This window comes from Planctomycetaceae bacterium (genome assembly GCA_039680605.1).
Classification (GTDB): Bacteria; Planctomycetota; Phycisphaerae; order SM23-33; family SM23-33; genus JAJFUU01.
The window spans coordinates 1-57,027 of the sequence record JBDKTA010000069.1 but is presented as its reverse complement, the minus strand read 5'-3'; the positions used below and the strand labels follow the sequence as shown (position 1 = coordinate 57,027).

51 protein-coding genes (1 of these 51 only partly in view) are annotated in these 57,027 nt (G+C 64.7%); 29 read left to right on the top strand and 22 right to left on the bottom strand.

What is annotated here, in order from left to right; translation table 11 throughout:
- From ABFD92_20915 to pyrF, 3 genes are all read right to left on the bottom strand, one after another.
- On the bottom strand, nt 1–367 hold the beginning of the coding sequence (locus ABFD92_20915; protein MEN6507004.1) for a zinc-dependent alcohol dehydrogenase family protein. Its footprint begins 626 nt before the window's first position; only the first 367 of its 993 coding nucleotides appear in the window; it begins with the start codon at nt 365–367; the stop codon falls past the left edge of the window.
- Nucleotides 368–555: 188 nt separating this feature from the next.
- Complete coding sequence (locus tag ABFD92_20910; GenBank protein ID MEN6507003.1) at nt 556–1,380, bottom strand: hypothetical protein; 825 nt, start codon at nt 1,378–1,380, stop codon at nt 556–558.
- Nucleotides 1,381–1,552: 172 nt separating this feature from the next.
- Entirely contained in the window at nt 1,553–2,428 is an 876-nt protein-coding gene (gene pyrF, locus ABFD92_20905) for an orotidine-5'-phosphate decarboxylase (protein MEN6507002.1), read from the bottom strand.
- Nucleotides 2,429–2,564: 136 nt separating this feature from the next.
- Here pyrF and ABFD92_20900 point away from each other — a divergent pair, with 136 nt between their 5' ends.
- The 5 genes from ABFD92_20900 to ABFD92_20880 all read left to right on the top strand — a co-directional run bounded on the left by ABFD92_20900 (nt 2,565) and on the right by ABFD92_20880 (nt 7,192).
- Nucleotides 2,565–3,122 (top strand): 3-isopropylmalate dehydratase, encoded by a 558-nt coding sequence (locus ABFD92_20900; GenBank protein MEN6507001.1) that lies wholly within the window; start codon nt 2,565–2,567, stop codon nt 3,120–3,122.
- Nucleotides 3,123–3,238: 116 nt separating this feature from the next.
- A complete protein-coding gene (locus ABFD92_20895) occupies nt 3,239–3,544 on the top strand; it encodes a DUF167 family protein (GenBank protein MEN6507000.1) in 306 nt (101 codons plus the stop codon).
- Between the two features lie 91 nt (nt 3,545–3,635).
- The gene (locus ABFD92_20890; protein MEN6506999.1) at nt 3,636–4,715 is read left to right on the top strand and encodes a hypothetical protein; all 1,080 of its coding nucleotides are present in this window, start codon (nt 3,636–3,638) and stop codon (nt 4,713–4,715) included.
- Between the two features lie 37 nt (nt 4,716–4,752).
- Nucleotides 4,753–6,312 carry an arylsulfatase gene (locus ABFD92_20885; GenBank protein MEN6506998.1) on the top strand — a complete coding sequence of 520 codons (1,560 nt, stop codon included), beginning with the start codon at nt 4,753–4,755 and terminating at the stop codon, nt 6,310–6,312.
- Between the two features lie 7 nt (nt 6,313–6,319).
- Nucleotides 6,320–7,192: a hypothetical protein gene (locus ABFD92_20880; GenBank protein ID MEN6506997.1), complete on the top strand. Its 873-nt coding sequence runs from the start codon at nt 6,320–6,322 to the stop codon at nt 7,190–7,192.
- A 66-nt stretch (nt 7,193–7,258) separates the two neighbouring features.
- On the opposite strand, the gene ABFD92_20875 is transcribed toward ABFD92_20880, so the two are convergent.
- Nucleotides 7,259–8,143, bottom strand: a complete 885-nt coding sequence (locus ABFD92_20875; GenBank protein MEN6506996.1) for a prephenate dehydrogenase/arogenate dehydrogenase family protein — start codon at nt 8,141–8,143, stop codon at nt 7,259–7,261.
- 237 nt (nt 8,144–8,380) lie between these two features.
- On the opposite strand from ABFD92_20875, the gene ABFD92_20870 reads away from it, so the two are divergent.
- Entirely contained in the window at nt 8,381–9,367 is a 987-nt protein-coding gene (locus tag ABFD92_20870) for an acetyl-CoA carboxylase carboxyltransferase subunit alpha (GenBank protein ID MEN6506995.1), read from the top strand.
- A 170-nt stretch (nt 9,368–9,537) separates the two neighbouring features.
- On the opposite strand, the gene ABFD92_20865 is transcribed toward ABFD92_20870, so the two are convergent.
- The 3 genes from ABFD92_20865 to ABFD92_20855 form a co-directional block, all read right to left on the bottom strand.
- Nucleotides 9,538–14,523, bottom strand: a complete 4,986-nt coding sequence (locus ABFD92_20865) for a PEP-CTERM sorting domain-containing protein (GenBank protein ID MEN6506994.1) — start codon at nt 14,521–14,523, stop codon at nt 9,538–9,540.
- A 198-nt stretch (nt 14,524–14,721) separates the two neighbouring features.
- The gene (locus ABFD92_20860; GenBank protein ID MEN6506993.1) at nt 14,722–16,089 is read right to left on the bottom strand and encodes a deoxyribodipyrimidine photo-lyase; all 1,368 of its coding nucleotides are present in this window, start codon (nt 16,087–16,089) and stop codon (nt 14,722–14,724) included.
- Complete coding sequence (locus ABFD92_20855) at nt 16,089–16,889, bottom strand: alpha/beta hydrolase (GenBank protein MEN6506992.1); 801 nt, start codon at nt 16,887–16,889, stop codon at nt 16,089–16,091. The genes ABFD92_20860 and ABFD92_20855 overlap by 1 nt, the downstream gene beginning before the upstream one ends.
- Between ABFD92_20855 and ABFD92_20850 the strand changes: the two genes are divergently transcribed.
- The 3 genes from ABFD92_20850 (at nt 16,888) to ABFD92_20840 (ending at nt 19,864) form a co-directional block, all read left to right on the top strand.
- Complete coding sequence (locus tag ABFD92_20850) at nt 16,888–17,076, top strand: hypothetical protein (protein MEN6506991.1); 189 nt, start codon at nt 16,888–16,890, stop codon at nt 17,074–17,076. The genes ABFD92_20855 and ABFD92_20850 overlap by 2 nt on opposite strands.
- A gap of 29 nt (nt 17,077–17,105) precedes the next feature.
- The gene (locus tag ABFD92_20845) at nt 17,106–17,594 is read left to right on the top strand and encodes a TspO/MBR family protein (GenBank protein MEN6506990.1); all 489 of its coding nucleotides are present in this window, start codon (nt 17,106–17,108) and stop codon (nt 17,592–17,594) included.
- A 164-nt stretch (nt 17,595–17,758) separates the two neighbouring features.
- Entirely contained in the window at nt 17,759–19,864 is a 2,106-nt protein-coding gene (locus ABFD92_20840; protein ID MEN6506989.1) for a right-handed parallel beta-helix repeat-containing protein, read from the top strand.
- A 172-nt stretch (nt 19,865–20,036) separates the two neighbouring features.
- On the opposite strand, the gene ABFD92_20835 is transcribed toward ABFD92_20840, so the two are convergent.
- Nucleotides 20,037–20,828, bottom strand: a complete 792-nt coding sequence (locus ABFD92_20835; GenBank protein ID MEN6506988.1) for a dienelactone hydrolase family protein — start codon at nt 20,826–20,828, stop codon at nt 20,037–20,039.
- 169 nt (nt 20,829–20,997) lie between these two features.
- On the opposite strand from ABFD92_20835, the gene ABFD92_20830 reads away from it, so the two are divergent.
- The 11 genes from ABFD92_20830 (at nt 20,998) to ABFD92_20780 (ending at nt 32,556) form a co-directional block, all read left to right on the top strand.
- A complete protein-coding gene (locus ABFD92_20830) occupies nt 20,998–21,633 on the top strand; it encodes a superoxide dismutase (GenBank protein MEN6506987.1) in 636 nt (211 codons plus the stop codon).
- Nucleotides 21,634–21,700: 67 nt separating this feature from the next.
- Complete coding sequence (gene recO / locus ABFD92_20825) at nt 21,701–22,516, top strand: DNA repair protein RecO (protein ID MEN6506986.1); 816 nt, start codon at nt 21,701–21,703, stop codon at nt 22,514–22,516.
- Between the two features lie 152 nt (nt 22,517–22,668).
- Nucleotides 22,669–23,853, top strand: coding sequence for an outer membrane protein assembly factor BamD (gene bamD, locus ABFD92_20820; GenBank protein MEN6506985.1), 1,185 nt, complete (start codon nt 22,669–22,671; stop codon nt 23,851–23,853).
- A complete protein-coding gene (lptE, locus tag ABFD92_20815) occupies nt 23,850–24,368 on the top strand; it encodes an LPS assembly lipoprotein LptE (protein ID MEN6506984.1) in 519 nt (172 codons plus the stop codon). The genes bamD and lptE overlap by 4 nt, the downstream gene beginning before the upstream one ends.
- A 73-nt stretch (nt 24,369–24,441) precedes the next feature.
- Nucleotides 24,442–26,385, top strand: coding sequence for an ATP-dependent zinc metalloprotease FtsH (ftsH, locus tag ABFD92_20810; GenBank protein ID MEN6506983.1), 1,944 nt, complete (start codon nt 24,442–24,444; stop codon nt 26,383–26,385).
- A gap of 60 nt (nt 26,386–26,445) precedes the next feature.
- Nucleotides 26,446–26,757: a hypothetical protein gene (locus tag ABFD92_20805; GenBank protein ID MEN6506982.1), complete on the top strand. Its 312-nt coding sequence runs from the start codon at nt 26,446–26,448 to the stop codon at nt 26,755–26,757.
- Nucleotides 26,758–26,820: 63 nt separating this feature from the next.
- Nucleotides 26,821–27,666 (top strand): dihydropteroate synthase, encoded by an 846-nt coding sequence (gene folP, locus ABFD92_20800; GenBank protein ID MEN6506981.1) that lies wholly within the window; start codon nt 26,821–26,823, stop codon nt 27,664–27,666.
- 127 nt (nt 27,667–27,793) lie between these two features.
- Nucleotides 27,794–28,633: a diadenylate cyclase gene (locus ABFD92_20795; protein MEN6506980.1), complete on the top strand. Its 840-nt coding sequence runs from the start codon at nt 27,794–27,796 to the stop codon at nt 28,631–28,633.
- On the top strand, nt 28,630–29,700 hold the full coding sequence (locus ABFD92_20790; protein ID MEN6506979.1) for a hypothetical protein: 1,071 nt from the start codon (nt 28,630–28,632) through the stop codon (nt 29,698–29,700). Before ABFD92_20795 ends, ABFD92_20790 begins: the two co-directional genes overlap by 4 nt.
- Before the next feature lie 13 nt (nt 29,701–29,713).
- On the top strand, nt 29,714–30,970 hold the full coding sequence (locus ABFD92_20785; protein MEN6506978.1) for a glutamate-5-semialdehyde dehydrogenase: 1,257 nt from the start codon (nt 29,714–29,716) through the stop codon (nt 30,968–30,970).
- A 155-nt stretch (nt 30,971–31,125) separates the two neighbouring features.
- On the top strand, nt 31,126–32,556 hold the full coding sequence (locus ABFD92_20780; GenBank protein ID MEN6506977.1) for a sulfatase-like hydrolase/transferase: 1,431 nt from the start codon (nt 31,126–31,128) through the stop codon (nt 32,554–32,556).
- A gap of 92 nt (nt 32,557–32,648) precedes the next feature.
- Here the strand turns inward: ABFD92_20780 and ABFD92_20775 are convergent, their stop codons facing one another.
- Genes ABFD92_20775 through ABFD92_20765 form a run of 3 tightly spaced genes read right to left on the bottom strand, consistent with a single transcriptional unit; the run spans nt 32,649 to nt 34,591 of the window.
- Entirely contained in the window at nt 32,649–33,701 is a 1,053-nt protein-coding gene (locus ABFD92_20775) for a protein arginine kinase (protein ID MEN6506976.1), read from the bottom strand.
- On the bottom strand, nt 33,698–34,183 hold the full coding sequence (locus tag ABFD92_20770; protein MEN6506975.1) for a UvrB/UvrC motif-containing protein: 486 nt from the start codon (nt 34,181–34,183) through the stop codon (nt 33,698–33,700). The genes ABFD92_20775 and ABFD92_20770 overlap by 4 nt, the downstream gene beginning before the upstream one ends.
- A 9-nt stretch (nt 34,184–34,192) precedes the next feature.
- A complete protein-coding gene (locus ABFD92_20765) occupies nt 34,193–34,591 on the bottom strand; it encodes a 6-carboxytetrahydropterin synthase (GenBank protein ID MEN6506974.1) in 399 nt (132 codons plus the stop codon).
- Between the two features lie 151 nt (nt 34,592–34,742).
- Here ABFD92_20765 and ABFD92_20760 point away from each other — a divergent pair, with 151 nt between their 5' ends.
- The 3 genes from ABFD92_20760 to ABFD92_20750 are packed head-to-tail and all read left to right on the top strand — an operon-like array spanning nt 34,743 to nt 38,639.
- Nucleotides 34,743–36,890 (top strand): hypothetical protein, encoded by a 2,148-nt coding sequence (locus ABFD92_20760; GenBank protein ID MEN6506973.1) that lies wholly within the window; start codon nt 34,743–34,745, stop codon nt 36,888–36,890.
- Between the two features lie 13 nt (nt 36,891–36,903).
- A complete protein-coding gene (locus ABFD92_20755; GenBank protein ID MEN6506972.1) occupies nt 36,904–37,101 on the top strand; it encodes a DUF6485 family protein in 198 nt (65 codons plus the stop codon).
- Nucleotides 37,102–37,145: 44 nt separating this feature from the next.
- A complete protein-coding gene (locus ABFD92_20750; protein MEN6506971.1) occupies nt 37,146–38,639 on the top strand; it encodes a hypothetical protein in 1,494 nt (497 codons plus the stop codon).
- 143 nt (nt 38,640–38,782) lie between these two features.
- Here ABFD92_20750 and ruvB read toward each other — a convergent pair whose 3' ends face one another.
- From ruvB to ispF, 5 genes are all read right to left on the bottom strand, one after another.
- Nucleotides 38,783–39,820 (bottom strand): Holliday junction branch migration DNA helicase RuvB, encoded by a 1,038-nt coding sequence (ruvB, locus tag ABFD92_20745; GenBank protein ID MEN6506970.1) that lies wholly within the window; start codon nt 39,818–39,820, stop codon nt 38,783–38,785.
- A gap of 45 nt (nt 39,821–39,865) precedes the next feature.
- Entirely contained in the window at nt 39,866–40,486 is a 621-nt protein-coding gene (ruvA, locus tag ABFD92_20740) for a Holliday junction branch migration protein RuvA (GenBank protein MEN6506969.1), read from the bottom strand.
- 188 nt (nt 40,487–40,674) lie between these two features.
- Nucleotides 40,675–41,175 carry a crossover junction endodeoxyribonuclease RuvC gene (ruvC, locus tag ABFD92_20735; GenBank protein ID MEN6506968.1) on the bottom strand — a complete coding sequence of 167 codons (501 nt, stop codon included), beginning with the start codon at nt 41,173–41,175 and terminating at the stop codon, nt 40,675–40,677.
- Between the two features lie 145 nt (nt 41,176–41,320).
- Entirely contained in the window at nt 41,321–42,703 is a 1,383-nt protein-coding gene (gene cysS, locus ABFD92_20730) for a cysteine--tRNA ligase (GenBank protein MEN6506967.1), read from the bottom strand.
- Between the two features lie 11 nt (nt 42,704–42,714).
- Nucleotides 42,715–43,197, bottom strand: a complete 483-nt coding sequence (ispF, locus tag ABFD92_20725; GenBank protein MEN6506966.1) for a 2-C-methyl-D-erythritol 2,4-cyclodiphosphate synthase — start codon at nt 43,195–43,197, stop codon at nt 42,715–42,717.
- Nucleotides 43,198–43,619: 422 nt separating this feature from the next.
- Here ispF and ABFD92_20720 point away from each other — a divergent pair, with 422 nt between their 5' ends.
- Entirely contained in the window at nt 43,620–44,375 is a 756-nt protein-coding gene (locus ABFD92_20720; protein ID MEN6506965.1) for a B12-binding domain-containing protein, read from the top strand.
- 418 nt (nt 44,376–44,793) lie between these two features.
- On the opposite strand, the gene ABFD92_20715 is transcribed toward ABFD92_20720, so the two are convergent.
- Nucleotides 44,794–46,221: an FAD-linked oxidase C-terminal domain-containing protein gene (locus ABFD92_20715; GenBank protein ID MEN6506964.1), complete on the bottom strand. Its 1,428-nt coding sequence runs from the start codon at nt 46,219–46,221 to the stop codon at nt 44,794–44,796.
- 290 nt (nt 46,222–46,511) lie between these two features.
- On the opposite strand from ABFD92_20715, the gene ABFD92_20710 reads away from it, so the two are divergent.
- Nucleotides 46,512–47,606: an alcohol dehydrogenase catalytic domain-containing protein gene (locus ABFD92_20710; GenBank protein ID MEN6506963.1), complete on the top strand. Its 1,095-nt coding sequence runs from the start codon at nt 46,512–46,514 to the stop codon at nt 47,604–47,606.
- Between the two features lie 164 nt (nt 47,607–47,770).
- Nucleotides 47,771–49,159 carry an NCS2 family permease gene (locus ABFD92_20705; GenBank protein MEN6506962.1) on the top strand — a complete coding sequence of 463 codons (1,389 nt, stop codon included), beginning with the start codon at nt 47,771–47,773 and terminating at the stop codon, nt 49,157–49,159.
- 224 nt (nt 49,160–49,383) lie between these two features.
- Here the strand turns inward: ABFD92_20705 and ABFD92_20700 are convergent, their stop codons facing one another.
- Genes ABFD92_20700 through ABFD92_20690 form a run of 3 tightly spaced genes read right to left on the bottom strand, consistent with a single transcriptional unit; the run spans nt 49,384 to nt 52,433 of the window.
- Nucleotides 49,384–50,373, bottom strand: coding sequence for an aldo/keto reductase (locus tag ABFD92_20700; GenBank protein MEN6506961.1), 990 nt, complete (start codon nt 50,371–50,373; stop codon nt 49,384–49,386).
- Nucleotides 50,374–50,410: 37 nt separating this feature from the next.
- Nucleotides 50,411–51,730, bottom strand: a complete 1,320-nt coding sequence (locus ABFD92_20695) for a glycoside hydrolase family 30 beta sandwich domain-containing protein (GenBank protein MEN6506960.1) — start codon at nt 51,728–51,730, stop codon at nt 50,411–50,413.
- Nucleotides 51,731–51,773: 43 nt separating this feature from the next.
- Complete coding sequence (locus ABFD92_20690; protein MEN6506959.1) at nt 51,774–52,433, bottom strand: hypothetical protein; 660 nt, start codon at nt 52,431–52,433, stop codon at nt 51,774–51,776.
- 211 nt (nt 52,434–52,644) lie between these two features.
- Between ABFD92_20690 and ABFD92_20685 the strand changes: the two genes are divergently transcribed.
- From ABFD92_20685 to ABFD92_20675, 3 genes are all read left to right on the top strand, one after another.
- Nucleotides 52,645–53,094: a YkgJ family cysteine cluster protein gene (locus ABFD92_20685; protein MEN6506958.1), complete on the top strand. Its 450-nt coding sequence runs from the start codon at nt 52,645–52,647 to the stop codon at nt 53,092–53,094.
- Nucleotides 53,095–53,100: 6 nt separating this feature from the next.
- The gene (gene hisS, locus ABFD92_20680) at nt 53,101–54,384 is read left to right on the top strand and encodes a histidine--tRNA ligase (GenBank protein MEN6506957.1); all 1,284 of its coding nucleotides are present in this window, start codon (nt 53,101–53,103) and stop codon (nt 54,382–54,384) included.
- Nucleotides 54,385–54,644: 260 nt separating this feature from the next.
- Nucleotides 54,645–55,166 (top strand): HYExAFE family protein, encoded by a 522-nt coding sequence (locus tag ABFD92_20675; protein MEN6506956.1) that lies wholly within the window; start codon nt 54,645–54,647, stop codon nt 55,164–55,166.
- Between the two features lie 142 nt (nt 55,167–55,308).
- On the opposite strand, the gene ABFD92_20670 is transcribed toward ABFD92_20675, so the two are convergent.
- Both ABFD92_20670 and ABFD92_20665 read right to left on the bottom strand, forming a co-directional pair.
- A complete protein-coding gene (locus tag ABFD92_20670) occupies nt 55,309–56,157 on the bottom strand; it encodes a sulfite exporter TauE/SafE family protein (GenBank protein ID MEN6506955.1) in 849 nt (282 codons plus the stop codon).
- A 121-nt stretch (nt 56,158–56,278) separates the two neighbouring features.
- Nucleotides 56,279–56,719 carry an Rrf2 family transcriptional regulator gene (locus ABFD92_20665; protein ID MEN6506954.1) on the bottom strand — a complete coding sequence of 147 codons (441 nt, stop codon included), beginning with the start codon at nt 56,717–56,719 and terminating at the stop codon, nt 56,279–56,281.
- Nucleotides 56,720–57,027 lie beyond the last annotated feature (308 nt).

The following is a 57,027-nucleotide window of genomic DNA, read 5'->3' as shown; positions in this document are numbered from 1 at the left end:
GTTCGGCATAGCCGCCATCTTCGTGATAGCCGGTGAATCGCTGGTCGCCGCAGAGGTTTTCGCGATGGGAGGTGCAAAACTCGCACTGCCCGCACGTGTGCCGCAGCCATGCCACGCCCACACGCTGCCCGAGCGTCAACTGCGTGCAGCCCTCGCCCATTGCATCGACGCGCCCGACGATCTGGTGGCCGGGAATAATGGGCAGCTTTTGCTGTGGCAACTCGCCTTCTATGACGTGCAGATCGGTGCGGCAGATCGCACAGCAACTCACCCGCAGGCGAACCTGCCCGCGCCCGGGTTGGGGATCGGACACGTCCGTCAGCGTCAGCGGGCTGCTGTCGATTGGCGCGATCGCGTTGAGGACCATTGCCTTCATTTTTGTGGCATGGGCGTCCCGCCCATGCTCCCCGTCTTTGTGGCAGGGGCGTCTCGCCCATGCATCCCCGGCCCTGGAAATCCAAGAGCATGGCCGAGACGGCCATGCCACCCAAGAGCATGGCCGAGACGGCCATGCCACCCAAGAGCACGGGCGAGACGCCCGTGCCACACAACCGGTCAATCCTGCCGCCAGGTTGCCTTTTCGGGCTGGTGGTGGTCTTCCATCGCGGCGCTGGGGCTGACCAGCCGGCCGGACTGATGCTGCGTCTTAAGGAACCGCCGCCGGATCGCGCGGTACGGCTTGGTAAACCGCCGGTGCAGCGCGTGAAGCCCGCTGCGCCAGCGGGAAAGCTCCTCCTCCTCGGCCGTCAGCTCCTGCGGACACATCCGCCGCTTGTGCTTATATAAATGATAGATGTCCTTCCGCATGAAATAGTCGGCCGCGCGGTCGATCATCGTCCGCAGCGGCCAGGGCAGGTCGCCGCGGCGGCGGAAGGAAATCTGGTAGTCGATCAGGTACGGTTCGCCGTGAGGCCCCACGAGCATGTTGGATCGTTTGTTGCCGTCGCCGTACGCTACGCCCCGGGCGTGAACGTCGTCGAGCAGCTGCCGCATGCGATCGAAGTAGCCCCGCGGCGGGGCCTCGACGTGGTCCAGCGGCAGGCCCGGCACGAACTCGATGGCGTAACCCCAGTCGCCCACCAGCCCCACCCACGCCGGAATGCCGGCCACGCCCGCCAGGGCCTTGTAGATCGCCTGCTCGTGCCCACGCTGCCACTGCCCCAGCGCCTGAAGCGGCAGACCGCAGAACGGCTGCATGCGGCCGCACTTGACGACGATCTTGGGATAGCGAGCCTGGGGCGAGTCGGTTTCGTACAGACTCGTCATGGCATAGAAGTCGTGCTTGAACACCCGCACGAGGCGATACCGAACGCCGGCAACATCGAGTTCCGCCGCCGGCGGGTCCTTCAGGGCAAACAGTTGTGTATTGCGTTTTGGCATCGGGGGAAAACGAAAATCCGAATCAACAAATCCGAAATTCGAAACAAACAACAAGGGAAACAAAACAACAAAGAAGAGCCGCCGCATTTTCCATATGTTGTTGTTCCATCTTGTATTTTTGCCGTTTGGTTCTTTGTTTCTTGCTTCGGATTTCGATATTCGAATTTCGAATTTATGTTTTCAGGGCCGCGGCGATTTCCCGGGCGAACTCTCCCGCAGCCGTAGCGACGGCGTCTTCCCACGTGCCGGCCGTGTTCTTCTGGTACGCGAAGATGACGGACCGGCTGGCGTTGACGATCCCGCCGGCGCCGTCGGCTTTGAACGACGCGGCGCAGTCGGCGGCCGAGGCGCCCTGCGCTCCGTAACCGGGAATCAGTACGATCTGCTGGGGCATGATCGTGCGAAGAGCGCGAGCTTCATCGGGGTACGTGGCTCCCACCACCGCTCCGACGCAACTGTAGCCACGCTTGCCGACGCATCCGTCCGCCGCCCCCAGCCGCGCCACCAGCCTGGCGACGTGCTCGTACACCGGCGTCTTGTGATCGTCGCGAATGTCCTGCACCTGCGGGGCGGATGGATTGCTCGTGCGGACCAGGACGAAGATCCCCGCCCCGGCCGCCGCGGCGGCCTGGATGAACGGATCGATCCCGTCGCTGCCGAGGTATCCATTGACGGTGATGGCGTCGGCGGCCTCCGGACCGGACAGGTGCCCGCGGGCGTACGCCTCGGCGGTGGGGCCGATGTCGTTGCGCTTCACGTCGCCGATGGCGATCAACCCGAGCTTGCGCGCCTGGGCGATCATCCGGAAGTAAATCCCCACGCTGGCGGGCCCGAGGGCCTCGAAATACGCCGACTGGATCTTCACCGCCGGCACCAGCGGCGCCACGATCTGCAGCACGCGGCCGCAGAAGGTTTCGACCGCCTCGACAGGCCCCAGCGTCTTAAGCGGCGCCGGCAGGCGGTCGAAGACGGGGTCCAGGCCCACGCACACCGGCGAGCCCTTGCGCTCGATGGCCTCGAGCAATCGGTCAGCGAAGTTTTCAGGCATACGCATTCTCCGGCTGCTAGTGTATCGCCGGGCGAAAGGTTTTCCACTTCGAACTTCGATCCTCGAACTGCGAACTCTTTCACCCCGCGGCGAAATCTGCTTTAATGAGCACCCACGAGCAACAGGAAACACCACCATGGACAGAACCATCCGCGGCAAAGCATTCGTCGTCGGCGACAATGTCGACACCGACCAGATTATTCCCGCTGAGTACCTCAGCTACAATCCCTCAGACCCTGCCGAGCGGAAGTACTTCGGCATGTACGCCATGAGCGGCGTGCCGCCGGTGCAGTCGGGGCTGCCCAAGGGCAATATCCCCTTCGTGAAGAAAGACCAGTTCACCAGCGAGTTCGCCGTGATCGTCGCCGGGCGCAACTTCGGCTGCGGGTCCAGCCGCGAACACGCTCCGCTGGCGATCGCTGAAGCGGGCGGGCGCGCCGTCGTCGCCGAAAGCTACGCCCGCATCTTCTATCGCAACAGCGTCAACGGCGCCTACGTGGTGCCCCTCGAAACGCCGCGACGCCTCGTCGATGAGATCGCCACCGGCGACGAAGTCGAGATCGACGTCGCCGCCAATCTGCTGCGAAACCTCACCACCGGACGCAACCACGAACTGGCCAGCCTGGGCGACGTGGCCGAAATCATCGAAGCCGGCGGCATCTTCCAGTACGCCAAGCAGTCCGGGCGGCTGTAGACCGTTCTGTTCGCGACGCAGAGACGCAGAGAAAACAGAGCAGAAGAGCCGGCACACCTTCTATCTGGCCGCTTTCTCCGCGTGGCGTTGTGCAGTAATCGACGTTGGAGCGTTCCATGAAGGGGACAGAACGGCTCAATATTCGTGACATGCCCGGCGGGTGCGTGATCGCCGTGAAGGCCGTGCCCGGTTCGTCACGGGACAAGATCGTCGGCGTCCTGGGCGATGCGATGAAGATCGCGACTTCCGCCGCGCCGGAAAAAGGCAAGGCCAACGCCGCCGTGGCGGCCATCCTCGCCAAGGCCCTGGGCCTGGACCGCCGGGCGGTGACGCTGGTGAGCGGCCCGACGAATCCGCGCAAAGAATTCCTGATCGCCGGCATGGGCGCCGAGGCAGTGCGCGAGGCATTGGGGGACGGTTGAATTGAGCGTCTCCACATCGAAAAGTCCGCAGCCTGAAAAATTGACGCACCCCGTACGATCGCCTATGATTGCGGCAGATAAGGAGCCCGCGATGGCCAACCCTCATGTCAAACCTGCGCCCAATAGGGGAGATCATCTTGCAGCGGTCTTGCTGGGGATGTCGATCATCGTGATCGGCGGCCTTGGCGTGATGGCCGATGATCGCGAGCCTGCCGCCAAGACCGCAACCACTGCGAGGGCTGACATGAAGACAGTCGCCAAAACGAGCCACGGCCTGGTCGGGCTTCGTCCTCTGCCCCGCAACGACGCCGACCGAAAGCACAATCACGGCGGGCCCTGGACCGGCCTGCCGACGTTCGAAGAGCAGAAGGGCAACTACCCCTTCGTCGCCGGGCATCTGGACGTTGTCATGGACTGGATGGACGGCGACTTCAAAACCAAGGTGGGTTTCTTCGAATATTACTGGGGCCTGAGCGAGAAGGGCGACAGCCTCGTGCCCGAGAAGAGCCCCCTGGTCAAGCATATCCGCGACTGGGAAGCTAAGGGCGGCCAGATCGAGCACATCCTGATCTGCCGGGAATACGATCTGGCGATCCACCGCGGATACCCTGACGCCAAGCCGGGCCCCTTCAAAGAAGACACACGCATCCTCTTCACCAAAGATGTCGAGAACATCCGCGGGCTGTTCCAGGCGGCCCACGCCAAGGGCCTGCTCAAGCACGACACCTACAAGTTGATGCAGATGGTCCAGCACCCCACCTTCTTCGCCGACGACAAGCGGGTGCATCCGATCATCGCGAAGATGGAAGGCATCGCTTACGAAGCGCACCAGTTCAACCGTCACTGGCCGCTCGAAACCGGCTGGTCCAAGCCGGCCAAGGTCGTCCGCGGCGCGACGTGGACCCTTGAACAGGGCAAGGAGTATATTTTCTACTTCGGCCCGATTATCTGGAAGTCGAAGCAGTATCACCCCTTCATCGAGCGGGACTGGCTCAAGGCCTACTGGAAGGCCGGTCTGCCCAAGCACCATCCGCGGATGCACTACTACCTCAACACGTTCCCCAACGAGCACGGTCGCGGGCGTCCGGTCGGCCCCGAGTCCGATCCCCACTCCGTCCTGGGATTCACGAAATGGCTGATCCGGGAAATCAAAGAAGCTTCCCGATCCTGAGATCGGCCTGCCTGCCACTGCCGCGGAGCGCGCAGCCATGACAGAACCGTCGCTGGCCCAGAGCCGACCGAACATCCTGCTGATATTGGCCGACGACCTGTCCTATCGCGACCTGGGGTGCTTCGGTCAGCGGCAGTTCGACACGCCGGTCCTCGACGGGCTTTGCAGGCGCGGGCTGAAGTTCACGCAGGCCTACAGCGGCTCGCCCGAGTGCGCCCCGGCCCGGGCCAGCCTCATGACCGGCATGCACATGGGCCACTGCCGCATCCGCACCAACGCGTCCGCCCGCGGGCAGGACCACCTTGAGACCGCCGATGTGACGATCGCCCAGACACTCAAGGCCGCCGGATATGCCACGTGCATGGTCGGCAAGTGGGGCATCGGCCTGCCGGGCACGGACGGGGCGCCGGAGAAGAAAGGGTTCGACGTCGCGTATGGGTTCTACGACCAGGCCAGCGCCCACACGTACTACCCGCATTACCTCTACGAGAACGGCCGGCCGGCGCCGATCCGCGGCAACTACGGCTTCGACATGGACTGGGCCTATCGCCACAACGGCGACGCGGAAGACAAGATACTCAACGCATACGATGCCGCGGGCAAGCTGATCCCGCGCGGCGTCGCCGACGCGGCCGCGGCGCAGAATTCCGAGGACCTCTGCTATCAGCGGGCGATAGCGTTTCTGGACGCCACGGCCCGAGGCCAGGCGCCCTTCTTCCTCTACTACGCCACTCAGATTCCGCACGGTCCGCTGATCACGCCGGACCTGGGGCGCTACCGCGACAAGCCCTGGCCGCAGAAGAACCGTGAATGGGCTGCGATGATCGACCACCTCGACCGCCACGTCGGCGGGCTGCTGGACACGCTCGCCGCGCAGGGGCGGCTGGACAACACGCTGGTGATCTTTGCCAGCGACAACGGCTATTCGCACTGGGGCTACATGGGCCGACCGCGCTACGACGACGACCCGCTCTTTCGCAACAAAGGCCCGTGGAAGGGCGGCAAGTTCATCTCCTGGGAAGGCGGCGTGCGCGTGCCGATGTTTATCGCCTGGCCGGGGCGCGTCGCCCCCGGCACGACGGAGAACCTCACCGCCCTGTACGATCTGCCGGCAACGCTGGCGGAACTGGCCGGCGCAGAAGAACCGCCCGCCACCGACGGCATCAGCATCGTGCCGCTGCTGCAAGGGCGACCCGACCGGCAGACGGCGCACGAGTTTTTGTACTGGGAAAGCGGCACGCACGCCCCGCACGCCCAGGCGGTCCGCATGGGCCGCTGGTTTGCCTGGCGCGAGCACCCGGACAACCCCGTACTGCTTTGGGACACGATCGACGACGTCGCCTCGCAGCGCGACGTGGCGGCGGCGCATCCGGACTTGGTGAATAAGGCCCTGGAGGTCTTCCGCAGCCAGCACGTTAACAGCCGGTGGTACCTCAACCCCGGCGAGTCGGCCGCGACGTTCGAGGCCAAGAAGGCCCGCGCCGAGGCCGAAGGCACTCTGCAGATCGACACGCGCGCCAACAGCGACTATCGCGGCGACGCCAATGCCCCGGCCAGGCCCACGCCCCCGCGGGTGGACGGGGCGGTTCCCCCCTGAGGCTGTCATGCTGATCAACTGCTATTACTATGCCCCGCACAATCACTGCCTGCTCCAGCGGCATATCGAGGCCGACCTGGAACAGATGAAATCCATCGGCACGCACGCCGTCTCGGTCTGCGTGCAGGAAGAGCAACTGACCAACTGGCACCACAGGCGGCTGGAGAACTTCATTCGCCAGGCCCATGGCTGCGGCCTGCAGGTGCATGCCGTGCCCAACCGGTGGGGCGGTCTGACGGCCGGCTGGCTCGACGGCTTTTCAAGCTGGACGCTGCATCATCGCGACCTGCTCATGGCCGGTCAGGAGCAGCAGGGCTGCTGCGACCCGGCCCGGCCTGAGCTGCGACGGCACTATGAAGAGACGCTGCGGCTGATGCTCACGACGTTTGAGTTCGACGGCTTGATCTGGGACGAGCCGCGCCCGCCGACGCAGTCGGTGATCGAGTTTCTCGATGAGATGAGCGCCTTGGCCAAGAGCCTGTGCCCGGCCCTGGCGGTCAGCATGTTCGCCGAAGCGGGCGCCCTGCACCTGGCGGAGGTTTTCGCCCGCACGCGGCACATCGACTACCTCGGCGCCGACGGCCACTTGCGAGACCAGACGCACCAGATGCACCGCATGAAGAACACGATCTTCCAGACTCACGCGGTCTTTCACCCGGTCTTGACGGCCGCGGGCAAGAAGACCCTGTTCCTCCTGGAGGCCCAGCGCCACCGCGACGAGGATCTGGCCAACTACCTGTCCGTGGTCGACCGCGCCTTCGCTCTGCCGATGGACCACCTGATGTACTACTTCTCCGCGCACGAGATGTCGCTCGAGAACGAAGAGCGATTCAACCGCGCCACCTGGCAAGGGGTCTCTCACGCGGCAACCGTCAAGTGAACGCGGCCGCGGCGGAGTTGGATTGCCCGCCATGGGAGATTTCATCGTACCCCGGATGATGCCGGGTTACTCCATCGCGACGCGGCGGTCGGCGAGGGCTTTGGCGATGGTCTGGTCGCGGCGGGTCTTGGCTTGGGCGAGGAACTGCTCGATGCCCGGTGCGTCGGCCAGGTCGATCAGGTCGCGCAGGCGCATCAGGTCATGCTCGAAGGTCTCCATCGCGGCTAGGATCGCCGAGCGGTTGGTCAGCAGGATGTCGCGCCACATCTCGACGTCGCCGCCGGCCAACCGCGTCGCGTCGCGGAATCCGGTAGCGGCGATGTTCAGATCGGTGTCGCCGGGCAGCATCATCAGCAGGCCCGCCAGCAGGTGGGGCAGGTGCGAGACGCGGGCGGCGGCGCGGTCGTGGGCGGCTGGGGTCATCCGCACCGTCCGCATCCCCAGGTCGCGCCAGAGTTGCTCGATGGTCCCGGCGGCCGCCGGCGGCGTGTCGGGCGTGGGCGTGATAATGCACGTGGCGTTGTGGAACAGGTCGCCGCGTGCGAAGGCGACGCCCTTGGCTTCGCTGCCGGCCATCGGGTGGCTGCCGACGAAAGGTCCGCCCTTGCCGAGGACCCGCTGGGCGATTCGGACGACGGCGGCCTTGGTCGAGCCGACGTCGGTCACCAGGGCGCCTTTTCGCAGCGAGCCCTTCAGCGTGCGAAGATGCCCGTCAAACGCCCCGACGGGCGTGGCGAGGATGACCAGGTCGGTCCGGCGGGCCGGCTCGGCCAGGTCCAGATGGGCGGTGTCGATCGCCCCGACGCGCAGCGCGTCGTCCAGGCTCGCCTGGCGGCGTCCGACGCCGGCAACCGTGATGGAGGGATCGTGCGCCTTGAGCGCCATGGCGGCCGATCCGCCCAGCAGACCGACGCCGACGATCGTCACGTGCTTGATGCCCTTGCGAGCCATGGCTTCAATATCCAATATGCGATATGCAATATCCAATAGAAAAGGCGGCCCCATCGGGACCGTCGTTCTTCGTCTGGGGGTCGGGGAAACAACCGCGTCGAGCAAGCTCGACCGCTAACTGGTGATTTTGCTTGATTGCCCGCCTTGCCTGCGATACGTTGGTGAGCAGGAAAAAGGACCAGGACGCTCAGGGCGTCCTTTTTAGTAGCGGGTTTTCGCATGGCTGACAATGATGGCATCGCCGGCGGCTACCAGTTGCCTTTCGAGAGGCCCATTCTCCGTCTGCACAAGCAGATCGAGGAGCTCGAAGCCGCCCAGGCCAAGTCCGGCCGCGACTACGTTTCGGAGATCCACCAGATCCGCGCCCAGCGCACGGGGCTGCTCCGCAAGACGTACGACGCCCTGACGGCGTGGGAAACGGTGCAGGTGGCCCGCCACCCCGCCCGCCCGCTGGCCAAGGACTACATCGCCCAGATCGTCAAGAACTTCGTCGAGCTCCACGGCGACCGCCGCTTCGCCGACGACAAGGCCATCATCACCGGCATAGGGTCGATCGGTACGGAGAAGGCCGTCATCATCGCCCAGCAGAAGGGGCGCGACACCAAGGAAAAGGTCGCCTGCAACTTCGGCTGTGCGCACCCCGAGGGCTTCCGCAAGGCCCTGCGCGTGATGCAATTGGCCGGCAAGTTCCACCTGCCGGTGGTGACACTGGTCGACACGCAGGGGGCCTACCCCGGCGTGGGCTCGGAAGAGCGCGGCGTGGCCGAGGCCATCGCCCGAAACCTGCTGGAAATGAGCCGCCTGGCCACGCCCATCGTCTGCGTAGTCATCGGCGAGGGCGGCAGCGGCGGGGCGCTGGGCGTGGCCGTCGGCGACCGCATCGCCATGCTCCGCTATGCGTACTACTCGGTCATCTCGCCAGAAGGCTGCGCGAGCATCTTGTGGCGCACGGGCGAAAAGGCCCCCGAGGCCGCCGAGGCCCTCAAGCTCACCGCCCCTCAGCTCAAAGAGCTCGACGTGATCGACGACATCATCCCAGAACCGCTGGGCGCCGCCCATCGCGACCCGATCGAGGCGGCAGGAAACCTGGAACGCTACCTCGTCAAGAGCCTGCGCGAGCTCAAGGCCCTTGCCGGCGATAAGCTGCTGGCCCAGCGCTACGCCCGATGGCGACGCATGGGCAAGGTCCTGCACCTGACGCCGCAGTCTTCTAGTCAGTTGTGAGTTGTGAGTGGTGAGCGGCGAGCAATACAACTCACCACAGAGGCTCAGAGAGAAACGAGGTAGAAAGAATAGAGCTTGGTTCTTGCTTCTGTTCTTGTCGTTACCTCAATGACCTCTGTGCCTCTGTGGTGATCCTTTCTATCCCTGCACTTCATTCATCCCCATCCGCGTCATTCGTGTTCTCTCCGCCCGCGCCGACGCGCCAGGATCAGCAGCCCGCCGACGGCCAGCAGCGCCATCGTCGCCGGTTCGGGGATGCCCGTCACTGTGATCGTGCCGCTGGTGTACAGGTGCGACAGATCCCACGTCAGGTCCGGATTGCTGAAGCCAGGCGTAACCAGGGCGAAGGTGCCGTTGATCGCGCCGCCGTTGATGTCGAACAGTTGGAAGCTCTGGCCGGCGACGGCCTCAAAGCCGTTGTACCAGGCGATCTCCAGCGTCGCGCCGCTCTGGAGATTCAGGCTGCCCGGCAGAATCACCTGGTCGTACAGACCGGACTCGGCGCCGCCGATTTCCATCGTCAGAACGCTGCTGCCGCTGAGGGTCGCTCCGTCGAGGGTCATCTCGCCGGGGCTGTGGCCGACGCTGATGTTTCCGTAGACGGTGGTGTTGACCAGCGAGCCGTTGCCGCTGATGTCGCCGTAGACCACCAGACCGGCGCCGGCGCCGATGAGGCTGCCTTCGTCACCGGTGGCGCCCAGGTCGATCCCGCTGGAGCCGACGAGGATCTGGCCGCTGCCGGTAATCGCCGCTGCGGCGCTAAGAACCAGTTTCTGGGCGCCATGGATCAGGAATCCGTCGGCCAGCTCCACCGTGCCGCCCGTGCCGGCAAAGGCGATCTGGTCGGCTGTGAAGAACTTACCCGCCCCCACGGTGGCCTTGGCCCCGTCAGCGAGCATCAGCACTGAGCCCGAACTCATCGTGGCGGTCCCGGTGGACCAGGTGGCCGCGGCGCCACTGAGGACGAGGTTGGCCGAAACCATGCCGCCCATGCCCGACAAGGCGCCGCCGGAGACGATGATCGTACCCAGATCTTCGGTCATCTGCAGCCGCGCGTCGCGGGCGAAGCCGTTGCTGAAGCGCATCTCGCCGCCACGCAGGTACATCTTGTCGGTGCCGGCAGCCAGGCCGCCGGTGGCGCCGAAGTCGATGATCTGCCCCGCCGTCAGGGCCGCATTGTTGTAGCTGCCCAGCGTGCCGACGACCTCAAGCACGCCGCTGTTCCACTGCGTGCGGGCCTGGAAGGTGGTCAGATCGATCGAGCTGGTGAAGCGGATCACGCCGCCTTCGGCAAGGACGTAACGTCCCTGGTTGTAGTTGCCGCTGTCAAAACCATAGTTGGCCGTGGCGGCCAGAATCAGCGTGCCGCCATCGCCGACCGTCAGCGTCGTGGGGTTGCCCGAACTGTTGCTGTAGCGGATGTTCGTGGAACCGGCCGTCACCGTCGAATCGGTGATCGTGGCGATGGTCTGGTACGAATTGTTCACGCCGACGTTCAGCGCCGTCACCGCGACGGTGGCGTTGTCGATGACAACCGTCCCGGCGGCCTGAACGGTTCCGGCCGTGTAGGTTCCATTCTCCATCGTCAGGGCAACCGCTGCGTCAGCGGTGGTCTTGGCGGCGGTGACGTTCTGGAGCGCCGCGCCGTTATCGATCGCGATAGAGGCATTGGTGGCGCTAACGGCGCCGCTGGCGGTGAGGCCCTGATTGAAGTCCATAGTCCCGCCAGTGGCGGTGATGCTGGTGACGCCGACCGCGCCGTTGGCGGTCCAGGCGCCGCCGGACATCGTGACGGCGCCGGCAGCCATCGCCCGGTCCGCCGTGAACATTCCGCCGTAGATCGACAGCGTGCCCAGGCTGGAGCTGGTGCCGATGCCCAGGTCCAGCGTGCCGCTGCTGAGGGTAGTGCTGGTGGTGGTGAAGTCTTGCCCATCGGCGACGCTGAAGGCCCCGCCGCCGGAGACCGTCAGGTTCGTGATCGCCCCGGCCCAGCCGGCATTGACGGCGGTGGTTCCTCCGGAGACTCTCAGGTCGGCGACCGTGCCGGTGGCGCCGCTGTTGAAGCTGGTGGTTCCAGCCGTCCGCAGGATCGGGGTCGCCAGAGCGCCGCTGACCGACAAGGCACTGCCGGCCAGAACGTCCACGCTGGTGCCAACCGCCAGGCCGCCGGTCGCGGCGATGTTGACCGTGCTGTCGGCGTTCTTGATGTACAAGGTTGCGGTGCTCTCGGCTGTGCTAATCTCGCAAACGCCGCCGTTGAGGACCGACGTCAGCGTCGTGCCCGTCGGTTTGCCGTCGGGGCTCCAGTTGGCAGCGCCCGTCCAGTCGCCGCTGGCAGTTTCCCAGAGCACCGGGGTGATGATATTGGTGAGCTTGATACTCCCGTCAGTGCCGTAGACCACCGTGCCCAGGTAGTTGTTGAGCCACTGGACTTCGCCGAACGACATCGCGCTGAGGTTCTGGCTGGCGATGCCCTGGTAGATCGTCAGCGTCCCGGAGACCGGGGCCTGAGTATCGACGACCAGCACGGAATTGGTCAAAGCCGTCGTGGACAGGTAGCCGTTGCTGACAATCTTGTCGTAGGTGCTGCTGTCGAGGACTTCAATATTCCAGGCCGCCCGAGCGTTCGTGGCGCTCTTGGCGAAGTCCAGTTGGGTGCTGGTGTTGACGGCCGTCCAGTTGAAGGTCAAGGTCCCGATGCCATTGGTTCCGGGCGATATCCCGCCGAAGGAATCGGTGGCATCGCGGGAGATGACGAACTTGTCGCTGGTGCCGCTGGACTGCACCGTGCCGGTTCCCGTCAGGGTCTTGGTGATGGACCAGATGTTGTTAGAGTTATTGTCGGTGAATCGCAGGTACGCCCCGCCGGCGATGTTGACTGCCGCACCGGAGCCCAGTGCCTCCTGGGCATTCCAGCTTGAGATGTTGGCCAGTTCCAATATGCCTTCCTGGATGTTCCAGTTGCCCGTGTAAGACGAGGTGCTATTGCGATACATCCGCAGGATGCCTGTCCCGGTCTTGTTGGCGGTTGCAGTGCCATACAGCTTCGCGCCCATATGGAGATACTTGGTTGCATAACTGGCCTGGATCGCGGATTCCGAATCCAGATACAGGCGGCTGTTGTCGGTATTGTCGCCGACATAGTAGTTGTTGTTGGTCGTGCTGAGCGAGCTCACTGTTCCGCCCTGGAGGCGCAGTTGGCTGGCGATCTTCCAGGCGCCGTTCATGTCCGCATAGACCGAGCCGCCGGTCTTGACGTTTACCGAACCGTTGGCAAAGCCCTCGCTCAACTTGAACGTGCCGCTGGCGCCATCGAGCTCGATCGTGCCGCCTGAAAGCCCGTTGGCGTTTTCCATCCGCAGCGTGGTGCCCGAGGCAATACGGATCGTCCCGGTGTAGCCGGTCGTCAGGGTGTTGCTGCCCAGCGCCACGTCGCCGGCGCCCGTGATCAACAAGTCTCCTGCGCCGACCAGGCTCGCCCGTACCAGGCCCGCCTGACCGCCTGCCGCATCACTGACATAGGACGTGAAGCCCTCATCCACGTAAATCCTGCTGCCGCTGGTGTTCTCGATATAGCCGCTTCCGGTGAATGCCAGCGTGCCGCCCCGCAAGTGCAACTCGCCGGTTACAAACGCGCCGCCCCCATCAACCTGGGCGATGGCGCCGGCGCCGACGTTGACCGTACCGTTGCTCAGACCGGCGCCCAGCAGGAAACTGCCGCTGGAAGCGCCGAGCTGAACCGTTCCGCCTCCCAGGCCATAGCGGTTGTTCATCCGCAGCGTCGCGTCCGAGGCTACCGTGATCGTTCCGCTGTAGGTGCTGGCCGCCTGGTCACTGTTAAGGTAGACGCTTCCGGGGCCTTGGATCTCAAGGTCCCCTTCGCCATTGAGCTGGGCGGAGACGATCATGGACTGCCCGGCGGTCTTGCCCTTGAGGACTGAATCGCTGTCGACCCAGACCTTGCTGTTGGACCCGCCGTGGCCCATGTTCTGGTTGCCGGCGCCCTGGAGCGTACCGCCCTGGAGGTGCAGGTTTGAAACGACGGTGTCGTTGGTGTTGCCGCCGCCGTAGTTGGCGTTGTCGGCAATCGCGCCCTCGCCGATATTCACCTGGCCGTTGCTGAAGCCCGCCCCGATGCGGAACGTGCCGCCGCTGGCGACGTCCGCCGTGCCGCCGCAGAGGCCCCAAGTGTTTTCCATCGAAACGATCTTGCCGTCGCCGACGTTGATCGTACCGCTGTACGTGTTAACGTTGCCGTTGTAGGCGAACGTCGTCACGCCCGTGCCGCCGATCTCGATATTCGCCGAGCCGATCAGCTTGGCCTGAATATAGAAACGGTCGGTGCCGTTTTGCTCGATGATCGAGTCGGCGTCGATGTAGAAATTCGAGTTGGTCGTGCAGTACGGCGTAGCGCCGGTGCCCGAGAGTGTCCCGCCGTTGAGGTGCAGGGCGTAGGCCTGGACGTTCTGGCTGTTCCACGCCATCGTCGCGCCGTTGTTGATGTAGACCGATCCACTGGCAAATCCCGAGCCGATCTCGAACGTCCCCCCGCCGGCATTGAGCTGGATCGTCCCCTGCGCCAGGCCATTGACGTTTTCCATGTAAACCGAACCGGACTCGATGGTCAGCGTGCCGTCCCACGTCCCGCCGGCCACCCCGCCCAGGCGCAGCCGCCCGCTTCCGGTCTTGACCAGGTCGCCCGTCCCGTTGATCAGGTCTTTGTTCAACTTCATCCGCAGGTAGAAATCGCTGGCCGTGCTGTTGTTCAGAACCCCCACCAGAGCGCCCGCCGCTCCCGGATCAACCGTCAGCGTGCCGTTGATCAGGCTATACCCGCCGGCATTGGAGGCCGCCAGCGTTCCGCCATTGAGCGAGAGCTTGCTGGCCGTGGCACCCTGCGTGGCCACGTTGAGAGTGCCCTGCACAGTCAGCGCCGCACCGAACGTCGTATCCGTCGTGGCGGCGGCAAAACCTTCGCCGATCAGAAACGTGTCCGTGCTGGTGGTGGCGTAATTGGGAGCGGGCGATTCCGGATCCCAATTGGCGTTGGTCACCCAACTGCTGTTAGCCCCGCCAGCGTCCCACACAAAGTCGTTTCCCAGGGCAGCAGAGGTAGAAATGGCAACCAGCGCAAACAATAGAGCGACGTTCTTCATGACGTACATCTCCTTCACCGCAAACCTTCGTTCAATACAGAAAGGGCTTTCTTCCTTTGCCGGGAACTGCTTCCTCTGCCCGACGGGAAGTATGCTACCAAAAAATGTCCATTTTGACAAGGCCAATCTTCCACTGTGTTAGCATTTCTTTCCAGCAAGTGAAGGGCAATTGGTCTGTCGGCGGAATCCGATGGGGGGTCACGAGAACTTGTCAGCGTAGGGTTCCATTTGGTACTTTCGTTCCAGTCCGCGTTCGTTCATGTACCGCACGAGGCCGAAAACCGGCCGCTGGGCCCAGGGGCGGTCATGTTTGCCGAAACACCAGGCGACGCCGGCAAAGCCGTTTGGGTCGCGCCCATCGAGGAAATACTTGTTATTGAGGTGCAGGATCGTCCGAAAGGCCTTTTCCGGCTGGGGCGTCCATTCCAGGATCTTCTTCCCCCAGTACATCCGCATGGTGTTATGCATGTAGCCCGTCCGGACCATCTGCCTCTGGGCGGCATTCCAGTACCGGTCGTGCGTGTCGGCGGCTTCGAGCTGCGCCGCGGTATAAAGGTACGGGCGTTTGTCGTGGCGATGGGCAGCCAGAGTCGCGCGGGTCCAGGCGGGCAGGGCAGCGAAGGCATCGTAGCGGCGGTTGTAGTGCGTGAAGTTCATGCTCAGCTCGCGCCGGACGATCAGTTGCTCCAGGTAAGCGTCTTTGGCCTTGGCAGGGGCGTCGGCGGCGAGAACGTCCAAAGCCAGTTCCAGCGGCGAGAGCTGCCCGAAGTGCAGGTAGGCGCTCATGTGCGAGCCGCCGTCGAGGCTGGGATCATTTCGGGCCTCGTGGTATTGCGCCAGACCGCCTCGAAGGAACGACCGCCACTGCCGCAGGGCGGCCGTCGTGCCGCCTTCGCGCTCCACCCGCGCCACGCTGCGGTCGATCTTCATACCGGCCAATACGTCCTGCCAGCGAGCCGCGTCCAGCCCGCCCAGTCGCAGGGCCAGCGAGTCCTTCGCCACCGCCACGCGGCGCAGCGGCGCGAGATACTCGCCCAACAGCCGCTGGATGGGCCCGCGAATCACCCGTGCGCCCACCGCTTCCTTCGGGTAGGCGACGCGCACCGGCACCACCACGTCGCTTTCGACCTGCACGCACCGGCAGGACGTCCGCGAGGTCACTTTCCGCCGCCACGCGCGCTGGACGCGCAGATAACCGACATCCGTGACAAGCTCGGCGGCCTCGGCGGCCAACTCAGGTATCACCTCCGCCGGTGAACCGGCCCGGACGACAAGCTGCACGCCGCGCCGGGCGAGCGCTGCGGACGTATCGGCCAGGCCCTGAAGCATAAAGCTGTAGTGGCGCAGATTGGCGTCAGGAAAGTCAGCCGTCAGCGCGAAGGCGGCCACAAGCGGCAGGGAAAGCTCATTGGCCCGCGCGGCGGCGTATTCCAAGGCATGGTTGAACCGCTCGCGCTGCGACGCCTGCATCCAATACAGCACATAGCGGCCGCGGCGGGTTTCCTTGCGGTTCAGCCACGCAAGTCGCAGAGGGTTGATATCGACTCTGGGCTTTGTTCGGGCCATCAGTGAATACTATCGGCCGGGGCGGAAATTGTCGGCGGGCCTTTGAGGTATCCCAGAGCAGCCAGGAACTTGTCGGCTTCGATGAGCGTGCGCTCCCTGTACGGCGAGTGATTGAAGAACCCGTGATCCTGTCCGGGATAGATCACGAACGTCATCTTCGCGCCGGCCTTGGCGGCGGCTTTTTCGAATTCGCGGCCGTCGATTTTGTAGAACTTGTCCTTGTCGCCGTAGAAGACGACGGCCGGCGGCGAGTCGGCTTTGACATTTGCGCATGGGCTGATGATCTTGGCGAGTTTGGGATCGTGCGCCATCGCGGCTGTCAGCGGCGCCTGGCCGTAGAGCTTGGCTACGGGGTTGAACAGCACCATCGCGTTGGGTTTTGAAGAGACCGCTGTGTCTTCATCCTCAAGCCCTTCGCTGAGTCCCGCACAGGCGGCGATGTGCCCGCCGGCAGATCCGCCCGAGGCGACGATGCGGTCAGGATCGATGCCCAGTTTCACGGCGTTGGCCCGCAGATACCGCACGGCGCTCTTGGCGTCAGAAACGCACTTATCGGGCGTGACGCCGTGGAGGCTCTTGACGCGGTAGTCGGCCCGGGCGGCGACCATCCCGCGCGAGGCGAAATACTCCGCCTGTTTGCGAAACTGCTCGGTCGTGCCGCCGGTCCATCCGCCGCCGAAGAAAAATACGATGGCCGGGCGCTTGTCGGAGGGCTTCCAGTCCTTGGGCAAATGCACGAACATGGCCAACTCGGCTTGTGGCGTCTTCTTGTAAATGAACCGTCGATGGGAACTGGGCATGCTTTCGCTCCTGTCCGAGGCCGGTCGCGTGGCTGGCGCGCCGGAAGCGTGGGCAGCCAGCACCGCCGCCGCCAAAATAACGATCCTCGTGCGGGTCATCTTGGTGAAGTTCGTTCTGGCACTGTCTTTCGACATCCTCAGCGACCTCCGCGGCTCAATCTATCGGGCGTTAATAGTCGACAATTGAAATAGAATACTCTTAACAGGAGAGTACCCGTGAAACCGTTGGTGTACAACATTCTGATTCTGGCGGCATTTCTGTTGCTGTGTTTCGGAGTGATGGGAGTGGGCGGATGGGTGACCGCTCCAGCCGTGCGAGAGTGGTACGGGACCTTGCGAAAGCCGCCCTGGAATCCGCCGGCGTGGGTCTTCGGTCCGGTGTGGACGTTCCTGTTCGGCACGATGGCCGTCTCGGCGTGGCTGGTCTGGCTGCGCCGCGACAGCACGGCGATCACCGCGGCGATGGTGCTCTTCGGCGTGCAGCTCGCTCTGAACCTGGCCTGGTCGGTGTTGTTCTTCGGTCTGCACAGCCCGCTGTGGGCGATGGTCGACATCGTCCTGCTGCTGGCGGCCATCATCGCCACGATCATACTGTTCTGGCAGGTGCGTCCGCTTTCGGGGCAACTGCTGCTGCCGTACGCCGCATGGGTAACATACGCCTCAACTCTCAACGCCGCGGTGTGGTGGCTGAATCGCGCCGCGTGACCTATGGAGTGCGGCAGCCTTAGCTGCCGCTTTGGAAGTTTTTCCAACCGCAAAGTCTCTCTGCGCCTGAACAACTCCAAAAGCGGCAGCTGCTGCTGCCGCACTCCACATGCGTTGGGCGGCGTCGCGCGGTATACTCTCGGCCCTAACTGACAGGAGTCATCATGACGATCTATGTTTCCCCCGGCGGCCGCGACGGCAATCCCGGCACGAAGGAAAAGCCTCTGGCCACGCTGGCGGCAGCACGCGACATGGTGCGGCGGCTCAAAAACAAAAATTCGGACCAGGACTTCACCGTGCTGCTTGCGGGGGGGACGTACCGCCTGAGCAAGACGCTGGTTTTCGGCTTGGCCGACTCTGCCGCCGACGGCCACACGATTACCTATGCCGCCGCGCCGGGGCAGAAGCCGGTGCTGGCGCCGGACGTGGCGATCGGCGGCTGGAAGAAGCTCTCGGGCCCTCTGCCCGGTCTGCCGGCCAAAGCCCGCGGGAAGATATACGTCGCGCCCATGCCGAAGAACCTCAAGCGGTTCTTCACGCTCTATGATGCGAAAGGGCCGCTGCCGCGGGCGAAGGTCGGGCCGATGAAGCGCCTCGGGGCCGCCGGCGGGCGTACGCTCAGCGGCGACACCTTCCGCATGCCCGCCGGAGTCATCCGCAACTGGACGAACCTGCGGGACGTGGAAGTGCGACTGTGCATGGGCGCGCCGTGGTCGGCCAACGTCCTGCCGATCAAGTCCGTCGACGCGGAGGCCGGAACCGCGACGGTGGCTGTGCCGCCGACGTACGGCATTGAGGGGGCAGACTTCGAGCGTCATGGCCCACGCGGCAGCACATGCATCGAGAACACCTTCGAGGGCCTCAGCGGCCCCGGGCGGTGGGTGAGCGACACCAAGGCCCGGCGCATCTATCTCTGGCCGCGCACGCCGGGTCAGCCGCGCGACATCGTCGCCCCATGCCTGACCGAGTTGATCCGCGTCGAGGGCAAGATCGATTACGCCGGCCCGAGCGATATGCCCGTGCGCGGGCTGATTTTCCGCGGCCTGACGTTCACGCGGGCGGACCGCTATCTCTGGGACGCCGATCACGTCGGCTGGGGCATGCAGCACGACTGGGAGCTGCACGATCGGCCCACCGCGATGGTGCGCTTCCGCGGGGCGGAGAACTGCGCGGTGGAGAACTGTCGCTTCGTGTACGCCGGGGCCGCCGGAGTGCGGCTGGACCTGCACGCGGTGGGCAATCGCGTGACGGGCAACCGCATGCACCACATCGGCGGCGTGGGCGTCAGCGTGGGCGGGTACGGCCCGGGCGCCAAGAACGTCAGCCACGACAACCAGGTCGTCGCCAACGTGATTCACCACGCCGGCCAGGAATACTGGCACTCGCCTGGGATCATCGTCTGGCAGAGCGGGCGAAACCGCGTCGCCCACAATCTGATCCACCACATGCCCTACGCGGGGATCGTCGTCAGCACGCGACTGGACATGCGCAGCCGCACGACCGGCGAAGGTTTCAAGACCGTGCGCTGGCACGAGATCAAGGCCGCCAAGGACGTGCTCGACGGCGGGCTGTTCATGGACAGCCGGTGGTTCTACACCAAGGACAACGTCGTCGAGCTCAACGAGATTCACCACGTGATGCGGCAGATTTTCGACGGCAACGGGATCTACATCTCGACGGTCGCCGGCGACACGCTGTGCCGCTGGAACTTCATCCACGACTGCCCCAGCCACCACATGCAGGCGGGCATACGCTCGGACCAGCCGCAAGACACCTCGCGCTACATCGGCAATATCATCTGGCGCTGCGGCGGGGCGGGCATCGGGATCGTGCCCAAGGGCCCCCAGCACGTCGTGGGCAATATCATCGCCCAGATGCACTACGACAAGCAGGAGCACTGGGCGTACCTGACGCTGATGGACCCGCACGCCACGGCTGCCCTGGTGCGGAGCAACATCCTTTACGCCTCCGCGAGCGATCACAATGCCTACCTGGGCGACACCGCGCCCGACGGGCGGCCGATCCCGACGCTGGGAACGTGCGACCTCGATTACAACCTCTACTGGAACACCGCCGACAAGAACTGGGGCAAGCGCCACCTGGCCAAGGCCCGCAAGGCCGGGGTGGAAAAGCACAGCCTTGCCGCCGATCCGCAGTTTGTGAACATCGCCGGCGGCGACCTGCGGATCAAGAGCAGCTCTCCCGCGTGGAAACTTGGATTCGAGGTGATTCCCGTGGATCGCATCGGTCCGGCCGGTGCGAAGCGATAGCCGAAGGCGCGGGTGCCGTGGCGGGAGGGCTTTAGCCCGACAGCCACGCCAGCGCAGCAGCGCCGCCAGTTCAGGGATCGTGGCTCTCCGGGCCTTCTGCCCTGCGCGCCACGGCACCCAGTCTCCGGGCCTTCGGCCCTGCGCGCCACGGCACCCGGGCGGGAACTTCGGACTAGCGCTTGAAGATTTCGTCGAAGAAGTTCTTCATTGCCTCCCAGGATCGTTTGTCCGCCGTTTCGTTGTAGGCGACATTGGTGGATGGGTCGTCGCCTGAGGCGGGGTTGGTGAAGGCGTGGACGGCCCCGCTGTAGATGTTGATCTGGTAGTTCACTTTGGCCGGGCGCATTTCCTCGATGAAGCCCTGCACCTGCGTCATCGGCACGGAGCGGTCGTCGGCCCCGGTGCAGACGAGGATCTTGGCCTTGATGCTCCTGGCGTCCTGGGGCGTGGGGGTGTCGAGCCCGCCGTGAAAGCTGACCACCCCGGCGATGTCCGCTCCACTGCGAGCCAATTCCAGCGCCACCGTTCCGCCGAAGCAGTATCCGATCACGGCGATGCGTTTGGCGTCGACGCGCGGGTTCTTGCTCACGGCATCGAGGGCGGCCTTGATCCGCGCCCGCATGAGCTTGCGGTCGCTACGGAGGGGGCCGGCGAGCTTGGCGGCCTCGTCTCGTGTCTTGGCCACCACGCCCTTGCCGTACATGTCGACGGCGAAGGCGGCATAGCCCATCTGCGCGAGCTGCCGGGCGCGGTTCCTGGCATAGTCATTGAGGCCCCACCATTCATGCACGACCAGCACCAGCGGCTGGGGAGTTGGGGCGGCATCGTCAAGGACGAGCAGCCCCTGCATCTGTGTCTGCTGGTGGGCGTAGGCGACAGTCTGGGTCGCCAGGGCGGCGTGGGCAGCGGGGGATGCCAGGGCCAGAATCGCCGTTGCCAGGGCGATAGGAAATTTCCTGATCATGGTACGTCTCCTTGTCTTAGCGGTACGTATGTAATGATAGTGCCGGGCGACTTCGGGCGGCTTGTTTGTTTCGCAAAACGCTGCCCTACAATGTGCTGTGGAAGAGGCGCCGCCACGGCCTGCGCGTTGAATCGGCTGGGGTGGCTTCCACAGGAAGTGAGGATCAGCAATGGTTTATGAAGTGCCCGCTCTGCCTTACCCGTATGACGCCCTTGAGCCCCACATCGATGCCGAAACGATGGAGATCCATCACACCAGGCATCACGCCGGGTATGTACACAACCTCAACAAATTGCTCGATGGACGGCGGGAACTGCAGTCGCTGCCGCTGGAGGAAATTCTCTACGACATCGGTCGCGTGCCGGAAGCCATCCGGCAGGACGTGCGCAACCACGGCGGTGGGCACCTCAATCACAGCCTGTTCTGGCGGATCATGACCCCGGGCGGGTCGCAGCCGCCGCAGGGTACGCTGGGCCAGACGCTGATCGAGCAGTTCGGCAGCTTTCGAAGGATGACCGACAAGTTCACCCAGGCTGCCATGGCGCGGTTCGGCAGCGGATGGGCCTGGTTGGCCGTCGAACCCACCGGGCAGTTGACCGTCTTCAGCACGCCCAACCAGGACTCGCCCCTGATGTACGGCTGCCAACCGATCCTCGGCCTGGACGTCTGGGAGCACGCGTACTACCTCAAATATCAGAGCCGCCGCGCCGACTATATCGCGGCATGGTGGTCGGTGGTGAACTGGAACCGCGTGGCCGAACTCTACGCCCGCAGCGCATCACGCATCGAACGCAAGAGCAAATAGAACTTGGTAATCAGTAATCGGTAACCGGTAATCAGTAACCACGCTGCGGATTACTGGTCACTGATTATTGATTACTGGTTACTATTACCCCATGCGCCACCGGGAGCAGGCAATCTGTCTTCGCGCTTACGACTACAGCGAGACCTCGCAGGTCTTGCACTTCCTGACGCGCGAGGGCGGGGCTGTCCGCGCGCTGGGCAAGGGCACCAAGCGGCCCAAGAGCAAGTCCGGCGGGCTGGTCGACATGTTCAGCGAAGGGGAGTTGATCTACTCTACCGGCCGGGGCGAGAGCCTGGCGACCCTGATCGAGTACGCGGAGACGGACTCGCACGCCGCGCTGCGAAAAGACCTGCGGCGGCTTAACGCGGCGCTGTACATGCTGGAAGTCGTGGCGGCCACCGTCAGCGAGGGCGACGTACACGTGGAGGTCTTCGACCTGCTGCACAACGCCCTGACGCGCCTGGGGCAGAGTGACGCGCCGGTTCAGGCCGTGCTGGCGTACTTCCAGTGGCGCTTGCTCGGTCATTTGGGTCTTCTGGCTGACCTGCGAACCTGCCAGGGCTGTCAGACGCCCCTGATCGGCAAGGCGGCGGCCGCCAAGGAGCAGGTCTTCTTCAGTTCCACCGCCGGCGGGCTGATCTGCAGCCGCTGCCGCATGACGGCCAAGGAAGCCCTCGCCGTCGACGCCGCGGCGCTGCAGGGCATCGCGGCGCTGACGGCCAGCCGCACGGCAACGCGCCCCGTGCTGGAAGAACCCCAGGCCCGCAAGGTCAACCGCCTGCTGTGCTACCACATCGCCCAGCAGATCAACCATTGGCCGAAGATGGCCAAGCACGTCCTGGGCGGTCCTGCGAATTCGGGTGCCGTGGCGGGAGGGCTTTAGCCCGACAGCCACGATGGGGGCAACGAGGCGCGTGTGCGGGGATCGTGGCTCTCCGGGCCTTGGGCCCTGCGCGCCACGGCACCGGACCCTCTCGCCTTCTTGCTAATGGCGGCTTGGGGTGTATAATTGTTCCCCTGTCTGCGGGGGGCTTTATGGCCAAACCGATGGCGGCATCAAACAACATCCTGACCCTCGCCATGCTCGCCGCGTTGTGCGCGCCGGCGGCGGCGCGGGCTGACGAAGCGGGCAAGGCGCCGGCCTCGAGGCCGGCCACGGGCGGCGTCGCGGTCTCCGACGCCGCCGGAACCGGCGAGTTCGAGTGGAAGGGCGGCAAGTGGGTGCGCAAGGCGGCCGCCCCGGTCGGTTCGCTCTCGGCGGGGATCACCGAGATCCGCGACCTGCTGGCCAAGAAGAAGTGGGGCGACGCCCTTTCCAAGGCCCAGAAGTTCGTCAAGAGCAATCCCTTCGACGACGACTGCGAAGAAGCGATGTTCCTTGCCGGCGAGGCCGAGGTCGGACGCGAGCACTACTTCCAGGGTTTCGAGTGGTACGAGAAGCAGATCGCCAAGTTCCCCGGCGGAAAATTCTTCCAGCGCGCCCTCGACCGCGAGTACGCCGTGGCTGAGGCGTTCCTGACCGGAAAGAAACGCCTGTCGATGGGGATGTTCTGGTTGCCCGCCAAAGAGGACGGGCTTGAGATCCTCTCCAAGATCGTCAAGCACTCCCCCGGAAGCGCCTTGGCCCGCAAGTCCGTCATGCGCATCGGCGACTACCACTACCGCGCCGGCGAGTGGACCGAAGCCGTCGACGCCTACGACAGCTATATCGAACTGTTCAAGAACGACCCGGACGTCGAGTACGCCATGCTCCAGGGGGCTCGCGCGACGCAGTCGCAGTTTGGCGGCATCGAGTTCGACGACACGCCCCTGCTCGAGGCCCAGCAGCGGTACAAGACCTTCACGGAGCGCTACCCCAAGGCCGCCAAGCGCGAGGGCGTGCCCGACACGCTGCGGCAGATCACCGAGCTGCGGGCGCAGAAACTTTTCAGCAGCGCCGAATTTTACAGGCGCACCAGCCGCCTGGACGCGGCGGCGTATTACTACGGACAGGTGGCAACCCGGTTTCCCGAGACGACCTGGGCGGCGAACGCGCGTCAGGCGCTGGGGCTGCTGGGCGGCGTCACGCCGCGGTCGCCGGGCGAACCTTCTCAGTCAACAGTAGTGGCAAGTCCGCCCGAGGGACGCTATCATAAGCGGTTTGTGCCGCCCCCTCCACCGTCGGAAGAGGGGATGCTGCCCAAAACGTCTGGCGAAATTCCGACCGGAAAACCCCAATGAAGACCGCTTATCTCCTCCTGGCGACAACCGTGGCCGCACTGATCGCGGCAGGATGCACCAACACCGGTTATACGATGCAGGACCAGTACCGCACGGGCATCAAGACCGTGGCGGTGCCCGTCTGGTCGCGAGGCAAAGACGTCTACCGCCGCGACATCGAGCTGCGCATGACCGAGGCGGTCATCAAGCAGATCGAACTGCAGACGAAGTACAAAGTGGCAGACAAGACCGGCGCCGACACGCTGCTGACCGGGCGCATCGACGACATCAGCCAACTCGTGCTCAGCTATGATGCCGCCAGCGGCAACGCCCGCGAGATTGAAGTGGTCGTCACCCTGTCGTTCGTCTGGACCGACCTGCGAAGTGGCAAGGAACTAGCCAAAATTCCCGCCATGACCGTCGCCGGAACGTATATCCCGCTGTCGCCCTACACCGAGGAATTCTTCCAGGGCAGCGAGACAGTTCTCAACAAGGCCGCCCGCATGGTCGTAGAACAGATGGCAGAGCCGTGGTGAGAGATACAATACTGACATGAACAACCAATCTCCGAATAGACCTCCACGGCTGGGTGGGCCCACGCCGCCGCGATTGACCCGTTCGTTGCTGGGGTGGGTGGTGGCCATCGCACTGGCTCTGGCGCTGCTGGCGTTCGCCCGGATGCCCGGCTCGAAGCCCATCACGCCCGACGCCTTCTGGACCTATGCCCGCAACGGCAATCTCAAAGGCAAGGTCATTGTGCGCGAAAAGGAGATCCAGGGCGAAGTCGGACCCAACACGCCCGGGTTCAGCGCCGCCGATCCGCCCCGGTTCGTCGTGAACTACGCGTTCTCGGCCGAGAATGACTTCGACCAGCGGCTGCAGGAAGCCCTCGATGCCGGCGCCAGCCGCGGCGGCACGACGAAATACGAATACGAGTTCGCCGGATGGTGGGCCGGCGCTCTGCCTTCGCTGGTGTTGATGCTGGGGGTGTTCTTCCTGCTGTGGTTCTTCGTGTTCCGGCGGATGGGCGCCGGCGGCGGGGGGGCGGGTTTCCTGGGCAACTTCGGGCGATCGCGCCACAAGGTCACCACCAAGGAACAGTCCACCGTCACGTTTGACAACGTCGCGGGCATCAACGAGGCCAAGGAAGAAGTCGGCGAGATCATCGAGTTCCTCAAGAACCCCAAGAAGTTCCACCGCCTCGGCGGGCGCATTCCGCGCGGCGTGCTGCTGGTGGGCGAGCCCGGATGCGGAAAGACCCTCCTGGCCAAGGCCATCGCCGGCGAGGCCAACGTCCCGTTCTTCAGCATCTCCGGAAGCGACTTCGTCGAGATGTTCGTCGGCGTCGGCGCCAGCCGCGTGCGAGATCTGTTCAAGCAGGCCAAGGACAACTCCCCCTGCATCATCTTCCTGGACGAGATCGACGCCGTCGGGCGCCGCCGCGGACACGGGTTCGTCAGCGGCGGGCACGACGAGCGCGAGCAGACCCTCAACGCCATTCTCGTCGAGATGGACGGCTTCGACACCTCCGACCAGGTCATCGTCATCGCCGCGACCAACCGCATGGACGTGCTCGACCCGGCCCTGACGCGACCGGGACGCTTCGACCGCCAGATCATCGTCCCGCTGCCCGACGTCGGCGGACGCCTGGAGATCCTCAAAATTTACGCCGCGAAGGTCCGCTGCTCGCCGGATGTCGACCTGCAGCGCATGGCCCGCGGAACGCCCATGTTCAGCGGGGCCGACCTCGAAGCGCTGGTCAACGAGGCCGCCATCGCCGCGACCATGGCCAACAAGGAATACGTCGAGCAGGCCGATCTCGAAGAAGCGCGCGACAAGGTCCGCTGGGGACGCGCCCGAAAGAGCCGCGTCATCGACGAAAATGACAAACGCGTCACCGCCTATCACGAGGCCGGGCACGCCCTGACGCAACTGCTGCTGCCCGACGCCGATCCGCTGCACAAGGTCTCGATCATCCCCCGCGCCAACATGGGCGGGGCGACCTTCTCCCTGCCCGAGAAAGACCGCTACCTGTTCAGCCTGAAGTACTGCAAGGCCCAGTTGTGCGTCCTGTTCGGCGGGCGCGTGGCCGAAGAAATCTTCTGCGGCGACATCACCAGCGGCGCCCAGAGCGACATCGCCCAGGCGACCATGCTCGCCCGAAAAATGGTGCTCGACTGGGGCATGAGCCCACGACTCGGGGCCGTCAACTACGCCAACGATCCCGACCAGTTCAACGGCATGCTGCCTCCGGGCTCGAAGTACTCCGAGAAGACCGCCGAGACCGTCGACGCCGAGGTGCGGCTGCTGATCGACGAGGCCGGCGCCGCCACCCGCAAGATCATCCAGGAAAACAATCACCAACTCGGCGAGATCGCCAAGGCCCTGATCAAGTACGAAACGCTCTCGGCCGAGGAGGTCAAGCAGATCGCCGAAGGGCGCGAGCTCGACAAACCGACCGTTGACGATCTGCTGCTGCGCGAGAAGACCAACGGCCAGTCCCACGCCGATCGGCCGGTAAAATTGCGCGACGTTCTTCCGGATCCGGGATAGACTTGATCAGAACGGGCGCGTGCCCTTGCCATAACGCCACTATAACAAAGGAGAGCAGATATGGACAATCTGGGGCCTGTCATCGCGATTATCCTGACGATCTTCTATCTGTATCTTGCCGTGCGCAGCGACCGCGTCAAACGCCCCGTCCTGTTCTGGATCGGCGCTTTGGCCCTGGCTTCGGCGATGATCCTGGGGATATTCCTCATCATCGACAGCCGGGCCGTGCGGATCGTCTTCTCGATCCTCATGGTCGTTCTGCTGGTGGCGTCGTTCCTGGTGGGGCTGGCGGCGGCGTTCGGCGGGCAGTTGCCCGTGCGGCTGGCTGAAACGCGAGCCCCCACGCGTCAGGACGAAACAACCGGCGTGTGAACGACTCGGCGGTTCGACAAATTATCCGTTAGTCATCGCCGCGAATCCGGCTATCATGCCCGCATGGCCGCATCGCTGCAGGACATCCTGAACTCCCATCACACCGGACGCCCCGCGGTGATGGGAGTTCTCAATATCACCCCTGACAGCTTCTCCGATGGCGGGGAGTTCTTCGATGCCGGCACGGCCGCTGAGCATGCGGCAGCCATGGCGCGCGAAGGCGCCGACATCATCGACATCGGCGCCGAATCCACGCGTCCGGGATCGGCGCGCGTCAGTCCAGGCGAGCAGATCGCGCGGCTGGGCTCGAGCGTCGCGGCGGCGGCGGGCACCGGATCGCTGGTCAGCATCGACACGTCCAGTTCCGTCGTGGCCGCCTGCGCCCTGGAGCAGGGCGCGAGCATCATCAACGATATCTCCGCCGGTCGCGACGATCCGGAGATGTTCGCCCTGGCCGCCGAGCGCGGCTGTGGGCTGGTGCTGATGCACATGCGGGGCGAACCGGCGACCATGCAGCGCGACCCGGACTACCGCGACGTCGTCGCCGAGGTGCGGAGCTTTCTGGCTCAGCGCATCGCCGCGGCGATGGCGGCGGGGGTCAAGGCCGCCCAGATCATCGTCGACCCGGGCATCGGGTTTGGCAAACGTCTGGAACACAACCTGGCGCTGCTGCGGGGCCTGGCGGCGCTGTGCGACCTGGGGCGCCCGGTGCTGGTGGGGGCGTCGCGAAAACGATTCATCGGCGAGTTGACGAACACCCCGGCGGCATCGGCCAGGACGCTGGGCAGCGTGGCGGCGGCGTTGTACGCTTACGCCGGCGGGGCGACCATTCTGCGCGTTCACGACGTGTCGGCGACGTGCCAGGCTCTGGCGGTATGGCGGAGTCTTGAGAACCCCGCTGGATTCTGAGCGTAACATCAGTAGAGTTCTAGGGCTGGGAAAGCTTCAGGAACGTTCGCGGTTTTGTCGATAGAGTAATGCCAACCTGCCCTGCAGGGCGGTGGTCTCGTGCGCATAGCCAACGAAAAGCGTCGCCGTGGAAGATTTGATTCGCGCCATCATGACCTACCTGCACCGCGTGGCCAGCTACAAGAGCGGCGTGGTGCTGATCGAACTGCTGCTGATCGGGGCGGTGGTCTGGTGGGTCATGCGCTTCCTGCGAGGAACCCGCGGCGCGCGATTGATCAAGGGCGTCGCCATTCTGCTGGTGACCGGATACGTCGTCATTCTCGCCCTTCCCGAAAGCCTCGAATGGGAACGCATCCGCTATCTTTACGGCGGGTTCCTCCTGTTCGTCTTCGGCGCGGTGCTGGTGGCCTTTCAGCCTGAACTGCGCCGGGCCCTGATCCAGATCGGGCAGGCCCAGTTCTTCCGCGGACCGGCCGGACAGGCCGAAGTCGTCATCGAGAGCCTCCTCGAAGCAGCCGCCTTTCTCTCGCGAAACAAGATCGGCGCCGTCGTGGCCATCGAGCGATCGGTCGGCCTGACGACCATGATCCGCAGCGGCACGGTGGTCGACGCGGAAATCTCGCCGCAGTTGATCAACACCATCTTCTACCCCGGAAGCCCCCTGCATGACATGGGCGTGATTGTGCGCCAGGGGCGCATCGCGGCCGCCGGGGTGCAGTTTCCTCTGGCCGAAAGTGAAGAGGTCGACCCGTCTCTGGGCAGCCGCCACCGCGCGGCGCTGGGCCTGGCGAAGGAATCCGACGCCGTGGTGCTGGTCATCAGCGAAGAGACCGGTCGCATCTCGCTGGCGTGCGAGGGGCAGTTGTACATCGGGCTGGAGATCGAGAACCTGCGGGCGATGCTGACGAGCTTCCTGAACCCCCCGGTGATGCTACGCCGCCGCGCGGCCAAGGGAGGCTCGTCATGAGCAAGCGATTGGGCGTCAAGGAGCGGGGGGCCTTGTCGCGGAGCTGGTGGTTCGAACGCGGACGCAACGCCCTCTGGGTGCTGCTGGTTTCGGTGCTGGTCTGGATCTACGCCGACTTGCAGCACACGGACAGCCACGAGTTCACCTCGAGCATCGTACTGCACTCGACCGACCCCGACCGCATTATCACCTCGCCGGCGCGGCAGAAGGTGGCCTTCAAGATCGTGGGCAGCCGCCGCAACGTCGAGATCTATCGCGAGCGGTTCAACGCCGATGACCTGACCCGCTTCGACGTGGCGAAGCTCCCTGCCGGAGCCAGCAGCATCCCGGCCCTGCCGATCGTCCAGCAGGTGCCGCAGTTTAACGAGCTGGGGCTTTCGGTGCAGGGAGTTTCGCCGGATACCATTGCGGTGACCATAGAGATGCTGGCCAGCCACGAGGTGCCGGTCGAGTTCGTGCCCGTCGGGCGAGAGCTCGACGGCAAGGCGCAGGTCACCCCCGACCGCATCGCCGTGCGATGCACCGAGTCGGCCTGGCAGCGAATCCTCAGCAAGACCAACTCCAAACCCACCCTCAAGACTCTGCCCCAGGACCTGCGGGCGTACACGCCCGGCCAGACCCTCACGCTGGGCGAAGTCAAACTGGAATCGCAGATCGCCGACGAGCCGGTGGCTTTGGTCGAAAGCGGGGCCACCGTCAACGTCTCGGCCACCATCGGGCAGTACACCGACGCCAAGGAACTTTCCATCAGCGTTGCCCTGCTTTGCCCGGTCACCTGGGCCGAAGATGGCACATGGGCGAAATTCTCCCTCGTGCGCAAGGACGATATGGAGTGGAGGCCCAAGATCAAGGTCACCGGTCCCAAGACCGACATTGCCAAGGTTTCCGACTCCATGATCGAGGCGTACGTCGTGCTCGAAGACCGCCACAAGAAAGACATCAAGAGCTGGGAAACCGAAGAGGTGCGGATTCGGTTCCTGGGCGATCTTCAGTTGAACGTGGTCGGCCCGGCTCCTAAAGTGCAGTTCAAGATGCAGCAGAAATCCGAAGAACCTGCTGAACCCTGACCCCCGGACGCGCATGACCGCCTCTCAGTACATCCAGTTCCTGGGCGCTGAGGCCCGAAAGGCCGCCGGCGTCCTCGCCGGCGCCAAGGGCATCCAGCGCGACCAGGCCCTGCTCGCCTGCGCCGCCGCCCTCCGCCGCCGCTGCGCGACCGTGCTCGAAGCCAACGCACGGGACCTCGCCCGCAAGGATGAACTGGGCCTCTCCGACGCCATGATCGACCGCCTGCGCCTGACCGAGGCGCGCGTGGAGGCGATGGCGGCCGCCATCGAACAGATCGCCCGCCAGAACGACCCGGTGGGCAAGACCATTGAGGCGTATAACCGCCCCAACGGTCTGCGAGTCGAGAAGCGGCGCGTTCCCATCGGCGTCATCGGGATCATCTTCGAGTCGCGCCCCAACGTGACCGCCGACGCGGCCGCCCTGTGCCTCAAGAGCGGCAACGCCTGCATCCTGCGCGGCGGCAAAGAAGCCATGCAGTCCAATCTGGCCGTCGCCGCGGCCATGCGCGAGGGTCTGGCCCAGGCCGGTCTGCCTGCCGATGCCATTGCCATGATTGACAATCCCGCGCGCGATATCGTGACGGCCATGGCCACCGCCCAGGGACTGATCGACCTGATCATCCCCCGCGGCGGCGAGGGGCTCATCCGCGCCGTCGTCGAGACCGCCACCATCCCCGTGATCAAGCATTTCACCGGAAACTGTCACGTCTACGTGCATTCGGCCGCCGACGCCGCCACTGCCGAGACGATCGTCATCAACGCCAAATGCCAGCGCCCCGGCGTCTGCAACGCGATGGAGACGCTGCTGATAGACGCAGCCGTCGCGGCGGAGTTTCTGCCGCGGCTCGCGGAACTCATGGTCGCCCGCGGCGTAGAGCTGCGCGGCTGCGACCGCTGCCGCCGGATCGTACCGGATATGAAAGCCGCCACGCAGGACGATTGGCGGGCGGAATACCTCGATCTGATTTTGGCGGTGAAGATCGTCGACGGACTGGCCGAGGCCATCGACCACATCAACACCTACGGCAGCGCCCACACCGACGCGATCGTGACGAAGGATATCGCCGCGGCTGAAACCTTCACCGCCCTGGTCGACTCTGCCAGCGTGATGGTCAACGCCTCGACGCGGTTCAGCGACGGCGGCGAGTACGGTCTGGGCGCCGAGGTGGGCATCAGCACCGACAAGCTCCACGCCCGAGGTCCCATGGGCGCCGAAGACCTGACGACCTATAAGTGGATCGTGACCGGTCAAGGCCACATCCGCCAGTAGCGGTTAAAAGACTTACCACAGAGACACAGAGAACACTGAGGGTCAAACAAGACGCGGAAAGCGAAGCAAGATACCGAAAGCGGGATCTTGCTTGCCTCCTCGGCTTTTCTCGCTGTCTCTGTGGTAAGTTGTGTTCCCCGTGATCGAGTACAAGCATGACCCAGACTGACGCACGCCCGAACATTCTGCTGATCATGCCCGACCAGATGCGCGGCGACTGCCTCTCGCTGGCACGCCACCCGGCCGTGCTGACGCCCAACATCGACTGGATCGGCGGGCAGGGCACGTTCTTCCGCCGTGCATATACCACGTGCCCTTCGTGCATCCCTGCGCGGCGGAGCCTGCTGACGGGAAAGTTCCCGGCTAGCAACGGCATGGTCGGATTCATCGGCGGCTGCGAGACGACCGGCCGGGTCCTGCCGCAACTGCTGTCAGACGCCGGATACCAGACCGCCCTGATCGGGCGCAACATGCACCAGCACCCGGCCGAAAAGGACTACGGCTACCAGACCCGCACGCACGGCTCGTCGTACGTCAATGACGACGATCTTGCCGCGGCCATCGAGCAAGGCGCCCCCGGCGCCGGCGGTCTGGCGGCGGCGGGAATGAGCTACAACGGATGGACAGCGCGGCCGTTCCATCTCGATGAGCGCCTTCACCCGACCACATGGGTCGCCCGGAAGACGCGGGAATATCTCGCGTCGTATGACGCCCGGCGTCCGCTCTTTCTGACCAGTTCGTTCTACGCTCCGCATCCGCCGCTGGTGCCGCCGGCGTTCTACATGGAACGCTACCTGCGGATGCCGCTGCCGCCGGCTTCCGTCGGCGATTGGGCGCCCATGCCGCCCAATGACGGGCTGGGCGCGGGCATAGACTCGCATTACGTGAATCTCACCGGCGAGGCCCTGCGCAGCGCCCAGGCGGGGTACTTCGGCCTCATCAACCACATCGACGACCAGATTTACTGGCTCATGCAGGACTTCATGTGGAAGAGCCACGCCGGCGGGCGGCCCTGGGTCATCGTCTTCACCAGCGACCACGGCGAGATGCTCGGCGACCACCACATGTTCCGCAAGTGCGAGCCCTACGAAGGCTCAGCCGCAATCCCCATGCTCATCTGCGGATCGAGCAAGCTCGCGCTGGCGCGCGGGGGGGTCTGCGACCAGCCCGTCTGCCTGGAAGACCTCATGCCCACGCTGCTGGAACTGGCCGGGCTCGAGTGCCCCGCCGGCGTCGACGGGCGAAGCCTGGTGGACGTCCTGCGCGGCCGCAGCGACGCCCGCGTACGCGACGTGCTGCACGGCGAACACTCCCCGTGCTACAGCGGCCCCCAGGCGTTCCAGATGCTCACGGACGGCCGCTACAAGTACATCTGGCGCCCCGGCGACGGCAGCGAGCAGCTCTTCGACCTTCAGAATGATCCGGGGGAACTGACAGACCTCTCGCGGCGCGATGGGTCGGAAGTGGTTGTCTGGCGTCAGCGGATGATCGAAAGGCTCAAGATGCGCCCGGAAGGGTTCGTCAAGGATGGGCAACTGGTTGCGGGGCGGCCTTACGAGGGGCTGCTGCCTCACGCCAGGGGCTAGCCCGAAAAATGCATGAACCGCAGGTAAGTTTCTTCGCTCAAAATACCTCTGCGGCCTCTGCGATCTCAGCGGTGAAATATCCGGGCTAGGCCTCACGGGGCCAGGCGCTGGCGGATATACGCCGCCCGGCAGGCGGCGCGTTCGGCGGCGTCCATTTCGCGATTGTGGATCTTCTGCAGGTGCGCCGGTTGCGTCAGCAGGAACAGCTCGTTGACGGTCTTGAGCTCGACGTCGCGGATGCGTCCGAGATTGATCCCCAGCCGCACCAGCGAGAGCAGGTACATCGTCTCCTCGCTGGAGATGAGCATGGCGCTGCGCAGCAGGGCCAGGCTGCGGAAGATGCGGTCGTCGGCCGCCAGGAGCTGCTGGCGCACGAGCCCCTCGCGGGCCTTGCGTTCATAGTCGACAATGGCCGGAACGATCTGGTCGCGGAACTCCGAGAGGATCTGCCCTTCGCTCTTGCCCAGGGTGGTCTGGTTGGAGAGCTGGAAGAAGTCGCCCATGGCCTCGGTGCCCTCGCCGTAGAGCCCGCGGATGGCCATGTGCATATCCTGCGCGGCATGGACGACCTTCTCGATAGTGTTGGTGAGCTTCAGCGCGGGCAGGTGCAGCATCACGCTGACGCGCAGGCCCGTGCCGACGTTGGTCGGGCAGGCGGTGAGATAGCCGTAGCGGCTGTGGAAGGCGAAGCTCAGCCGCTCTTCGAGGCGGTCGTCGATGCGGTTGATCTCGGCGAAGGCCTCGTCAAGTTCGAACCCGCTGCGGAGCACCTGCAGGCGCAGGTGGTCTTCCTCGTTGATCATGATCGAGACGGTCTCGCTGGAACTGACCGCCACGCCGCGCGGGTGCTCGGCGGCGCCGTGCTGGCGCGAGATCAGGTGCCGCTCGACGAGCAGTTGACGGTCGAGCGGCCCCGCGGCCGCCACGTCCACGTAGAACATCTCCCGCGTCAGGGCGGCATCGAGCACTTCGCGGCGGAGGCGCTGCTCGACCTCGTGCTGCTGGGCGCTGGTGCAGCGGGACAGGAACGGCATGCCCGCCAGGTTGCGCGCCAGGCGGGTGCGCGACGAGATCACCACGTCATGCATCGCCCCGGCCCCGCGGAGCCATTCGCCGGCCTGTCGTGTCAGATCCGTCAGGCTCACGGTTCAACCTCTTTAATGTGATCGCGCAGGCGAGCGGCGAGCTCGTAGTTTTCGGCCGCCACGGCGTCGCGAAGCTGCGCCCGCAGTCGCAGGATGTTGGTCTGCCTCGCCTGGTCGTCTCCGGCGCGGCTGGGGACCTTGCCGACGTGGTGGTCGGCGCCTTCCTGGGCGCGTCGCAGCAGGGGCAGGAGCTGTCGCTCCAGGGCGTCGTAATCATTGGGGCAGCCCAGCAGCCCCTTGGAGCGGAACTCGCTGAAGGTGATCCCGCAATAGTCGCAGCTCAGCGGCGCCTCTTCAGGGGCGTTGGACGTGGCCAGCACGAAATCTTCCAGCATCTGGCTGATCGGCACGTTGGCCTTGATGGTAATGCCCGCCGTCATCGCGCACTGCTCGCAGAGGTGCTTCTCGATCTTCTCCCCGCCGATAATCTCGGTCATGTGTACCGTGGCGGGGCGGTCGCATTTTTCACATTTGCCTTTCATGCTGTCATCCTATGATCGGCTAGTCGGGCCGTCAAGCGACGGGAAAAAGGCCGCCCGGCAGCCGGCGCTTTCAGTCACCTCGACGCGATAGAGCCGCGGCGCCAGGGCGGCGTTGCGGGCAATCTCTTCGGCGAGGAACCGCGCCACGCGCTCGGCGGTGGGGATATCCCCGCCCAGCAGCTTCAGGGCGTTGAGATCCATCCCGTCCATCAGCCCGCACGCCCGCGCCAGGGCGTCTTTGACGACCAGGAAATCCGCGACCATCCCGCTGGTCGCATCGACAGGCCCGCGCAGCGAAACGCTCACCAGCCAGTGATGGCGGTGGGGCGCCTCCATCTCGCCGCTGGGCATCAACACCGCATGCGAGGCCGCGAAGGCGTGATCGACGCTGATTTCATACAAGGCCATAGCGTTGTCCCATTTTAGCGCTGGCGCCGGCCGCGCCGTCACCGTCAGTCGTTCGCGCGGCGAATTACTTGCGGATCATCGCGAGCTTGGCAGCGGTCTGCGCCAATGGTAAGATATGCTCATGTGTCACGCCAGATGCTGGAAAAATGTCATGGCGGTTCTGATGGTGTGGGGGATAGCCGCCGCCACGGCGGCGCCGGTCGCGGCGCAGCAAGGTCCGTGGTGGCCCACGTCGCCGCTGGGGAAGGTCGACCTCAAGAACGTCTATGCCGGCGACCCTCTCGACGAGACCTCGCTGTGGGGCAAGCCCGTCCTGGTGGTGTTCTGGAAGACCAACGATCGTGCCGCACAGAAAGCCCTTGCCGACGCCGACGCGCTGGTGGGGCTCTATCAACGCGCCGGGCTGGTCGGCGTGGGCGGATATCTCGGCCAGGCCGACGATCGCGCCAAGACGGCCCAGGAAGAGGGCGCCAAGGCCCGCCGCCTGACGATCGTGCCGGGCGAGCGGTTCGATCTGAATATCGCCGTCGCGCCGCACATGGCCGTCTACGACTACAACGGGACGCTGGTCTGGCAGGGTTTCCCCGACGCGCAGACCCTCAACAAAAGCGTTGTGCCGCTGCTGACCAAGCTGGCGCGGGAGAACCCCGGCCACCCCGTGCTGGACACGAATTATGAACTGCTGGGGCCGATCGTCGCCAAGATCCGCCGCGACAAGCTCGGCGAGGCGATGGCCGACTGCGCCAAGTGGAAAGACGCCGCCGGCAACGACAACGTCAAGAAGGTCGCCGCCCAGGCGACGCGCCTGCACTCGCGGCTGACGGCGTATGCCTCCTATTTGCAGGGGCAGGCGTCCAAGGCGACGGATAGTTCGCCCGCGCAGGCGATCGAGCTCTACACGCGGCTGTCCAAACTGTTCGCCGGAAGCAGCCTGGGCGACCACGCGCGCAAACGCCTGACGGAACTGGCCGACGATCCGGTCTTCCAGATCAATCGCAAGGCCGAACCGGGGTTTCGCACCATCCAGCGCCTGATCGAGAACAGCCCCCCCCGCCCCAGCGGAGGACCCGAGCGGGAAGCGTGGGACAAAAAATACGCCACCCTCCTGCAGCAGCTCAAAGCCGAAGCGGCCAAGATGGAGGCCGATTACCCCGGCAGCGCTTTGACGCGCAAAGCCAAGGAACTCATCGAGGGCAAGTCTTCCGCCGTTTCCCTGGACGATCTCAAGCTGCCCGGCAATGAGCTCAAAATGCCCGGCGACGACACCGGCGACAGTCTTGCCGGCGCGCCCGCGCGGACCTATCCGCCGCTTCAATGGGCCCAGTCGCCGCTGGCGGCGATGTCCTTCACCGAGGTCTGGGCAGGTCCGGAACTCACTGCCGACGATCTGGTCGGGCAGGTCGTCGTGCTGGTCTTCTATAAACACGACGACCCGGCGGCCATTCGCGGGCTCAACGACGTGGCGCGAGTCGCCAAGGCGTACCGCCGCAACGGCCTGGTCAGCGTGGCGGTGGCCATGGGCGGGCCTCGCGGCACCGCCGTCGACGCGGCGCGGCGGGTCGACTTCCCCTCTACCGTCATTCACGTCGCCAAGGCCAAGGCCGAAGCGGCTGCCCGCACCAAGGCCTATCCTCACGCGGTGGTGTACAACCATCTGGGCCGGGCCGCCTGGCAGGGCGCTCCCGACGACAAGATGCTCGCCAAGATCGTCGAGTGCATCAAGAACCGCCCGGAGTTCCCCATGCTCGACGGGGGGACGTACCCCAACAGTGCGGCCATCGTCTCGCGCATGAAACGCGACCGACTGGGCGACGCGCTGAATGTCGCCCGCAAGTCGCGCGACCAGAGCGGTCCTGCCGGCGTCGAGGCTCGAAAGCTGATGACGTACCTGGAGGCCTACGGCGGATGGCTGCTGCAGCGGGCGCGCATGAACCCGCTGAGTTCCCCGACGGCCACGACCAACCTGATCAGCCGCATCGCGCGCCAGTATGAGGGCACGGAGATCGCCGAGGACGCCCAGCAGCTTCTCAAGAAGCTCGTCGCGCATCCGGAGTTCCTGCGGGAGCGCAAAGCCGAGGCGGCGTTCCTGGTCATTGCCCGCGACATCGAGTCGCTGCCCTCGCGCCCGGCCGGCGGGGCCGAGTCGGAAGACTGGGACCGGCGTTTCGGGCGCCGCGCCGCCGACATCAAGAAGCGGCTTGAAAAGATGAAAGTCGAAAACCCCGAAGCGAACTTCACGCTGCGGGCGGCAGACCTGCTGGAAAAGAGACTCGACGGAAAACCCGAGCTGTTCGAATAAAGGACCCGCCCCCATGGACTGCAAGAAACAAAGCAACAGCACAGACCGCTGCACGTGCAGCTACGACGGATGCGACCGCCGCGGCGTCTGCTGCGATTGCCTGACGTACCACCTCAAGAACAAGCAACTGCCCGCGTGCTGCTTCCCGGCTGAAGTCGAAAAGACCTTCGATCGCAGCTTTAAGGCATTTGCCAAGGCGTGGGATCTGTAAACCATTTCAAAAGCTGCCAAGCCGCAAGCGGCCAAGGAGATCACATGCGAGCGGGAATAGTAGCGCTGCTGGCGCTGGCGTTGCTGTCGCAGTGCGTCGGTGCGGAAGGCCCGCTCGTGAGCGTCGGCGCTGACGGCAAGCTTGTCTACGCGCCGTACACGGATCAGGGCGACTGCATCCCGGACTTCTCCAACTGCGGGTACATGGGCGGTGGCGTGAAACTGCCCCAGGCGCCGGTGCGCGAGACGCTCGTGCCCCAGGCCGGCGACCAGAAGCAGCGCATTCAGGATGCCATCGACAAGGTTGCAGCCCTGCCCGCCGCCGGCGGCCTGCGCGGGGCCGTGCTGCTCAAGAAGGGGCGCTATGAGGTCTCGGATACCATCCACATCCGCACCAGCGGCGTGGTGCTGCGCGGCGAGGAGGGCGCAATCCTCGTGGCCACCGGGCGCAAGAAGCACGCACTGATCGCCATCGCCGGCAGTGGAAAGCCCCAGGAAGTAGGCGGCACCCGCCGCAAGATCTCCCGGAACTACGTACCCGTCGGCTCGCGGACGTTTGCCGTCGAGTCGGCCAAAGGCTTAGCCGTCGGCGACGAAGTGATCGTCGCCCGCCACGGCAACGCGGCCTGGATCGCCGCCATGGGGATGGACAAGCTCAATCGCGGCCCGGACGACGCCGTGAAGAACTGGCCGCCGCAGACGCAGGAATACCGCCGGGTCATTACGAAGATCGAAGGCGACACCGTCACCGTCGACGCGCCGATCACCTGCGCGATCGAAGATCAATGGGGCGGCGGCGAGGTCTACAAGTACCGCTGGCCCGGGCGAATCGAGCAGGTGGGCGTGGAGGGCCTGCGGGCCGAGTCGGTGTTTGAGGGCGACAGCGACGAGAAGCACGCCTGGGACCTGGTGCATCTGTCGTGCGTGCAGGACGCGTGGGTGCGCGATGTGACGGCAGTGCATTTCGCCTATAGCTGCGTGAACGTTGCCGCCACGGCAGGGCGCATCACGGTGCAGGACTGCCGCTGCCTCGACCCGGTCTCAAAGATCACCGGCGGGCGGCGGTACTCGTTCGCGCTGGCCGGGCAACTTACGCTCGTACAGCGATGCACCGCGCGCAACGGGCGGCACGACTTCGTCATGCACTCGCGCGTGCCCGGGCCCAACGCGTTCGTCGACTGCAAGGCCGAGAATTGCCACGCCGACAGCGGCCCGCACCATCGCTGGTCGACCGGCACGCTGTATGACAACGTGACGTGCGGCCCGCTGAACGTGCAGAACCGCCGCCGCAGCGGCACCGGTCACGGCTGGGCCGGGGCGGTGGTGGTCTTCTGGAACTGCACGGCGACGAGTTTGGACTGCCAGAAGCCCCCGACCTCGCAGAACTTCGCCATCGGCTGCATCGCCCCAAAGATAAGCGGCAGAGGCCACATTGAATCCCCCGGCCAGCGCGTCGAACCGCGGAGCCTGTATCTGACGCAGCTCCAGGAGCGGTTGGGCAAAGAGGCGGTCGAGAGTGTGCGCGGCGCGCCGCGTTAGCGGCGGGGCTTGCCCCGCGCGTGTTGCAGCGAGACTCGCTTCGAGCGAGCTTCAGGATTCAGGGAAACAACCGCGTCGAGCAAGCTCGACCGCTAACGCAGCGCATCAACATCGCGCGACGTATTCGCGTGACGCAGCATGGATTATTCCTGCTCGAACAGCGGGGAGTCGTCCGCCGGCGGGGCGCCTTGCACGCCCAGGTGCTTGTAGGCCTTGATCGTCGCCAGGCGCCCGCGGCGGGTGCGAGCCAGCAGGCCCATCTGCAGCAGGAACGGCTCAACTACGTCCACCAGCGTGTCGGTGTCGTCGCCGAGGGTGGCGGCCACGGCCTCGATGCCCACCGGGCCGCCGCGATACGTGTCGATAATGATCCGCAGGAACCGGCGGTCCAGGTCGTCCAGGCCCAGCTCGTCGATGCCTTCGAGTTCCAGCGCCGACTGGACCATCGCCACCGTCAGGCGGCCGTCGCCTTTGACCTGCGCGAAGTCGCGGCAGCGGCGCAGCAGGCGGTTGGCGATGCGCGGGGTTCCGCGGGCGCGCTCGCTGAGCAGCTCGAGCGCGGCTTCTTCATACGCGATGCCCAGCATTCTGGCGCTCATGTGGCCGCGGGCCAGCAGCTCCTGCGGGCTCCAGAAATCGAGGTGGTGCGTGATGCCGAATCGCGTCCGCAGCGGCGGACTGAGCATGCCGCTGCGCGTCGTGGCCCCGATCAGCGTGAAGGGCTTGAGCGGCAGGTTGATCGTGCGGCTGTGCATGCCCGAGTCGACGACGAAGTCGACCTTGAAGTCTTCCATCGCCGGATAGATGTACTCCTCGACGGCCGGGGCGAGGCGGTGGATCTCATCGATGAACAGCACGTCTCGCGTGTCGAGGTTGGTCAAGATGCCGATCAGGTCGCCCGCGCGGGTCAGTGCGGGTCCGGAGGTGACCTTGATGGCGCTGCCCATCTCGTGGGCGATCACGTACGCCAGCGTGGTCTTGCCCAGTCCGGGCGGCCCGTGCAGCAGCACGTGCTCCATCGGTTCGTTGCGCTGTCGCGAGGCGGTGATGGAGATGCGCAGCTTCTCCAGCAGATCGCTCATGCCGATGCACTCGTCCAGCGACTGCGGGCGCAGCGCCCGATTAAGCTGCTCGTCGTCGCCGCCGAGTTCCTCGCCCGATACTATGCGTTCTCTTGCCATGTGTTCTTCAAGCCCAGGGATTGCTATCCCTGGGCGTGCGGGTTATCACAATCCTGTCGCCTTGAGCTTGTACGCCTGCTGAATAATGTCTTCCGCTTTTTGCAGATCCGGCGCGACCGCCAGGACGCGCTGCACCAGCGCCATTGCGTCGACGCGCCGCTCGCCGAGCTGGACCAGCACGGCGATGGCTTCCTCGCCCGCCTGGGGGATCGCCGCTTCGGGCGCCGCCTCGGCGCCGGCGAAGTCTTTCAGCTTCCCGTGCAGGTCGGCGATGATGCGCTCTGCCGTTCGCGGGCCGATCTCCGGCAGCATCGACAGCAGCTTGGCGTCCTTGGCCTGGATCGCCGCGGCGACCTCCGCCGGCCGGCGAATCAGCGCCCGCAGCGCCTTGCGAATGCCGATGCCCTTGACCGTGATGAAGATGCGAAAGAACGCCCGGTCGCCCTCGGCCAGGAACCCGACCAGCCGCGGCGTCTGGCTGCCGTACGCCGGGTCGCCGTCGAGATAGTGGATGGTGTAGAGGACGATCTCCTGCCCGCAGCGGCGGCTGAGGCGCTCGACGTCGAAGCCCGGCACGAGCACCTCGTACCACAGCCCGCCGCCGACATCGACCAGCGCCGACCCGCCGGCCACCTGCTCCAGACGTCCACTGATGCGTGCAATCATGCCCACACGAATATCACGAACGGGAGGAAGAATAAAACAAAAAGCGTTACGTCCACGAATGTCACGAATGACACGAATGGAGAAAAGAGGGAATGATGGAAGGATGGAAGGATGGGATAGTCAGCACACCCCAACATTCCAGCATTCCATTCTTCCTCCCGTTGTTTTCCCCATTCGTGACATTCGTGTCATTCGTGGACGTAACTCCTCCCCGACCCCGCGCACAGGGCGATGGCGATCGCGTCGGCGACGTCTGGCGGTGTCGGCAGTTCCGGCAGCTTGCACACGCTCTGGACGCTTCGCTGCATCTGCAGCTTCGATGCGTGGCCGTTGCCGGTGAGGCTCTTTTTGACTTTGGTGGCGGGCAGGTTCAGCACGGTAATGCCCGCCTGGGCTGCCGCCAGCAGAATCACGCCCCGGGCGTGACCCATCAGCACGCTGGTGAGCGGATGGCCATAGTGCGAGTAGAGCTTCTCGATGGCCACGCAGTCGGGATGGAACTCGGCGATGATCTCTTTCACGTCCGCGTAGATCTGGGCGATGCGGGCGGGCATGTCGGCCTTGGCGACGGTGCGGATGGCCCCGGCCTCGATGATCCGCGGCCCGCCGGCGGCGAAGTCGACGACGCCGTACCCGGTGATGTTTAATCCCGGGTCGATCCCCAGCACGCGATAGGCGGCATCAGACATGGAAACTAATGCTACGGGAAAAGCCTTGGACAGTCACGAGTCTTCAGTCGCGTAATGTGGAGTGCGGCAGCCTTAGCTGCCGCTTTGGTAGTTGTTCGGTGGCGAGAAACTCTCAAAGCGGCAGCTAAGGCTGCCGCACTCCACATCATTTTCGCCGCCAGGTGGTTCCCCCTGCGCTGTCCATGATCTCGACGCCAAGGTCGGCGAGTTGCTTGCGGATTTCGTCGCCGCGTTTGAAGTCTTTGGCTTTGCGGGCGGCGGTGCGCTCGGCGAGCAGGCGCTCAATGTCTGCATCGCAAATCGCCGAGGTATCTTCCTGCATGTCGGCAAGACCCAGGCCCAGCACGCGGTCCATCTCCAGCAGCGTGGCGTACGCATCGGCCGGCGGGGCGGCGATGTCTTTGGCGGCCGCCCACATCGCCGCCAGGGCCTGAGGCATGTTCAGGTCGTCGAATGCTGCCGCCCGGAACGCCTCGAGATGCGCGGCGATGGGCTTGCCTTCCAGCGCTCGCAGGTCCAGCACGATCCGCTTGAGGCGCTTGATCGCGCTGGCGGCCGCGTCGAGGCCTTCCCACGTGAAGGCCAACTGCTGGCGGTAGTGGGCGCCGAGCAGGAAGTAGCGGTACGCCAGCGGGTCGTAGCCTTTGTCGATCAGGGCCTGCAGCGTCAGGAACTCGCCGGAGGATTTTGACATCTTGGCCCCGAACGTCAGGAACTCGCCGTGCATCCACCAGTTGCACCACTTGTGACCCAGGGCCGCCTCGGCCTGGGCGATCTCGTTGGTGTGGTGTACGGCGATGTGGTCGATCCCGCCGCAGTGGATGTCCAGGCGTTCGCCAAGGTACTTCACGGCCATCGCCGAGCACTCGATGTGCCAGCCGGGGAATCCCAGGCCCCACGGGCTGGGCCATTCCATCAGGCGTTTTTGGTCTTTGGGCGAGAACTTCCACAGGGCGAAGTCGGTGGGGTTGCGTTTGCCTTCGACCAGCTCGACGCGGGCGCCGGCCTGGAGACCGGCGATGTTGTCCGGCGCGAGCTTGCCGTAGTCGGGCAGCCTGGACGTGTCGAAGTACACCCCATCGCCGGCGACGTAGGTGTAGCCCTTTTCTTCGAGCGTCTTGACCGTATCGATCTGCTCGGCGATGTGATCGGTGGCTTTGCACCAGACGACCGGCTCGATAATGTTCAGCCGCCCCAGATCCGCCCGGAACGCTTGCCAGTAGAAGTCGGCGATCTCCCAGACGCTCTTGCCCTCGCGGGCGGCGCCGAGTTCCATCTTGTCGGCCCCGGCGTCGGCGTCGCTGACGAGGTGTCCCACGTCGGTGACGTTCATCACGTGCCGCACGTCGAAGCCGGCCACTGCCAACGTCCGCCGCAGCACGTCCTCGAACACGTACGTGCGCAGGTTGCCGATATGCGCGAAGTTGTAGACCGTAGGCCCGCACGTGTAAAGCCGCACCACCGGCGGCTCGACGGGCACGAACTCATCCTTGCTTCGCGTCAGGGTGTTGTAGAGTTTCAGGGCCATTGGGTGTGGCATTATAGTGTTTCCGTCGTCAGCAGCACGGCTGCCATTACGGCGATGCCTTCGCCTCGGCCGATGGCGTCCATGCCTTCGTTGGTCTTGGCCTTGACGCTGACGGCCGCGGTGTCGACGCCGAGTGCCTTGGCGATCGACGCTTGCATCTGCGGTTTGTAGGGCGAGAGCTTGGGCTGCTGGGCGATGATCGTCACGTCGCAGTTGACCACGCGGCAGCCGCTCTGGGCAGCGAGGGAGACGGCGCGGCGGAGGAAGACCTGGCTGTCGGCGCCGGCCCATTGCGGATCGGTGTCGGGGAAGAGTTCGCCGATATCGCCAGCCGCGATTGCGCCGAGAATCGCGTCGGTGATCGCGTGAAGCACCGCATCGGCGTCGCTGTGCCCGGCCAAGCCCAGGTCGTGCTCGATCTGCAAGCCGCCGAGAATCAGCGGGCGCCCGGATACCAGGCGGTGAGAGTCGTAACCCATTCCGATGCGGTTCATGACCAAAGTGTAGCGTCGGTAATAAGTTGGGACAAGAACGAGCCGCTGAAAATTAATCGTGCATGTGTATGACAGGTGGCGACCAGCGCTGCGCCGTGACGAAGTCACTGTACGGGCTGAACCCGCAGCATCGGTGGATGACATGCAGCGGCACGAAGCTTCGTTAGTGCGGTGCATTTTGAGTGATCCCAAGAAAATATTTCGATAATTTTCACCTGCCGGGTCAAGAAAACGCCATTTACTAAAGCAGCAAGTCTCTACTCTGCAATATGTTAGACTATAAAGCGCTCACGCCAATTATCCATATTAACTATCTTACCTATCTTGCCAGAATCGTTGAAGATAAAGAGCCAGCTTTACCGATCCTACCTGTGTGCCGCAAATTACCCAAACTAACACGCGGCGAACGAAAGGAATCTGAGATGAACTTCGTGACGATCTTCAAGCACTACCTGGAAAACGTATTCCAAGGCCGTCGGGCTGAGGCTCGCGAGGTCATCTTCGGCGCACTCGACCGCGGCAACGACGCCGCCAAGCTGCTCAAGCACGTGATCTGGCCGGCGATGGACCAGATCGACAAGCTCTATCGCGGCCACCATATCTCGCTGGTCGTCGAGCACATGGCCACGCGGATCAACCGCACGATGGCCGACCAGCTCCAGGGCGTCCTGCCCCGCGAGCCCAAGACCGGCAAGCGCATGATCATGACCTGCGGCCACGGCGAGAGCGAAGAGCTCGGCGCCCAGATGATGGCCGACCTGTTCGAGGCCAAGGGCTGGAGCGTGTGGTTTGTCGGCTCGGGCGTGCCCGACGACGAGCTGCTGACGCTGGTGGGGCAGACCAAGCCCGACATCCTGTGCATCTACGGCGCCAACCCCGCCGGCGTGCCCAACATCCGCAAGCTCATCGGCCTCATCCGCGAGATCGGCGTCTGCCCGCAGATGCAGGTGCTCGTCGCCGGCGGCGTCTTCAACCGCGCCGAAGGCCTGCATGAAGAAGTCAAAGCCGACCTCTTCGCCGAAGACGTCGTCGAAGCCCTGACTGTCGTCGAGGAGAACCCCGACCGCGTCGAGAAGCCCGACGTCCTCGAGCCCGGCCGCCGCCACAAACGCAAGAACCGCAAGCCCCTGGCCTCGCCCAAGACGCTCGACGCACTGAAGGAACTGGCCTCCGTCTGACGCCCACACGATCATTACCAGAACCCGGCCGCTTGGAGGGGGCGGCCGGGTTCTCTTTATTTACCGAGGGGGATAGTTAGCCGCTGAGGTCGCTGAGGACGCTGAGGAAAGAATTTGACGGGGAAGAAAGGAAAGGCGAGGAGGATGGGAGACGGGGAAGACAGGGAGGACAGGGACGACAGGGAGTGGGGGTGCCACGCACAACTCCGTTGTGCGTGTCCCCGGACCCAATGGATGGCTCATACAGAGCCCAAGTAAATGATCTGCAATCTCATAATCCGCGGCCTGAAAGGCTTTCCGGTTCAGGGGACGGACACGCACAACGGAGTTGTGCGTGGCACCCTGTCGCGGTTTTGCCCCTCATCCCCGTCAACTCTTTCCTCTGCGTCCTCAGCGACCTCAGCGGCTAATTTACCAATCACGCAACGTCGAAAATCTTGCCGGGATTCAGAATGTTGTTGGGGTCCAGGGCCTTTTTGATTGATCGGAGCATGTCCAGGTATTCCGGCGAGACGAAGATCGGCATGTACTGCTTTCGCTTGTGGCCGATGCCGTGCTCGCCGCTGATGCGGCCGCCGAGGCTGGCGGTCAGCTCGTACAGCTCTCGCAGCACCTTGGGCAGCAGCGTCTGCCACTGATCCAGCGGCATGTCGGCGCCTTTGACGATGCGCGTGTGCAGGTTGCCGTCGCCGGCGTGGCCGTAGGCGGGAATGTGTACGCCGTGCGCTGCCGCGATGCGGCCCATGCCTTCCAGCAGTTGCGGGATGCTCGCGATGGGCACGACGAGGTCCTCGTTGGCCTGGTGGGTGGAGATCGTCGCGTACGCCTCGGGGATGTTCTTGCGGACGTTCCAGACGCGTTTGGACGTTGTGGCGTTGTCGGCGACGAACACTTCGCTGGCCCCGGCGGCCTGGCAGAACTTGCCGATGCTCTCGTAGTCGCGCGTGACCTGCTCCTGGTCGGGTCCGTCCAGGGTGATCAGCAGCATCGCCCCGGCGTCTTCGTAGGGCAGCGTCTCGTTGAGGTAGCGGCAGGCCATGCGGATCGACTGCTGGTCCATGAACTCGATGGCCGCAGGGACGATCCCGCTGCCGGTCATGATGGCCGGGACGGCTGCGATGGCCGCGGCGGCGGTCGGGAACAGGCACAGCAGGTCGACGCTGGCCTTGGGCACCGGCAGCAGCTTGAGCGTGATCTTCGTGAACACCCCCAGCGTGCCCTCCGAGCCGATCATCAGGCCGATCATGTTGTAGCCGGTGACGTCCTTGATGAGCTTGCCGCCCAACTCGACGATCTGACCCGTCGGCGTGACCATCTCGATGCCGGTGACGTAGCGGGCCGTCACGCCGTACTTGACGGCCTTGCCGCCGCCGGCGTTCTCGGCGACGTTGCCGCCGATGAAGCACGTCTCGAGGCTCATCGGGTAGCCGGCGTAGAACAGGCCCAGCGGCATGACGGCGTCGTTGATAGCCGAGGTGACGACGCCGGGCTCGACGACGACCATCATGTTTTCGCGGTCGATCTCGAGAATGCGGTTCATCCGGTCCGTCAGCAGCACGATGCCCCCGTGCAGCGGGACCGCTCCGCCGGAGAGTCCGCTGCCGGCCCCGCGGGGCGTCACGGGCACGCGGCAGCGATTGGCCAGTTGCATGATCGCCACGATCTGCTGGGCCGAATCCGGCCGCACCAGCGCCTCGGGCATGGAGGCGTAGTGGCGGTCGGGCACTTCGTCGTGCGAGTAGGGCTCGAGCTTGTCAGCGTCGCCAAAGACGACATTAGCTGCGCCCACGATGGCGCGCAGCTCGTCGGCAATCGATTCGGTCAGCGGGTTGTACGTGTCAGGCATAGGGTTATTTTATAGCAAGGTCGGGGAGGTTACGTCCACGAATGTCACGAACCTGTCCGCCGTAGCCTTGGCGAAGGCGGATGGCACGAATGGGGACGGGATCGGGGACAGGATTGAGATGGTCGTGTTTTTGTTAGCGGTCGAGCTTGCTCGACGGGTTTTTTCCCCACCGTAACAACTGCGCGGGGCAAGCTCCGCCGCTAACGAAATAATAGAGCATCTTCTCTTTGCTTTCTCATTCGTGCGCAACTCCTCTTGTTTTTTTCCGGTTGTTGGAAGACCATACGCTCATGAAAGCAGCTTTTCTGACAGGCATACGCGAGATGGAAGTCCGCGACGCGCCGGTCCCGGCGATCGGCGGCGAGCATGACGTTCTGCTGGCCGTCGACACCGTCGGCGTCTGCGGCAGCGACGTCCACTATTACAACGAAGGGCGCATCGGCAGCATGGTCGTCGAGTACCCGTGCATGACCGGGCACGAGTGCAGCGGCGTGGTTGTCGAGACGGGGCGCGCGGTGGCCAACGTCAAAAGCGGCGACCGCGTCGCGATCGACCCGCTGATCGTCTGCGGGAAGTGCGACCAGTGCCGCTCCGGCCGGCGGCACACCTGCCGCAACCAGCACTTCCTGGCCTGCCCGGGGCAGGGGCCCGGCGCGCTGGCCGAATACCTCGTCATGCCCGATTACTGCTGCTTTCCGCTGCCGGACAACGTGGACCTCGTGCAGGCGGCGCTGTGCGAACCGCTCTCGGTGGGCCTGTATGCGCACCGGCTCTCGACGCTGGTGGCACAGCCTTTCCAGGCTGTGAACTCAGAGAAACATCAGGGACACAGGCTGGAAAGCCTGTGCCACGTGGCCATTCTCGGCTGCGGACCTATCGGCCTGTCGGTGCTGGCGGCGATCCGTGCCGCGGGCGCGCCGGTGAAGGTGTACATGACCGACCTGCTGGACGAGCGCCTGGCCTTCGCTCGGCGATTCGGGGCGGACTGGACGGGCAATGCCCGCACCGGCGACGTCGTCGAGCAGATCGTCCGCCTGCAGCCGCAGGGGCTGGATGTGGTGTTCGAGTGCTCGGGCGAGCAGGACGCCATCGACGCCGGCGTGCGAATGCTCAAGCCCGGCGGGCAGCTCGTGCTGATCGGCATTCCCAAGGTCGACCGCGTGAGCCTGGTGATCGACCTGGCGCGGCGCAAGGAACTGTCTATCCAGAACGTCCGCCGCCAGAACGAATGCGTGCAGGCCGCCATCGACCTTGTTGCCGCCGGCCGCGTGGACGTGCGCCCGATGGCGACGCATCATTTTCCGCTCTCGCGCGTGAAGGACGCTTTCGACCTGGTGCAGAACTATCGCGACGGCGTGATCAAGGCCATGGTGCATGTGAAGTAGCATGGGCGAATGGGTGCCACGCACAACTCCGTTGTGCGTGTCCCTGAATGCTCAAAGCCGCGGGGCATTGGAATGAAAGACGCGGGCGAGACGCCCGCGACACGAAGAGCATGGGCGGGACGCCCATGCCACAAGGCAAGAGGGCGCGGGTTGAGGAGCCGGACATGTTTGACATTCGACAGCGGGGCAGCACTGTCGGCCGCGAGGTTATCGGCGGCGTCACGACCTTCGCGGCCATGAGCTACATCATTTTCGTTCAGGCGGCCGTGCTGGGGTTTGGGGCCAAAATGGATGTCGGCGGCGTGATCATGGCCACGTGCCTGTCCGCCGCGGCGGCGTGCGTGCTGATGGGGCTGCTGGCCAACTACCCCATCGCCCTGGCGCCGGGCATGGGCGAGAACTTCTTCTTTGCCTTCACCATCGTGCCGGCGGCCGCCACGTGGGGCCTGGGCGCGAGTTGGCCGATGGCGCTGGCGATGACGGCAGTGAGCGGCGTGCTGTTCCTGGGCCTGGCGTTTTTCGGGTTCCGCTCGAAGGTGCTCAACGCGATCCCGGATTCGCTCAAGAGCGGCATCGCCGCGGGCATCGGGCTGTTCATCGCGGTGATCGGCTTCAACATGGGCAACCTCGTCGAGACCGGCGGGGCGCTGGTCCGCCTGCCCAAGCTCAGCGGCAATCCGGTCGCCTGGCTGACGCTGATAGGCCTGGCCATTGTACTGATCCTGATGGCGCTGCGTCTGCGCGGGGCGATCCTGCTGAGCATTCTGATCACGGCGGGGGCGGCCTTGCTGATGGGGCGTCTGGGCTGGGTCGCGTTCGAGTGGTGCGGAAATCCCGTTGCCCACCCCGAAGGCCTGGGCGCAACGGCCGGGGCGGTGCTTGGCGGAATGACCGATCTGTGGCAGGCATGCCGCAGCCACCTGGTCGAGGTCATCACGTTCGTCTTCGTGCTGCTGTTCATGGACCTCTTCGACACCATCGGCACGCTGGTGGGCGTGGCCAAGCGGGCGGGGTTGATGACGCCCGACGGTCGCCTGCCCCGGGCCGAACACGCCCTGGTCGCCGACGCGGCCGGCACGATCATCGGCGCGGGCCTGGGCACCAGCACCGTCACGAGTTACATCGAGTCGATCACCGGCATCACCGCCGGGGCCCGCACCGGCCTGGCCGCCATCGTCAGTGGGGTTCTGATGGCCGCGGCGATCTTCTTCATCCCGCTGGCGCGGATGATCGGGCAGGGCATCCCTGTCGATGTCGGCGGCGCGACGGTCTTCAAGAACCCGATGATCGCCCCGGCGCTGATCGTCGTGGGCTCGATGATGCTCCGCACGCTGCGCGAGATCGACTGGGACGACGCCACCGAGTTCATCCCGGCGTTCCTGACGATGGTCGCCATGCCGATGTCGTTCAGCATTGCCACCGGAATCGCTGTTGGGCTGGTATCGTACGCGCTGGGCAAACTCGCCACCGGCCGATGGCGGCAGTGCCCGGCGCTGGTCTACGTTTTCGCCGCACTGATGGTCGCCCGGTACGTCCTGGCGCCCGACATGTAGCAAGAGCTACGTCCACGAATGTCACGAACCCGTCCGCCGTAGCCTTGGCGAAGGCGGATGACACGAATGGGGAAAAGCAAGAGGAATGCTGGAAGAATGGAATATTGGAGAGATGCCCAAGCGGGTGCTTTCCATCATCCCATCATTCCATCATTCCAATCTTCCTCCCGTCGTTTTCCCATTCGTGCAATTCGTGACATTCGTGGACGTAGCCTCCCCGAACCTTACTGCGGCGTACCCAGCGCCTCCACGTCGGCTCGCATCCGCTTGAGCGTCGCCGCGTCGAGCACCAGGTCGCCGGCGCCGGCGTTGTCGGCGATGTGTTTGGCCTTTCGCGCGCCGCAGAGGACGAACGTCAGACCGTCCTGCTGCAGCGTCCAGGCGATCACGAGCTGTGCCAGCGTGCAGTTGTATTTCTTGAGCAGGTCCTTCCAGCCGGCAAGCATGTCCAGGACCTTCTTGCGATTAACCGGCGCCAGCCAGGGCAGGTTGTTGCGATACTCGCCCTCGCTGAACTTGCTGTCCATCGTGATCGCCCCGGCCAGCAGGCCCTGCTCCAGCGGCGAATACGCCAGGGTGGCGATGCCGTTCTTGCGGCAGTAGGGCAGCACGTCGCCCTCGATGTATCGGTCGAGCATGCTGTAGCGCGGCTGATTCGAGTCGATGCGTCCGACCTTGAGGTACTCGTCCATCTGGGCCGGCGAGCAGTTCGACACGCCGATGGCCTTGATCTTGCCGGCCTTATGCAGGTCCATCAGGCAGCCCATCGTCTCGGCGATGGGGGTAGCGCCGGGGCCTTCCTCCTGCCAGTGCGTCTGGAGCAGATCGATCACGTCGGTGCCCAGGCGCTGCAGGCTCTCCTCGACCTCGATGCGGATCGTCTCGGGCTTGAGGCACCGCCGCACGGTGCGCCCTTCGCTCTGGAAGAACTCGAACCCGCGCTCGTCTTTCCACCACAGCCCGCACTTGGTGGCCAGCACGACCGCGTCGCGCCGCCCCTTGATGGCCCGGCCGACGACTTCTTCGCTGCGCCCAAAACCATACACCGGCGCGGTGTCGATGAGCGTGACGCCCAGGTCCAGCGCCGCATGCACGGCGCGGATCGATTCCTCGTCATCCGTCTTGCCCCACCAGGGCCCGCCGCCGATGGGCCATGCGCCCAGGGCGATCACCGATGCCTGAATACCCGACTTGCCGATTTCACGATGTCGCATGATCAGTCGCTCCTTGCTGCAATAGTAATCTGTCGAATCATAGCTCGACGGCCACCAGGGATTGTCCCGGGATCTGCACCTCGACCGGCGGGCGGTTGTCGATGCAGAAGGTGGCCTTCTTGGCGTTGGCGGTGTTGTAGAGTACGGCCGTGATCTTACCGTCAGGCGCCTGGAACGCCGTCACGCGGCGCAGGTGCAGGCAGTGTGTCGGCAGGCGGCGGCTGCCGGCGGGAATGGCCCGCGAGAGCAGCTTCATCACGTCCAGGTCCGGGCCGTATTGGAAATTGCCTGCCGCGCGGTCGACGACCACCAGCGAGTTCTGCCGCCAGCCCCAGCCGCTCTGGCCGGTCTCGTTGAGGATCATGTTCCAGTACGTGAAATTATCGCAGCCGGCGGTGATGAAGTCCCACACGTCCTCGTACAGCGCCGCGGCCTCGACGGGGCGGTTGAGCCCCATGTGGCAGTGCGATTCGGTGTGCATCATCCGCAGGCCAGGCCGCACGCGCACGAGGTCGACCATCTTCTCGGGCAGCTCGTACTGGAAGCCCAGGCCGCTGATGACGGCCGCAAAGGCGTCGTCGCGCAGGGCGTGGAAGGGGTACAGCCCGCCCAGGCGCGTGTGCGTGCCGGCCCAGATCTCCGTCGTCAGCCCCGCGGCCTTGAGCTCGGGGGCGAGGTACTCGACGGCCAGCTTGTTCATCTGCTCCGGCGGCATGGTGCAGGTAGGATAGCCCTTGCCGCACTCGGGCTCGTTCTGCAGCACCAGGCGCGTGATGGCGATGCCCTCGGCCGCATACGCCTGCACGAACATGCGCAGATATTTCGCGTAGGCGGCGTAGACGCGAGGCTCTTCGATCAGCTTTCCGCCGCCGGTCATCTGGCCGTTGACCTTGAGCCATCCCGGCGGGCTCCACGGCGAGGCGTGCAGTTTCAGCTCCGGGTTGATCCTGAGCGCCGCCTGGATGAACGGGACGAGGCTCTTCCTGTCGCGATCGAGATTAAAGTGCTTCATCTCGTAATCGCCGACGGTGTCGTTGAGGCTGTACGCGTCGGTGGCGAAGTCGTTGGCGCCGACGGGCACTCGACAGAACGTGAACCGAGCGCCATCGCGCCCGAAGAGCTGCTGCATAATCTCGTCCTGCCGCCCCTGCGGCAGCGCAGCGAGGGCCTGGTACCCGATCTCGCTGAACGCCCCGCCGAGCCCGGCCATCGTCTGAAACGCCGGCTCGGTGAGAATGTCCAGCCGGATATCCTGGTGGCAGACCTCCTTGGCGTCCCACATGTGCTCGAACCGCACATCCTCAACCGCCGGCCACCCGCCCTCAATCGCCAACGACATCGCACTTACATCCGCCATGAATGACTCCTTCGCATTGATCAAGTCCGCGTGAAGGGAGGTACTATAACTGAAACCCTCCACGCACGCACCAGTGTGACAGGAAGGCTGAAGATGCCACGCCGACAGCGGCAGGGGCTCTAGCTTCTGCCTCGTCCGGAAGCCGAAGCCGGTTGCGACGCGGAGACTGCCGGTTGCGATTGTTCTTGAGGTCGCTCTGGGTTGAGATGATGAGAATGCCGTCATCAAGATGAAACCCAAGAGTCGCTGAGGGGCGGGCTGCTGCCAGAATCTGGGGCAGGGCATCTTCCATAGAAATGTCTTTAAGCTTGATCGTGATAAGACTGCCAGGAGTAACTCCAGCTTTGGCCAATGCATCCCACCGCGCATCGATGCTCACACCGGACAAATCCCTAATGAATTGAACGACATCCTTGAACTCGTTTTTCTCGATGTCCAATTCCCTAATCTTCTCCTTCAGGCGCGCCTTGATCGCTCTGTCTCTTTCCACGGGATCTGCCGCCGGATAGGTTGTCCTAAGGGAGCGTAAGTGCCGCCAGTCAAGCTCGCTCCACCATGGATTTTCGGTTCGACTCGATGCCGAAGTTGGGGCGGTGGCGGGGGAAGGGGGCGCAGCGGCAGATTGAGTCCAGTCGCCGGTACCTTGAAGAATCAATAGGAGGACAAATGCGGTTGTGACCCACACGACACGTCTTGCCGTCATTGCAGTTCCCCTTGCAGCAACAGAATCCCATGTTTGCCCGGCGTTGCAGGCCGGTAACAGTGTACCTTCGCCCGCACCGGCGGGAAATAATGAATCCGCGCAAAAGCGGCACTGCCGGAGCATGCCTTGTCCCCGCCGCAGGAGTTTCCTATAATCCGTCCTTGATCTTTACCTCCTTCTTCTCTGTGCCTTTGTGGTGGAGTTTTTGGATATGAGCAAGATGTGTCAGAAATGCGGCGGGAAGTGCTGCCGCTACTTTTGCTTTCAGATTGACGAGCCCGACAGTTTCGAAGAGTTCGAGGATGTCCGCTGGTACCTCCTGCACGAGGGCGTCAGCGTGCATATCGACGAGGGCGACTGGTTCATCTCCATCGCCAATCGCTGCAAGCTGCTCGGCGACGATAACCGCTGCGGCGACTACGCCGGGCGGCCGCTGATCTGCCGGAGATACGACCCCAAAGAGTGCGACTTCACCGATAACGAGTACGGCTACGAGCAGGAGTTCCTCACGCCCGAGCAGCTCGACGCGTACGCGCGCCAGACGCTGGGCGAGGAGGTCTACCTCCGCCAGCAGCAGCGCCAGCGGGCCAAGCTCGACAAGGCGCACCACTGCGACCCGGTCGTTGCCGCCACCGCCAAAAAGCCCGCCAAGGGCAAGTGAGCGATCATGGACTTTCAGGCCGTCAAGGGAACGCGGGACTTCTATCCCGATGAAATGCGCCTCCGCAACTGGATCGTCGACGCGTGGCGCCGCGTCTCGCTGCGCAACGGGTTCGAGGAATACGACTCGCCGATCTTCGAGTACCTCGACCTGTTCACCGCCAAGAGCGGGCAGGAGATCGCCGGACAGCTCTTCTCCTTCACCGACCGCGGCGGGCGCAGCCTGGCGATTCGCCCGGAGATCACGCCCGCGCTGGCCCGCATGGTCAACGCCCGCGTCAACGCTCTGCCGCGGCCGATCAAGTGGTTCTCCGCCCCGCGACTCTGCCGCGCCGAGAATCCCCAGAAGGGCCGCCTGCGAGAGTTCTTCCAGTGGAACATCGATGTCATCGGCTCCGATGACACCCTCGCCGACGCCGAGTGCATATTCACGGCCGTCGACTTCTTGCGCGAAGTGGGCTTGGCGCCAACCGACGTGCAGGTGCGAATCGGCAGCCGCCCGCTGACGGTGGCGGCGCTGAAAGCCTCGGGCGTGACTGACGACAAGATCGACCCCGCGCTGGCCGTGCTGGACAAGCGCGCCAAGATCGAAGACGCCGAGTTCGTGCGTCTGGCCAAGGCCGCCGGTCTGAGCGACTCGCAGATCGACTCCGCGCGGCGGTTCCAGGACTGCCCGGCCTGCGCCGACGTGGGCAATCTGCTCGAAGGGGTCGAGGGCGTCGCCGCGGCCGTGGCGAACCTGCAGGAGCTGCTCTCGCGCCTGTCGGTGATGGGGGCGGCGGAGTACTGCAAGCTGGACCTGGGCGTGGTTCGCGGCCTGGCGTACTACACCGGCGTGGTGTACGAGGTGTTCGACGCCGGGCAGTCGCTGCGGGCCATCGCCGGCGGCGGGCGATACGACAATCTGCTGCAGGTGCTCGGCGGGCCGGCCCTGGGCGCCACCGGATTCGGCATGGGCGACGTGGTGCTGGGCATCCTGCTGGCCGAGAAGGGCAAGCTGCCGGCCCTGGGCGGGCAGTTGGACTTCTTCGTCATCGACGCCGAGGGGACGTTCGAAAAAGCCCTGGCGGTGGTGGGGGCGCTGCGAGGCAAAGGCCTCTCTGCCGACTTCAGCTACAAGCGCCAAGCCATCGGCAAACAGTTCAAGCAAGCCAGCCAGCGCGGCGCCAAGTTCGCGGCGATCATCGAGCCCGACGGCGGCGTGACGGTGAAGGACCTGACCGCCGGGACGCAGACCAAGCGCGGGTTGGATGAGTTTCTGGCTGAGCCCGTGGCACGGGCGAAGCAGTAGCACGGGCGTCTCGCCCGTGAGTCCCACGACCGTCCCGGCCGTGGCGTGGCATACTTCGTGTCGCGGGCGTCTCGCCCGCGCGTACCGAGGGCATCTTGCCCTCGTCCCCGTGCTTCACCTCCACGCCGCGGGCGGGACGCCCGCGGTACGCGCGGACGGGACGTCCGCGACACGAACAACCTGCATGGGCGAGACGCCCATGCTACTTCGAACTTCGTACTTCGATCTTCGAACTCCCCGCGGTATAGTCTCCTGCGCACATGACGCGCCGGGCCGATCATTACGAGACTGCGTTTGAAGACTACCTTCGTTCCAAGGGGTGGCCGTACGTTGCCGTCGATCAGGCCAAGAAGGCCATCTTCACCGAGGCGGCGGTCAAGAGTTTCGACTTCCTGGTTTACAGCCAGTCCGGGCCTAACCTGCTGGTGGACGTGAAGGGGCGGAAGTTTCCCGACGCGGTCCCCGGCCGCAAGAGGGGCAACACGCGGGCGTGGGAGAACTGGATCACGCGAGACGACGTCGAGGGGCTGACGGAGTGGGAGAAGGTCTTCGGCCAGGACTTCCAGGCTGTGATCGTGTTTGCGTACTGGCTGCAAGGCCCGCCGCAGAGGAGCCCGTTTCAAGACGTTCACCTGTTCCGCCAGCGGCAGTACGCGTTCGTGGCCGTCCCGCTGCGCGATTACGCCGCCCTCGCGCACCCGCGCAGCGCCAAGTGGCAGACCCTCTCCATGCCCTCGGCAGACCTGGCCAAGGCCGCCCGCGACATGGCGACGTTCCTTTGAAGGGGATGAGGCGGATGGATGGATGGATGGATGGATGGATGGATGGATGGGTGCCATGGCGGGCGTTTCTCACCCGCCATGTCCCTGACGGATTCGCGAACATGGCGACCCGCCAAACAACCGCGCGGAGCAAGTTGCGCCGCTAATATGCCACGAACGTCTTGATCAGGGTCAGGGCGCCGAGCAGGATGCACGCGATGCTGATGGCGACCTTGAGCCCTTGCGGATGCGCCCGTTTGACTGCCGCGGCGCCCAGCGGCACCGACAGTACCGCTCCGATGCACAGGCACAGCACCAGCGGCCACTGGCTCACGCTGTGGGTGAGCAGGTACAAGCCGAACCCGACGATGGAGGTGAGGCTCTTGCATAACGAAGTGATGGCGACGGCGTTGCGCCCCTCGACGCCGGTAATAATCTGCCCGCCGGTGATGATCGCCCCGTACCCGCCGCCGCTGAGCCCCTTGTTGAACGAGGCCACCAGGCTCAGCCCCGCCAGGCGACCGATGGACAGCGCCCGCTGCGTGTGACGCGAGGCCAGGAGGTAGACGCCCGTAGCCGCCACCAGCGAACCGATATAGATCTCCAACGCCATCTTGTTGATCTTGACAGCCAGCAGCACCGCCAGGCCCGTGCCGGCGATGCTCGTAAAGGCAATGAACAGAGCGATCTTCAAGTCCATCGGCAGCGCATGGCGCAAGATCCGCATTGCACCTGCGCCCGCCGGGGCCGCGGCGGTCGCCATGGCCAGGCTGTGCGGAATCAGCCGCGCATTGCCGGCTCGATGGTGCGCCAGGGCTGCCAGAAGGCCCGGTCCCAGTTCGCTGGCCAGCACGGCCGGCACGATCGCCAGCGGCTCAAAGCCCGCCAGCAACAGCACCGGCGTCAACGCCGTCCCGTAACCCATGCCGATCGAGGTATCGAGAAACTTGGCGATGAAGGCCGTCCCGGACAGCACCAGCAGCAGCGTCAGAGGGTCAGCAAGCCCGAGCATGGAGATCCTCCGTGCCCCGGCAAGTGTCGAGCGTTCGTGCTCTGCCTCCCAGGATGTATCGCAAGCTGCGGATAGTTCTGCCTCCGGCAAAGGCGGGCTTCTCACCCGGCAAGGACTGCATTTAGATGGTGTACATCGGCATCTGGCTGGCCAAAGCCGACCGCTCTTCCTCGACCAGGTCGTGCAGAGTCGTGCTGTCATAGACCCCCGCCAGCGACTCGGCCGCCCGTTGCCAAAGATTGCCCAACGCGGTGCCTCCGCGGGAGGCGGCCTCGACCGCGCCAGCGGCCACGGCAGGGGCAATCTCCCCGTCGATCAGGCGGATGATCTGCCCGACGGTGATGTCGCGGGGGTCCATCGCCAGGACGTACCCGCCACGCACACCGCGGCGCGAGTCGACGATCCCGCCGCGTTTCAGCTCGACCAGGATGCCCTCGAGGAACCGCAGGGGCGCCTTTTGCGATACCGCGATCTCGGCAATGGTCGTCACACCCTGATCTTGCCTCATCGCCAGCTCAAACATCGCCCGCAACGCGTGATTGCATTTTTGTGATACGGTCATATCGATACTCGCTAATAACGATAGAGAATAGCGTGTATGTGCCAGCAGGTCAACAGAATTCACGGATATTCTTTTGGGGGGAAGCGATGTGAGCGACCGGATTTCCTGGCAGGAAATCCGGTCGCTCACAGAGCGGGAGAAAGTAGTGAGTAGAGAGGAGAAAAAGCGGCCAACGCCTTATCAGACCTGCCATCGCGGCCTATCGCCCGGACTTCTCCCGCGGTCTACTCTCAACTTTCTACTCTCTGGCAGTCGTAACAGGTTGCAGATATATAAGCTGCGGTGTGCCAGAAAAGAATGTCGCTCAC

Excerpts from the sequence above, each read along its gene's own strand:
- ABFD92_20840 (MEN6506989.1), top strand. The coding sequence starts at position 17,759 with ATGACGATCTATGTTTCCCCCGGCGGCCGCGACGGCAATCCCGGCACG.
- lptE (MEN6506984.1), top strand. The coding sequence starts at position 23,850 with ATGAAGACCGCTTATCTCCTCCTGGCGACAACCGTGGCCGCACTGATC.
- ABFD92_20755 (MEN6506972.1), top strand. The coding sequence starts at position 36,904 with ATGGACTGCAAGAAACAAAGCAACAGCACAGACCGCTGCACGTGCAGC.
- ABFD92_20900 (MEN6507001.1), top strand. The coding sequence starts at position 2,565 with ATGGACAGAACCATCCGCGGCAAAGCATTCGTCGTCGGCGACAATGTC.
- cysS (MEN6506967.1), bottom strand. The coding sequence starts at position 42,703 with ATGGCCCTGAAACTCTACAACACCCTGACGCGAAGCAAGGATGAGTTC.
- ABFD92_20670 (MEN6506955.1), bottom strand. The coding sequence starts at position 56,157 with ATGCTCGGGCTTGCTGACCCTCTGACGCTGCTGCTGGTGCTGTCCGGG.
- ABFD92_20715 (MEN6506964.1), bottom strand. The coding sequence starts at position 46,221 with ATGCCTGACACGTACAACCCGCTGACCGAATCGATTGCCGACGAGCTG.
- ispF (MEN6506966.1), bottom strand. The coding sequence starts at position 43,197 with ATGAACCGCATCGGAATGGGTTACGACTCTCACCGCCTGGTATCCGGG.
- ABFD92_20785 (MEN6506978.1), top strand. The coding sequence starts at position 29,714 with ATGACCGCCTCTCAGTACATCCAGTTCCTGGGCGCTGAGGCCCGAAAG.
- ABFD92_20760 (MEN6506973.1), top strand. The coding sequence starts at position 34,743 with ATGGCGGTTCTGATGGTGTGGGGGATAGCCGCCGCCACGGCGGCGCCG.
- ABFD92_20865 (MEN6506994.1), bottom strand. The coding sequence starts at position 14,523 with ATGAAGAACGTCGCTCTATTGTTTGCGCTGGTTGCCATTTCTACCTCT.
- ABFD92_20890 (MEN6506999.1), top strand. The coding sequence starts at position 3,636 with ATGGCCAACCCTCATGTCAAACCTGCGCCCAATAGGGGAGATCATCTT.
- ABFD92_20700 (MEN6506961.1), bottom strand. The coding sequence starts at position 50,373 with ATGCGACATCGTGAAATCGGCAAGTCGGGTATTCAGGCATCGGTGATC.
- ABFD92_20895 (MEN6507000.1), top strand. The coding sequence starts at position 3,239 with ATGAAGGGGACAGAACGGCTCAATATTCGTGACATGCCCGGCGGGTGC.
- ruvC (MEN6506968.1), bottom strand. The coding sequence starts at position 41,175 with ATGTCTGATGCCGCCTATCGCGTGCTGGGGATCGACCCGGGATTAAAC.
- ABFD92_20910 (MEN6507003.1), bottom strand. The coding sequence starts at position 1,380 with ATGCCAAAACGCAATACACAACTGTTTGCCCTGAAGGACCCGCCGGCG.
- ABFD92_20770 (MEN6506975.1), bottom strand. The coding sequence starts at position 34,183 with ATGAAAGGCAAATGTGAAAAATGCGACCGCCCCGCCACGGTACACATG.
- ABFD92_20685 (MEN6506958.1), top strand. The coding sequence starts at position 52,645 with ATGAGCAAGATGTGTCAGAAATGCGGCGGGAAGTGCTGCCGCTACTTT.
- ABFD92_20695 (MEN6506960.1), bottom strand. The coding sequence starts at position 51,730 with ATGGCGGATGTAAGTGCGATGTCGTTGGCGATTGAGGGCGGGTGGCCG.
- ABFD92_20805 (MEN6506982.1), top strand. The coding sequence starts at position 26,446 with ATGGACAATCTGGGGCCTGTCATCGCGATTATCCTGACGATCTTCTAT.
- ABFD92_20830 (MEN6506987.1), top strand. The coding sequence starts at position 20,998 with ATGGTTTATGAAGTGCCCGCTCTGCCTTACCCGTATGACGCCCTTGAG.
- ruvA (MEN6506969.1), bottom strand. The coding sequence starts at position 40,486 with ATGATTGCACGCATCAGTGGACGTCTGGAGCAGGTGGCCGGCGGGTCG.
- ABFD92_20710 (MEN6506963.1), top strand. The coding sequence starts at position 46,512 with ATGAAAGCAGCTTTTCTGACAGGCATACGCGAGATGGAAGTCCGCGAC.
- ABFD92_20790 (MEN6506979.1), top strand. The coding sequence starts at position 28,630 with ATGAGCAAGCGATTGGGCGTCAAGGAGCGGGGGGCCTTGTCGCGGAGC.
- bamD (MEN6506985.1), top strand. The coding sequence starts at position 22,669 with ATGGCCAAACCGATGGCGGCATCAAACAACATCCTGACCCTCGCCATG.
- folP (MEN6506981.1), top strand. The coding sequence starts at position 26,821 with ATGGCCGCATCGCTGCAGGACATCCTGAACTCCCATCACACCGGACGC.
- ABFD92_20675 (MEN6506956.1), top strand. The coding sequence starts at position 54,645 with ATGACGCGCCGGGCCGATCATTACGAGACTGCGTTTGAAGACTACCTT.
- ruvB (MEN6506970.1), bottom strand. The coding sequence starts at position 39,820 with ATGGCAAGAGAACGCATAGTATCGGGCGAGGAACTCGGCGGCGACGAC.
- ABFD92_20880 (MEN6506997.1), top strand. The coding sequence starts at position 6,320 with ATGCTGATCAACTGCTATTACTATGCCCCGCACAATCACTGCCTGCTC.
- hisS (MEN6506957.1), top strand. The coding sequence starts at position 53,101 with ATGGACTTTCAGGCCGTCAAGGGAACGCGGGACTTCTATCCCGATGAA.
- ABFD92_20750 (MEN6506971.1), top strand. The coding sequence starts at position 37,146 with ATGCGAGCGGGAATAGTAGCGCTGCTGGCGCTGGCGTTGCTGTCGCAG.
- ABFD92_20835 (MEN6506988.1), bottom strand. The coding sequence starts at position 20,828 with ATGATCAGGAAATTTCCTATCGCCCTGGCAACGGCGATTCTGGCCCTG.
- ABFD92_20850 (MEN6506991.1), top strand. The coding sequence starts at position 16,888 with ATGCTTTCGCTCCTGTCCGAGGCCGGTCGCGTGGCTGGCGCGCCGGAA.
- ABFD92_20860 (MEN6506993.1), bottom strand. The coding sequence starts at position 16,089 with ATGGCCCGAACAAAGCCCAGAGTCGATATCAACCCTCTGCGACTTGCG.
- ABFD92_20705 (MEN6506962.1), top strand. The coding sequence starts at position 47,771 with ATGTTTGACATTCGACAGCGGGGCAGCACTGTCGGCCGCGAGGTTATC.
- ABFD92_20665 (MEN6506954.1), bottom strand. The coding sequence starts at position 56,719 with ATGACCGTATCACAAAAATGCAATCACGCGTTGCGGGCGATGTTTGAG.
- ABFD92_20720 (MEN6506965.1), top strand. The coding sequence starts at position 43,620 with ATGAACTTCGTGACGATCTTCAAGCACTACCTGGAAAACGTATTCCAA.
- ABFD92_20855 (MEN6506992.1), bottom strand. The coding sequence starts at position 16,889 with ATGCCCAGTTCCCATCGACGGTTCATTTACAAGAAGACGCCACAAGCC.
- ABFD92_20885 (MEN6506998.1), top strand. The coding sequence starts at position 4,753 with ATGACAGAACCGTCGCTGGCCCAGAGCCGACCGAACATCCTGCTGATA.
- ABFD92_20780 (MEN6506977.1), top strand. The coding sequence starts at position 31,126 with ATGACCCAGACTGACGCACGCCCGAACATTCTGCTGATCATGCCCGAC.
- pyrF (MEN6507002.1), bottom strand. The coding sequence starts at position 2,428 with ATGCCTGAAAACTTCGCTGACCGATTGCTCGAGGCCATCGAGCGCAAG.
- ABFD92_20765 (MEN6506974.1), bottom strand. The coding sequence starts at position 34,591 with ATGGCCTTGTATGAAATCAGCGTCGATCACGCCTTCGCGGCCTCGCAT.
- ABFD92_20875 (MEN6506996.1), bottom strand. The coding sequence starts at position 8,143 with ATGGCTCGCAAGGGCATCAAGCACGTGACGATCGTCGGCGTCGGTCTG.
- ABFD92_20690 (MEN6506959.1), bottom strand. The coding sequence starts at position 52,433 with ATGACGGCAAGACGTGTCGTGTGGGTCACAACCGCATTTGTCCTCCTA.